Annotated in this window: 62 protein-coding genes and 1 pseudogene (1 of these 63 cut by a window edge); 49 read left to right on the forward strand and 14 right to left on the reverse strand. The window is 38.9% G+C overall.

Features of this window, described 5'->3' with window-relative positions:
* The 5 genes and pseudogenes from K364_RS27430 to K364_RS0120985 form a co-directional block, all read right to left on the reverse strand.
* Positions 1-623: pseudogene (locus K364_RS27430) on the reverse strand (hypothetical protein); the annotation flags it as partial.
* 444 nt (positions 624-1,067) lie between these two features.
* Positions 1,068-1,439 (reverse strand): tetratricopeptide repeat protein, encoded by a 372-nt coding sequence (locus K364_RS25125; protein WP_028309622.1) that lies wholly within the window; start codon positions 1,437-1,439, stop codon positions 1,068-1,070.
* Positions 1,390-1,686 carry a hypothetical protein gene (locus K364_RS0120975; protein WP_028309623.1) on the reverse strand — a complete coding sequence of 99 codons (297 nt, stop codon included), beginning with the start codon at positions 1,684-1,686 and terminating at the stop codon, positions 1,390-1,392. Before K364_RS0120975 ends, K364_RS25125 begins: the two co-directional genes overlap by 50 nt.
* Positions 1,679-2,008, reverse strand: coding sequence for a type II toxin-antitoxin system Phd/YefM family antitoxin (locus K364_RS25910; RefSeq protein WP_051534293.1), 330 nt, complete (start codon positions 2,006-2,008; stop codon positions 1,679-1,681). Before K364_RS25910 ends, K364_RS0120975 begins: the two co-directional genes overlap by 8 nt.
* 176 nt (positions 2,009-2,184) lie before the next feature.
* A complete protein-coding gene (locus K364_RS0120985) occupies positions 2,185-2,568 on the reverse strand; it encodes a hotdog fold thioesterase (RefSeq protein WP_028309626.1) in 384 nt (127 codons plus the stop codon).
* Positions 2,569-2,793: 225 nt separating this feature from the next.
* Between K364_RS0120985 and K364_RS0120990 the strand changes: the two genes are divergently transcribed.
* The 9 genes from K364_RS0120990 to K364_RS25920 all read left to right on the forward strand — a co-directional run bounded on the left by K364_RS0120990 (position 2,794) and on the right by K364_RS25920 (position 13,605).
* Entirely contained in the window at positions 2,794-4,170 is a 1,377-nt protein-coding gene (locus K364_RS0120990) for an isochorismate synthase (protein WP_051534294.1), read from the forward strand.
* A gap of 22 nt (positions 4,171-4,192) precedes the next feature.
* Positions 4,193-5,947 carry a 2-succinyl-5-enolpyruvyl-6-hydroxy-3-cyclohexene-1-carboxylic-acid synthase gene (gene menD / locus K364_RS0120995; RefSeq protein WP_277995635.1) on the forward strand — a complete coding sequence of 585 codons (1,755 nt, stop codon included), beginning with the start codon at positions 4,193-4,195 and terminating at the stop codon, positions 5,945-5,947.
* A gap of 3 nt (positions 5,948-5,950) precedes the next feature.
* The gene (gene menB / locus K364_RS0121000) at positions 5,951-6,769 is read left to right on the forward strand and encodes a 1,4-dihydroxy-2-naphthoyl-CoA synthase (RefSeq protein ID WP_028309629.1); all 819 of its coding nucleotides are present in this window, start codon (positions 5,951-5,953) and stop codon (positions 6,767-6,769) included.
* Between the two features lie 99 nt (positions 6,770-6,868).
* Positions 6,869-8,338 (forward strand): o-succinylbenzoate--CoA ligase, encoded by a 1,470-nt coding sequence (locus tag K364_RS0121005; protein ID WP_028309630.1) that lies wholly within the window; start codon positions 6,869-6,871, stop codon positions 8,336-8,338.
* 191 nt (positions 8,339-8,529) lie between these two features.
* Positions 8,530-9,627, forward strand: coding sequence for a GGDEF domain-containing protein (locus K364_RS25915; RefSeq protein ID WP_051534295.1), 1,098 nt, complete (start codon positions 8,530-8,532; stop codon positions 9,625-9,627).
* Between the two features lie 19 nt (positions 9,628-9,646).
* A complete protein-coding gene (locus tag K364_RS0121015) occupies positions 9,647-9,901 on the forward strand; it encodes a FeoA family protein (RefSeq protein ID WP_028309631.1) in 255 nt (84 codons plus the stop codon).
* Complete coding sequence (locus tag K364_RS0121020) at positions 9,885-10,127, forward strand: FeoA family protein (protein ID WP_028309632.1); 243 nt, start codon at positions 9,885-9,887, stop codon at positions 10,125-10,127. Before K364_RS0121015 ends, K364_RS0121020 begins: the two co-directional genes overlap by 17 nt.
* On the forward strand, positions 10,124-12,166 hold the full coding sequence (gene feoB / locus K364_RS0121025; RefSeq protein WP_028309633.1) for a ferrous iron transport protein B: 2,043 nt from the start codon (positions 10,124-10,126) through the stop codon (positions 12,164-12,166). Before K364_RS0121020 ends, feoB begins: the two co-directional genes overlap by 4 nt.
* A gap of 281 nt (positions 12,167-12,447) precedes the next feature.
* Positions 12,448-13,605 (forward strand): HD-GYP domain-containing protein, encoded by a 1,158-nt coding sequence (locus tag K364_RS25920; RefSeq protein ID WP_051534296.1) that lies wholly within the window; start codon positions 12,448-12,450, stop codon positions 13,603-13,605.
* Between the two features lie 91 nt (positions 13,606-13,696).
* Here the strand turns inward: K364_RS25920 and K364_RS0121035 are convergent, their stop codons facing one another.
* Entirely contained in the window at positions 13,697-14,707 is a 1,011-nt protein-coding gene (locus K364_RS0121035; protein WP_028309634.1) for an ammonia-forming cytochrome c nitrite reductase subunit c552, read from the reverse strand.
* Positions 14,708-14,967: 260 nt separating this feature from the next.
* On the opposite strand from K364_RS0121035, the gene K364_RS0121040 reads away from it, so the two are divergent.
* From K364_RS0121040 to K364_RS0121115, 16 genes are all read left to right on the forward strand, one after another.
* On the forward strand, positions 14,968-16,077 hold the full coding sequence (locus K364_RS0121040) for an extracellular solute-binding protein (protein WP_028309635.1): 1,110 nt from the start codon (positions 14,968-14,970) through the stop codon (positions 16,075-16,077).
* Between the two features lie 35 nt (positions 16,078-16,112).
* Positions 16,113-17,807, forward strand: coding sequence for an ABC transporter permease (locus tag K364_RS0121045; RefSeq protein WP_051534297.1), 1,695 nt, complete (start codon positions 16,113-16,115; stop codon positions 17,805-17,807).
* A gap of 13 nt (positions 17,808-17,820) precedes the next feature.
* Positions 17,821-18,891, forward strand: a complete 1,071-nt coding sequence (locus tag K364_RS0121050) for an ABC transporter ATP-binding protein (RefSeq protein WP_035270609.1) — start codon at positions 17,821-17,823, stop codon at positions 18,889-18,891.
* A 123-nt stretch (positions 18,892-19,014) separates the two neighbouring features.
* Positions 19,015-19,536, forward strand: a complete 522-nt coding sequence (locus K364_RS0121055; RefSeq protein ID WP_028309638.1) for a peptidylprolyl isomerase — start codon at positions 19,015-19,017, stop codon at positions 19,534-19,536.
* A gap of 86 nt (positions 19,537-19,622) precedes the next feature.
* Positions 19,623-20,663, forward strand: a complete 1,041-nt coding sequence (gene mnmH / locus K364_RS0121060; protein ID WP_051534298.1) for a tRNA 2-selenouridine(34) synthase MnmH — start codon at positions 19,623-19,625, stop codon at positions 20,661-20,663.
* 39 nt (positions 20,664-20,702) lie between these two features.
* Positions 20,703-21,581, forward strand: a complete 879-nt coding sequence (locus K364_RS0121065) for a homocysteine S-methyltransferase family protein (protein ID WP_028309640.1) — start codon at positions 20,703-20,705, stop codon at positions 21,579-21,581.
* 59 nt (positions 21,582-21,640) lie between these two features.
* A complete protein-coding gene (locus K364_RS25925) occupies positions 21,641-22,396 on the forward strand; it encodes a PIG-L deacetylase family protein (protein WP_051534299.1) in 756 nt (251 codons plus the stop codon).
* 181 nt (positions 22,397-22,577) lie between these two features.
* Positions 22,578-23,900 carry a YeiH family protein gene (locus K364_RS0121075; protein WP_028309641.1) on the forward strand — a complete coding sequence of 441 codons (1,323 nt, stop codon included), beginning with the start codon at positions 22,578-22,580 and terminating at the stop codon, positions 23,898-23,900.
* A gap of 39 nt (positions 23,901-23,939) precedes the next feature.
* On the forward strand, positions 23,940-24,164 hold the full coding sequence (locus tag K364_RS0121080) for a hypothetical protein (RefSeq protein ID WP_028309642.1): 225 nt from the start codon (positions 23,940-23,942) through the stop codon (positions 24,162-24,164).
* A 188-nt stretch (positions 24,165-24,352) separates the two neighbouring features.
* Positions 24,353-25,018, forward strand: a complete 666-nt coding sequence (locus K364_RS0121085) for a Crp/Fnr family transcriptional regulator (RefSeq protein WP_028309643.1) — start codon at positions 24,353-24,355, stop codon at positions 25,016-25,018.
* Positions 25,019-25,270: 252 nt separating this feature from the next.
* Positions 25,271-26,773, forward strand: coding sequence for an SLC13 family permease (locus K364_RS0121090; RefSeq protein ID WP_028309644.1), 1,503 nt, complete (start codon positions 25,271-25,273; stop codon positions 26,771-26,773).
* Between the two features lie 46 nt (positions 26,774-26,819).
* Positions 26,820-28,601 (forward strand): adenylyl-sulfate reductase subunit alpha, encoded by a 1,782-nt coding sequence (locus K364_RS0121095; RefSeq protein ID WP_035270612.1) that lies wholly within the window; start codon positions 26,820-26,822, stop codon positions 28,599-28,601.
* 17 nt (positions 28,602-28,618) lie between these two features.
* Positions 28,619-28,939, forward strand: coding sequence for a 4Fe-4S binding protein (locus K364_RS0121100; protein ID WP_028309646.1), 321 nt, complete (start codon positions 28,619-28,621; stop codon positions 28,937-28,939).
* 13 nt (positions 28,940-28,952) lie between these two features.
* The gene (locus K364_RS0121105) at positions 28,953-30,152 is read left to right on the forward strand and encodes a hydrogenase iron-sulfur subunit (protein WP_028309647.1); all 1,200 of its coding nucleotides are present in this window, start codon (positions 28,953-28,955) and stop codon (positions 30,150-30,152) included.
* 14 nt (positions 30,153-30,166) lie between these two features.
* Positions 30,167-30,619: a hypothetical protein gene (locus K364_RS0121110; protein ID WP_028309648.1), complete on the forward strand. Its 453-nt coding sequence runs from the start codon at positions 30,167-30,169 to the stop codon at positions 30,617-30,619.
* A 142-nt stretch (positions 30,620-30,761) separates the two neighbouring features.
* Entirely contained in the window at positions 30,762-32,393 is a 1,632-nt protein-coding gene (locus K364_RS0121115; protein ID WP_035270615.1) for a nucleoside kinase, read from the forward strand.
* Here K364_RS0121115 and K364_RS0121120 read toward each other — a convergent pair.
* Entirely contained in the window at positions 32,390-33,517 is a 1,128-nt protein-coding gene (locus K364_RS0121120) for a YeiH family protein (protein WP_028309650.1), read from the reverse strand. The genes K364_RS0121115 and K364_RS0121120 overlap by 4 nt on opposite strands.
* Positions 33,518-33,855: 338 nt before the next feature.
* Between K364_RS0121120 and K364_RS0121125 the strand changes: the two genes are divergently transcribed.
* The 4 genes from K364_RS0121125 (at position 33,856) to K364_RS25150 (ending at position 38,030) form a co-directional block, all read left to right on the forward strand.
* Positions 33,856-34,443, forward strand: coding sequence for a BsuPI-related putative proteinase inhibitor (locus K364_RS0121125; protein ID WP_028309651.1), 588 nt, complete (start codon positions 33,856-33,858; stop codon positions 34,441-34,443).
* A 200-nt stretch (positions 34,444-34,643) separates the two neighbouring features.
* Entirely contained in the window at positions 34,644-35,087 is a 444-nt protein-coding gene (locus tag K364_RS0121130) for a PPC domain-containing DNA-binding protein (protein WP_028309652.1), read from the forward strand.
* Between the two features lie 36 nt (positions 35,088-35,123).
* Positions 35,124-35,810 carry an inorganic pyrophosphatase gene (locus tag K364_RS0121135; protein ID WP_028309653.1) on the forward strand — a complete coding sequence of 229 codons (687 nt, stop codon included), beginning with the start codon at positions 35,124-35,126 and terminating at the stop codon, positions 35,808-35,810.
* Between the two features lie 195 nt (positions 35,811-36,005).
* Positions 36,006-38,030, forward strand: coding sequence for an FAD-dependent oxidoreductase (locus K364_RS25150; RefSeq protein WP_084296141.1), 2,025 nt, complete (start codon positions 36,006-36,008; stop codon positions 38,028-38,030).
* 171 nt (positions 38,031-38,201) lie between these two features.
* On the opposite strand, the gene K364_RS0121145 is transcribed toward K364_RS25150, so the two are convergent.
* The 5 genes from K364_RS0121145 to K364_RS0121165 form a co-directional block, all read right to left on the reverse strand.
* A complete protein-coding gene (locus tag K364_RS0121145) occupies positions 38,202-38,948 on the reverse strand; it encodes an SIMPL domain-containing protein (protein WP_028309654.1) in 747 nt (248 codons plus the stop codon).
* Positions 38,949-39,225: 277 nt separating this feature from the next.
* Complete coding sequence (gene acs / locus K364_RS0121150; RefSeq protein WP_028309655.1) at positions 39,226-41,151, reverse strand: acetate--CoA ligase; 1,926 nt, start codon at positions 41,149-41,151, stop codon at positions 39,226-39,228.
* Positions 41,152-41,304: 153 nt separating this feature from the next.
* Positions 41,305-41,982, reverse strand: a complete 678-nt coding sequence (locus K364_RS25155; protein WP_051534300.1) for a hypothetical protein — start codon at positions 41,980-41,982, stop codon at positions 41,305-41,307.
* Complete coding sequence (locus K364_RS25160) at positions 41,948-43,129, reverse strand: acetoin utilization protein AcuC (protein ID WP_051534301.1); 1,182 nt, start codon at positions 43,127-43,129, stop codon at positions 41,948-41,950. The genes K364_RS25155 and K364_RS25160 overlap by 35 nt, the downstream gene beginning before the upstream one ends.
* A 128-nt stretch (positions 43,130-43,257) precedes the next feature.
* Positions 43,258-43,881: a CBS and ACT domain-containing protein gene (locus tag K364_RS0121165; RefSeq protein WP_028309656.1), complete on the reverse strand. Its 624-nt coding sequence runs from the start codon at positions 43,879-43,881 to the stop codon at positions 43,258-43,260.
* A gap of 218 nt (positions 43,882-44,099) precedes the next feature.
* Between K364_RS0121165 and K364_RS0121170 the strand changes: the two genes are divergently transcribed.
* The 13 genes from K364_RS0121170 (at position 44,100) to K364_RS25170 (ending at position 49,007) form a co-directional block, all read left to right on the forward strand.
* Positions 44,100-44,645 (forward strand): LemA family protein, encoded by a 546-nt coding sequence (locus K364_RS0121170; RefSeq protein WP_035270619.1) that lies wholly within the window; start codon positions 44,100-44,102, stop codon positions 44,643-44,645.
* Between the two features lie 41 nt (positions 44,646-44,686).
* On the forward strand, positions 44,687-45,601 hold the full coding sequence (locus tag K364_RS0121175) for a M48 family metalloprotease (protein ID WP_028309658.1): 915 nt from the start codon (positions 44,687-44,689) through the stop codon (positions 45,599-45,601).
* A gap of 196 nt (positions 45,602-45,797) precedes the next feature.
* Positions 45,798-45,953, forward strand: coding sequence for a hypothetical protein (locus K364_RS27005; protein WP_169734777.1), 156 nt, complete (start codon positions 45,798-45,800; stop codon positions 45,951-45,953).
* A 36-nt stretch (positions 45,954-45,989) separates the two neighbouring features.
* Positions 45,990-46,208, forward strand: coding sequence for a hypothetical protein (locus K364_RS0121185; RefSeq protein WP_028309659.1), 219 nt, complete (start codon positions 45,990-45,992; stop codon positions 46,206-46,208).
* Positions 46,209-46,238: 30 nt separating this feature from the next.
* The gene (locus tag K364_RS27010; RefSeq protein WP_169734778.1) at positions 46,239-46,394 is read left to right on the forward strand and encodes a hypothetical protein; all 156 of its coding nucleotides are present in this window, start codon (positions 46,239-46,241) and stop codon (positions 46,392-46,394) included.
* Between the two features lie 16 nt (positions 46,395-46,410).
* Positions 46,411-46,641: a hypothetical protein gene (locus K364_RS25165; protein ID WP_035270622.1), complete on the forward strand. Its 231-nt coding sequence runs from the start codon at positions 46,411-46,413 to the stop codon at positions 46,639-46,641.
* Between the two features lie 163 nt (positions 46,642-46,804).
* A complete protein-coding gene (locus tag K364_RS0121200; RefSeq protein WP_028309660.1) occupies positions 46,805-47,041 on the forward strand; it encodes a hypothetical protein in 237 nt (78 codons plus the stop codon).
* A complete protein-coding gene (locus tag K364_RS0121205; RefSeq protein ID WP_028309661.1) occupies positions 47,004-47,303 on the forward strand; it encodes a hypothetical protein in 300 nt (99 codons plus the stop codon). The genes K364_RS0121200 and K364_RS0121205 overlap by 38 nt, the downstream gene beginning before the upstream one ends.
* Positions 47,304-47,332: 29 nt before the next feature.
* Positions 47,333-47,614 carry a hypothetical protein gene (locus K364_RS0121210; RefSeq protein ID WP_028309662.1) on the forward strand — a complete coding sequence of 94 codons (282 nt, stop codon included), beginning with the start codon at positions 47,333-47,335 and terminating at the stop codon, positions 47,612-47,614.
* A 5-nt stretch (positions 47,615-47,619) separates the two neighbouring features.
* Positions 47,620-47,904: a hypothetical protein gene (locus tag K364_RS0121215; RefSeq protein WP_028309663.1), complete on the forward strand. Its 285-nt coding sequence runs from the start codon at positions 47,620-47,622 to the stop codon at positions 47,902-47,904.
* A 7-nt stretch (positions 47,905-47,911) separates the two neighbouring features.
* Positions 47,912-48,190, forward strand: coding sequence for a hypothetical protein (locus tag K364_RS0121220; RefSeq protein WP_242841764.1), 279 nt, complete (start codon positions 47,912-47,914; stop codon positions 48,188-48,190).
* Positions 48,191-48,205: 15 nt separating this feature from the next.
* Positions 48,206-48,547, forward strand: coding sequence for a hypothetical protein (locus tag K364_RS0121225; protein WP_028309665.1), 342 nt, complete (start codon positions 48,206-48,208; stop codon positions 48,545-48,547).
* A gap of 190 nt (positions 48,548-48,737) precedes the next feature.
* Positions 48,738-49,007 (forward strand): hypothetical protein, encoded by a 270-nt coding sequence (locus tag K364_RS25170; RefSeq protein WP_035270624.1) that lies wholly within the window; start codon positions 48,738-48,740, stop codon positions 49,005-49,007.
* Positions 49,008-49,065: 58 nt separating this feature from the next.
* On the opposite strand, the gene cooS is transcribed toward K364_RS25170, so the two are convergent.
* Positions 49,066-50,979: an anaerobic carbon-monoxide dehydrogenase catalytic subunit gene (gene cooS / locus K364_RS0121235; protein WP_028309666.1), complete on the reverse strand. Its 1,914-nt coding sequence runs from the start codon at positions 50,977-50,979 to the stop codon at positions 49,066-49,068.
* A gap of 240 nt (positions 50,980-51,219) precedes the next feature.
* Here cooS and K364_RS0121240 point away from each other — a divergent pair, with 240 nt between their 5' ends.
* The 3 genes from K364_RS0121240 to K364_RS25175 all read left to right on the forward strand — a co-directional run bounded on the left by K364_RS0121240 (position 51,220) and on the right by K364_RS25175 (position 52,998).
* On the forward strand, positions 51,220-51,537 hold the full coding sequence (locus K364_RS0121240; RefSeq protein ID WP_028309667.1) for a nitrous oxide-stimulated promoter family protein: 318 nt from the start codon (positions 51,220-51,222) through the stop codon (positions 51,535-51,537).
* 201 nt (positions 51,538-51,738) lie between these two features.
* On the forward strand, positions 51,739-52,161 hold the full coding sequence (locus K364_RS0121245; protein WP_028309668.1) for a CBS domain-containing protein: 423 nt from the start codon (positions 51,739-51,741) through the stop codon (positions 52,159-52,161).
* 15 nt (positions 52,162-52,176) lie between these two features.
* The gene (locus K364_RS25175; RefSeq protein ID WP_051534302.1) at positions 52,177-52,998 is read left to right on the forward strand and encodes a S1C family serine protease; all 822 of its coding nucleotides are present in this window, start codon (positions 52,177-52,179) and stop codon (positions 52,996-52,998) included.
* 30 nt (positions 52,999-53,028) lie between these two features.
* Here the strand turns inward: K364_RS25175 and K364_RS0121255 are convergent, their stop codons facing one another.
* Positions 53,029-53,658, reverse strand: coding sequence for a protein-L-isoaspartate(D-aspartate) O-methyltransferase (locus K364_RS0121255; RefSeq protein ID WP_028309669.1), 630 nt, complete (start codon positions 53,656-53,658; stop codon positions 53,029-53,031).
* Positions 53,659-53,884: 226 nt separating this feature from the next.
* Here K364_RS0121255 and K364_RS0121260 point away from each other — a divergent pair, with 226 nt between their 5' ends.
* The 4 genes from K364_RS0121260 to K364_RS25930 all read left to right on the forward strand — a co-directional run.
* Positions 53,885-55,219: a PhoH family protein gene (locus tag K364_RS0121260; RefSeq protein WP_028309670.1), complete on the forward strand. Its 1,335-nt coding sequence runs from the start codon at positions 53,885-53,887 to the stop codon at positions 55,217-55,219.
* A gap of 139 nt (positions 55,220-55,358) precedes the next feature.
* Entirely contained in the window at positions 55,359-55,844 is a 486-nt protein-coding gene (locus K364_RS0121265) for a cytochrome c3 family protein (RefSeq protein ID WP_051534303.1), read from the forward strand.
* Positions 55,819-57,372, forward strand: coding sequence for an ammonia-forming cytochrome c nitrite reductase subunit c552 (locus K364_RS0121270; RefSeq protein WP_051534304.1), 1,554 nt, complete (start codon positions 55,819-55,821; stop codon positions 57,370-57,372). The genes K364_RS0121265 and K364_RS0121270 overlap by 26 nt, the downstream gene beginning before the upstream one ends.
* Positions 57,373-57,577: 205 nt before the next feature.
* Positions 57,578-57,671 carry the 5' portion of an ATP-binding protein gene (locus tag K364_RS25930; RefSeq protein WP_051534305.1) on the forward strand. The gene runs 1,571 nt beyond the window's last position, so the window shows 94 of its 1,665 coding nt (coding positions 1-94); its start codon is at positions 57,578-57,580; the stop codon falls past the right edge of the window.

Genomic DNA, 57,671 nt, shown 5'->3' on the forward strand with positions numbered 1-57,671 from the left:
CGTAGCTCTTTTAACATCTCTATAGCAAGATTGAGTTTGGTTTGTTTTTCATTATCCTGGTCTTTTTTAACCCAGAAACGCCACAACATAGGATATTCAAGGCCGTTTTTTAAGACAGCTAGAGTCGATACAAGATTAATGCACCATACATGTCGCTTATCTGAACTATCAAAAAGCCAACAGAGAAAGGGGATTTTTTTACCATAAGGATGTTCAATTTTAGTATCGTCTAAGGCAATTATATCACCGTCGGTCAACCGGGTCTCTGTACGTTCCTGCAGTCTAGAAATTCTACCAATAGAGAACTGAAGCCACTGAAAAGGCTTAGACAGGAACCGGCTAAAAGCACTCTGCGAGATTAATTGCCCGGAAAGAAGCTGTTTTAAGAAAGGGGCATCCGCTGAAAACTTAGCATTTTGATTTGCAGAGCTCGCATTACTTACCAGACCACAGATGTAGGCAAAAGCCAAAAGCCATGTTGGAACCCCGGAGTGCTTACGGATTCCTGTTTGAGAAAAGAGCAAAGAAAGATCAAACAAATCCCAGATGGTCTTAAGTACTGGAATCCCGGCACCTTGACCGTGGTCCTTCTCTTTGAAAGTTGGTTTACACAGTTTTTTCATTTGCATCACCCATATCGTTAGGGCATGGTAAATAATACCATCCATTTCGATTATGGGGACATTTTGCAATTGTCAAGTGTTTTTGGGATTATCTGGTTGCATTTTGAAAATATTTTTGGATTATGCTTTGGTGTTATTTTCCATCAACTGCATAAGTCCTGTAAATAATTTGTAATGTAATAACCATTTTGACTAATAAGAAATGTTTAATAAATAAGGCGTAGAGTCTTTTAAAGAAATCTAAAGGTGAAAAATTGGGGCGCATCTTCTAGTCAAGTGGCAGCGCGCCTGACTGGCAGTCAGGAGGTCATGGGTTCAAGTCCCATTATCTCCACCAAATTTTGTAAATTAGCTGAGGTCGATATAATTCGGCCTCAGTTTTTTATTATAGAACGAGTACTCATTTTTTGTGTTTGGCGGGAGTATCCCATAAACTCCATGTCTTCAGCGTAAACTTTCTGGAATTGTGTTAAGTGCTTTATCTTTTAATCCTGCTTTTTTGTAAGCTGTTCCTAAAGCATATCTAAATACCATCATATCCTGGTCCATTTTTCTAGCTCTAGTAGGACCTTTTTCCAAAGCTTCAATTGCTAAATCTGGTTTATCTATCTCTACAAAACAACTACCAATAAGGGAGATAATCTGAACATTTTCTTTTAATTCTTCTGGTAAAGATTGAAGGATTGGCAGTGCCTCTCTGGGTTTTTCAGAGGCTAACAGGCTAATGGCATAATCAATTTTTGTTGCATAGTCATCTGGGTTAACTTCAAATATATTCAGATATAGCTTTTCTTGTATTAAAGAAATAATGAACAATAACCTGGTTGTTAAGTTTATCAATTTCAAACACAAGCTTGAATTGACCCTGTATTAAGTAGTAGAAAAGATCACCTTTCTTAGCTTTTAAGGCACCAAACCCAGGATTATGTTTTAAAGTCTGGGTAAGATGGAAATCGAGTTCAACTGCGACTTTTTCAGCAAAAGTTTCATTCTTTTGGGACCAAAAGTCGAGCTCTGTAAAAATTTCTAGACTTACTTTAGAAGGAACAATTACATTATACATCTGTCGGTTCTCCCTTTTTAAGGTAAGTTTCCTTGAGCTCATTGAGTAGGTTAGTGTTATCATTTTTAATATATCTACTTAATTGTTTAGAAAGATCTGTTCCAGACTGGAAGTGGCCTTTTGCAATATCCATTTTGTTTTCTGAAAGTCGTTTATAAAGCTGTAACTCCATTTCTTTTTCTTGAAACAATTCAATACTCATAACAATCAAGTCACCTTCACCATTTTTAGTTAAGACAATTGGTTCATGATTTTGTTTTGCAAAGTCAGCAATCTTCGAGTACTTATTTCTTAAATCGGCACTTGGAATGATTCTATACATATTAACATCAACCTTTCAGGTCAGTTTATATCATAATTATATCACAATTATATCGTAAGTAAAATGAGAAAAGCATTTAAAATCATAACTGAGGTGGATTTAATCGGCCTCAGTTTTTTATTATGACATTGATGATGAGGTATGGAATAATGTAGGTGGAGTCTCCTTAATAAATTCTATTTTTTGGTAATAATTCCAATAGTGCAACGTGATATACAAATCTTTTTATCATGCTCATCTACAATCTCAATCTGCCATACCATTGTTGATTTTCCTCTATGTATTGGTGTAGCTATTGCCTTAACAATACCACTTTTTTTACTTGATAGGTGGTTAGCATTAATTTCTATTCCAAAGGCTGTTTGTGTTTCAGGATCTACATTTAAATATGCCCCAATACTTGCTGCAGATTCTGCTAGAACAACAGATGCACCTCCGTGAAGCAAACCCATTGGCTGCCTGGTTTTAGGACCAACAGGCATACTTAATACAACACGCTCAGGATTGAGATCGACAATTTTTATATCTAATGTTTCAAGAATTGTATTTTCTAAATTCATGTGTTTCCCCACTTATCTTTTTAAATTAGTGTAAGACAAATGCTATGTCTTGTCAATTTTCTTCAATACCCAATCTACCATACCCAATCTGCCAGGCAGCCAATTGCCTGCAAGAAGTTCTACTTTATTTGCAGTTCTACTTTATTTGCTTCCCTCTGATCTATGAATATGATATAATACAAAAATGAACAGCGGTTCATTTTTTGTGCCTATGGAGTGATTAATGTGCTTACATCCAGGCTTGATGAATTACATATTAGCTCTGTTTCACAACCATTATTGATTAGTCATATAAAACAGATAGAATATATAGATCCCCTTTTATTTTTTGCAGCTGGGAGGGATTCCTTTTTAGGTCAAAGAATCTTCTGGTCACATCCTTCAAGAAATCTTTATCTTATTGGGATAGGGCATGCATACATAATAGATGTGCCATCCAAGGAACGGCGATTTAATTATATAAAAAACAAGTGGCAGTACTTATTAAAACAAAGCATTGTTCATTCTGATTCTTCCTGGTCAACTAATTGTACAGGACCAATTTTGTTAGGAGGATTTTCATTTGACCCATATAAGCCTAAAACAGGTTTATGGAAAGGTTATCCAGAGGGGAAAATGGTATTGCCCATCTTCATGCTTACAGTTTTCAATGGACGAGCATGGTTGACATCCAATATCATGATTAATCAAGGTGGTCATCTTGATACAAAAACTACCTGGCTGGAAGAACAAGAGCATTTATTATTAAAAAATCAAAAGAAACTCTGTCCCTTGCAAAATCTGATATTATCCACATTGGAGATTAATCCGGAGCAATGGATGAATTCAGTTGCAAAGGCTGCAAAGGATATTAAAAAAGGTTTACTAGATAAGGTGGTATTGGCTAGAGAACTAAGGATTAAAATGAAGAGTACTGTTCAGGTGGAAAATGTGCTTGCGCGTTTGCTTGAAGAACAGCTTTCAAGTTATATCTTTGCCATTGAAAGTGAAGATAATTGCTTTATTGGAGCATCACCAGAATTACTAGTTCAAAAGCAAAGGGATGAGTTTTTAACCATGTGCTTGGCGGGAACTATAGCTCGCGGCTCATCAATAGAAGAGGATGAGTATCTGGGAAATAAGCTGTTAAATGATAAAAAGAATTTGCATGAACATGCAATTGTTGTGGAAATGATTAAAAAAGCAATGCAAGATGGATGTGCAGAAGCAGCAGTACCAGAAAAGCCAGCTCTTTATAAAGGGCGGGATGTCCAACATTTATTCACACCTATAGTTGGTCAAGCTTTGAATAATGTATCACTATTGGATATGGTTGAGAAGCTTCATCCTACTCCGGCATTAGGAGGCTATCCTCGAAATAAGGCATTAAAAGAGATACGAGAACAAGAGCTTCTTGATCGTGGATGGTATGGTGCTCCTGTTGGTTGGATGGATGGAAAAGGTGATGGTGAGTTTGCTGTTGCAATTCGCTCGGGTTTGATTCGAGATGATTTGGTTTCCTTGTTTGCTGGATGTGGTATTGTTGGAGATTCTAATCCTAAAAATGAATATCAAGAAACACAAATGAAATTTAATCCAATGCTATCAGCTTTAAGGGGATGAGGATGTGACAATTGATGAAGCGATGACACTTTATGTGGCATCTTTTGTTGATGAATTAGCCAGACTAGAGGTTAAAGATGTTGTAATCAGCCCCGGTTCCCGCTCTGCTCCCATGGCAATCTTAATGGCAGAGCATCCAAAAATAAATGTATGGATGCAGGTAGATGAACGTTCTGCTGGTTTCTTTGGATTAGGAATAGCAAAAGCTAAAGGGCAGCCGGCAGCTGTACTTTGTACATCAGGAACAGCAGCAGCAAACTATCTTCCTGCTGTTGTTGAAGCCCACTATGCTCGTGTTCCTCTTTTAGTACTTACTGCAGACCGACCCCATGAATTACGGGATGTTGGAGCTCCCCAGGCCATTGACCAGGTTGGTTTATTTGGCAGGCATGTGAAATGGTTTGTTGATCTAGCCCTTCCTGAAGATACAAATATCATGCTGAATTATGTTCGTACAGCTGCAGGAAGAGCCGTGGCCATGGCTTCCCTGGCTCCTGCGGGGCCTGTCCATTTAAACTTTCCCTTTAGAGAACCCCTTATTCCTGATTTATCAATAGCAAATCTGTGGGATAGGGGGCGACCTGGAGGACAATGTTATGTTCAGGTTCCGGATAGCAAAAGACACCTTGAACCTGTCTATACACAAAGACTGGCAGAGGATTTACAGGGAACTGAAAAGGGATTGATTGTGTGCGGACCCAATGATTGCCCTCAGCTGTCTGCTGAAATCACCCGGTTAGCAGCTGTATTGAAGTATCCAATTTTAGCTGATCCATTGTCACAGCTGCGGAGTGGTTCCCATTCAAAGGAGTGGGTATGTGACAGCTATGATGCGTTTTTACGAAATGGGAAAGTAAAAGCACAGCTAAAGCCTGAGGTTATTATTCGTTTTGGAGCAATGCCAATTTCTAAAGCATTTTTATTATATCTGCAGGCTAACCCGCAAGCTCGTCAAATCATCATGGATAGCCCCGGTGGTTGGATTGAACCAACACTTATGGCTTCTGATATGCTTTATACTGATCCGGTAGATTTTTGCCGTATGCTTTTAAGAACTCTTAGAAAAAGGGGCGAGCCCACAGGGTGGAGTAAAAAATGGCAGGAGCTTAACAAGACAGCTCAAAACTACATGCAAACAAGGGGACGTGGGGATATTTTATTTGAAGGACAGGTAATAATTGAACTGCAAAAACACCTGCCGGATAATGCCACTTTATTTGTTGGTAACAGCATGCCAGTTCGTGATGTGGATACATTTTTTGCTGCAGATTATAAGAATATATATATAATGGCAAATCGAGGAGCTAATGGAATCGATGGAGTAATTTCTAGTGCTTTGGGAGCTGGTGTTATCAGATCACCACTAGTGCTTGTTATTGGCGATTTATCCTTTTTTCATGATTTGAACGGTTTGCTTTTCACTAAGCTATATGATCTAAATATAACAATCATTGTTATAAATAATGATGGCGGAGGTATTTTTTCATTTCTGCCCCAGGCAAATAATAAAGATTGTTTTGAAATGTTATTTGGCACCCCAATTGGATTGGATTATGAACATATAGTCAAAATGTATGGAGGCTCCTTTACGCGTATCTCCAACTGGGGGGAATTTCGTGAAAAAATAACCAAATGTGCTTTATCCAAAGGTCTTTCAGTAATAGAAATACCATCAAACAGGGACGAAAATGCTAGAATACATAAAAAACTCTGGCAGTCTCTTTCTGATGTTATTGATACAATGTTCCAAGATGAAGATAAACAAAAGGGAGTGTGAATAATGGCTGTTAAGTGGATGAGAGAAGGTAGCTATGAAGATATTATCTATGAAACGTATAATGGAATTGCAAAAATTACTATTAATCGACCTGAGGTACGCAATGCCTTTCGACCTAAAACAGTAACGGAATTGATTGATGCCTTTACATATGCACGTGATGATGCTCATATTGGAGTTATTATCCTGGCAGGTGCAGGGGTTGATGCCTTTTGTTCCGGTGGAGATCAAAAAGTACGTGGACATGGGGGTTATGTGGGAGATGATAAAATACCACGTTTAAATGTTTTAGATTTACAGCGCTTGATACGTGTAATCCCAAAACCTGTAGTTGCAATGGTTTCCGGTTATGCCATTGGTGGGGGCCATGTTTTACACATTGTCTGTGATTTAACCATTGCCGCTGATAATGCTGTGTTTGGACAAACAGGCCCCAGGGTAGGAAGCTTTGATGCCGGATATGGTGCCGGTTATCTTGCTAGAATTGTTGGACATAAGAAAGCTCGGGAAATCTGGTATTTGTGCCGTCAATATTCTGCCCAGGAGGCGCTGGAAATGGGTTTAGTTAATACTGTTGTACCCCTTGAAAGACTTGAAGAGGAAACGGTGAAATGGTGTGAAGAAATGCTGGAAAATTCTCCAACTGCCCTGCGTTTTTTAAAGGCTTCCTTTAATGCTGATACAGATGGGTTAGCTGGACTACAGCAGTTGGCTGGAGATGCAACTTTGCTTTTTTATACAACAGATGAAGCTAAAGAAGGACGGGATGCATTTAAAGAAAAACGCAGACCTGAATTCAAGAAATTTCCTCGTTTTCCATAAAGGTTAAGCAAAAACTTTTGCTTTTAAACAGCTTGATAAAAACCCTCATCAAGCTGTTTTTGTACGTAGATATTTTTATAGTGAAAGGAGTATTGTCTGATGAGTAGCGAAAAAATGCCTAACTGGCTGCATAAACGATCAGAGCTTACTCCAGAAAGGATTGCCCTGCGGAGTGAAGATGAACAATATACTTTTGCCCAGTTAAATGAAGGCTCAAAAAAAATGGCCCAAAGATTAGCTCAATTAGGTGTAAAGGAAAATGATCATGTTGCACTATTAATGAACAATAATATTTGTACTGTAGAAATAATCCATGGATTGGAGTATCTTGGGGCTGTAATGGTTTTGCTTAATACTCGCCTAACTTCATTTGAATTAACCTGGCAATTGAAGGACTCAAAAACTACATTCCTTATTTATGATGGAGATTATGAGGAAACGGTTGCAGTAGTTGTTTTAGGAAATCAAGCCCTGCAGGTGGCAGCAGTGGATCAGCTCCTGGCACTAAAGGGAAAAGATGCTCCATTAAAATATGAAATTGCTTTAGAACAGTTACATACGATTATTTATACATCAGGTACAACAGGTAATCCCAAGGGCGTTATGTTAACATATGGAAACCACTGGTGGAGTGCTGTAGCCTCTGCCTTAAATCTTGGTTTGCATAATAACGACTGTTGGCTGCTTTGTGTACCTGTTTTTCATGTTAGCGGTTTATCTATTTTGATGAGAAGTGTTATTTATGGTATCAGCGTTGATATTCATGAAGCTTTTGACCCGGCAAAGGTAAATAAGGCTATTAAACATAATCAGATATCAATTATTTCTGTAGTTGGTGTTATGTTAACCAGGATGCTAGGCGAACTGATTGATTTATCTTATCCAGGTACATTGCGCTGTGTTTTATTGGGGGGAGGCTCAGTGCCACAATCATTACTTCAGCAAAGTAAAAAAGGCAATATCCCAGTATTCCAGACATATGGAATGACTGAAACTGCTTCTCAGATAGCAACACTTGGCCCAGATTACTTAACATCAAAGCTGGGTTCGGCAGGAAAGGCCTTGTTTCCAGCACAGCTCAAAATTATTAAAGATGAAAAAGAGCAAGGAACTGGGGAAGTTGGTGAAATTGTGGTCAAGGGCCCGAATGTAACCAAGGGCTACTACGGAAATCAGCAGGAAACAAGCAAAACTATTAAAGACGGCTGGCTTTATACTGGTGACATGGGCTATAAAGATGAGGATGGTTTTTTATACGTACTTGACAGGCGAAGTGACCTGATAATATCAGGTGGTGAAAATGTATATCCGGCTGAAATTGAATCTGTTATTCTCATGCATCCGGCTGTTGAGGATGCGGGCGTTGCAGGCAGATATGATGAGAAATGGGGGAAGGCTGCAGTGGCCTTTGTAAAGGTCAAAGGGAATCAAAAGGTGACTGAAGAAGAACTCAGGGAGTTTTGCCGCATGAAACTTGCTGGATACAAGGTGCCTGCAGCTTTTAACTTCGTTGACGAGCTGCCTCGGAATGCAGCAAATAAATTATTACGCAGAAAGCTATGGAAATAATTTAAATCACTACATTTTAACTGCATAAATATTTTATAATAAGTATTGCTAAATGATAATCAATATCATATAATAATAATTATCAATGACGGTTAAAAAATAAGTATCTGTAAATGGTTCGCTGATAGGCTATGAATAAAATGAAAAATGGACAAATAAATATTCATTTAAAATAAAGGAGTAGGTTTAATTTGCAGGATATAAACCAAGGAAGGATACTTGTTTTAGAAGAGTTATTTATTAAGACAAAGATAATCTTTGTTATGGCCGGGTTATTTTTTGTGAATTATCTGGATGATACTCAAATTGATGAATCTAGCTATTTCAAAAAAGTGCTGATCTTTACTTTAATAGTGTATTTTATTGAAGGAGTTATTTACATTTATCAAACACAAATCAAATCAATCCCAGAAAAATTTCAGCCTCATTTTATTACTATTTTGACTGATGCCACCTTAGTTAGTCTGATGTTTTTTACTGCAATAGAGATGCAAATAAACCTGTACCCTTTATTTATAATCTACGTCGTCGTAGAAACCCTTCGCTTTCCTAAAATTCATTCGGCAGTTTTTGCCTTCATTGCCTCTATTTTATATGCAGGGATAGTATTATTAACCAGCGGCATTGAGGCTGTTTTGCAAGGAGATATTTTAATTAATATAACATTTTTGTATTTTTTTGCTCTAGTCATAGCTGCAGTCATCAGGGACATTAACTCGTTAGTAAAACAGGTCAGCTTTGTCCAGCAGGAGCTTGAGGAGAAAAACAACTATTTAAAAGATATCTCCCAGCAGGACCAGATGACAGGATTGCTTAATCATCAAGCTTTTTTTGAAACTCTAAGCCAGTTAAGAAAAAGAAAAAACCGAGACCAGCAAAATTTTTGCCTGGCATTGCTAGATATTGACAACTTCAAGAAAATTAATGACACTTACGGTCATTTGGCTGGGGATTATATTTTAACTGGGGTGGCTGAAGTTATCAAAAATATAATCAGAAAAACAGATCTAGCTGCCCGGTATGGAGGAGAAGAGTTTGCAGTAGTAATGACTGATACTAATCTTCAAGAAGGGGTAAAAATATGTGAAAGGATTAGGAAAGAAATTGCAGAAAGACCTTTTGACATTGATGGACAGACGGTTTTCATTACTATCAGCGGGGGCATCAGCACAAGTAATTTGTTTGCAGGAGATGAAGATTGCCAGTTTGTCGGGGCAGTTGATTCTCTGCTTTATCATGCCAAGCGAACAGGTAAAAATAAAATAGTCGCAGAGATGAGCCAGGTTTAAAAAATTGGAGGTGAGGAAAATGATGCCTCTATCATTGCTTAGAATCGGTGATAAGGTGGTTTTAAAGGAGATAACGGCAGACCATGGTGTAAAAAAGGCACTGTTAGACAGAGGATTAATTAGAGGAACTACGTTGAAGGTGTTGGCCAGTGACACAAATGGATCTTATATTTTGTATTTTGGGGGTACAAGATTAGCTGTTGATAAAGAATTAGCCAAATTTATCCTGGTGGAATCTTATCAGGGGGGAAAATTTGATGAAAAAACTAGATGAGGCCAAGCCTGGCGAAGAATTGACAATAGAAAAAATAATGCTTAAAGATAAAACTAAATATCGGTTAATGTCCATGGGTGTTACTCCAGGCACCTCTGTAAAAGTGGAAAAAATTGCTCCATTGGGCGATCCTATTGAAATCAAGGTCAGGGGATATTTATTGTCATTGCGTAAAAAAGAAGCTAGCCAGATTCTAGTCATGGAACGGGAGAGGATCATAACATGAATTCTCTTACTGTTGCTCTTGCTGGTAATCCTAATGTAGGCAAATCTGTTCTTTTTAATAGCTTGACGGGGGCCAGACAACATGTGGCTAATTGGCCTGGGGTTACCATAGAAAAAAAGTATGGTTTACATAGTTTGAAGGATAAAAATATAACAGTAAAGGTAGTGGATTTGCCAGGAATATACAGTTTGTCATCCTACTCCATGGAAGAAGTAGTAACTAGAGATTTTATTACTAAAGAGAGCCCGGATATTTTGATCAATGTAGTAGATGCGTCAAATATTGAGCGTAACCTCTATTTGACGATGCAGTTGTTAGAACTCAACAAACCAATGATAATAGCACTCAATATGATTGACGTTGCTCAAAAGCAGGGTATAGTAATAGATATAGCTGAACTGGAAAAAAAATTAGGCGTACCGGTTATACCTATCGTAGCTATCAAAGGAATAGGAATTGAAGACCTGATGAGCAAGGCTGTTGTCCCAACAGCAAAAAGGAATGAAAACAAAGAAAAACTACAGCTGAATTATGACCAGCACATTGAAGAAAAAATTGAAACTATTATCCATGAATTAGATAGTTATCCTGATTTAGTCAAGGATTGTCAAAAGCGTTGGCTGGCGATAAGGCTTCTTGAAGGTGACAATATTATTCTGGATAAGCTGAAAGAAATAAATTATAGATCTGTTTTACAAAAATTAAATGATATTAACCTGGAAGGCAGCCTGCTGTCTGAAATAGTAGAAAACAGGTACAAACTTATAGCTAACTTAATAGAGGAAGCAGTAGTCAAAACAACAGAGGAGCATCTTACTTTAACGGATAAAATTGACAGAGTAGTACTCAATCGGGTTTTAGGTATTCCCATATTTCTTTTGTTAATGTGGATAGTTTTTTTGCTGACCTTTGACTTGGCTGGAAATCCACTGGTAGGTCTAATTGATGATTTATTTGTTACCAGCTTTATTCCTAGTGTTACCCAGTTATTAAATAAATGGCAGTTATCCCCCATGTTGATTTCGATAGTTTCGGAAGGAATTATTGGGGGTGTAGGCAGTGTCTTAATATTTGTGCCCCAAATATTTATTTTATTCTTTTTTATTGCTTTTTTGGAAGACAGTGGTTATATGGCCAGGGCTGCGTTTATCATGGATCGAGTGATGCGGCGGATTGGCCTAAATGGTAAAGCATTTATTCCAATGCTATTAGGATTTGGTTGCTCTGTTCCGGCAATAATGACTGCCAGAACATTAGAAAATGAAAATGACCGGAAAGTGACAATTCTTTTAACCCCATTCATGTCCTGCAGTGCCAGGCTGCCGGTTTATTTGGTTTTTGTGACGGTATTTTTCCCCACGCGGGAAAGTGGTATAATCTTTTCCTTGTACTTACTTGGGATTGCTGTGGCTGTTGGATTGGGATTAATCTTAAAGCTAACGACTTTTAAAAGTGATTATGTGCCATTTATTCTGGAACTCCCCCCCTATCGGATCCCAACGTTAACAACAATACTATTGCGCATGTGGGATAGAGGAAAAATATTTTTAATAAAAGCAGGAACAATTATTTTCGGCATGTCAGTAATAATTTGGTGGTTATCCAACTTTTCCTTGGCAGGAAGCAGCCAGTTGGAGGACAGCTTTCTGGCAAGTATCGGTAAAATAGTGGCTCCGGTTTTCGCTCCTTTAGGATTTGATAGCTGGCAGGCTGCTGTGGCAATTTTAAGCGGATTTTTAGCTAAAGAAGTTGTAATCACTACTATGGCTGTCATTTATGGGATAGGCGATCTAGCTGCTTCCAGTCAAGAAGTTTATTTTCATAGCGTAATAAGTTCTTTCTTTACACCTCTGTCTGCTTACAGTTTTATGGTATTTGTGCTCTTGTATACTCCATGCATTGCTACATTAGCTACTATTAAAAGGGAAACGGGTTCTTATAAGTGGACAATTTTTGCCATGGCCGTCCAGTTCGTGCTGGCCTGGGTTGTTGCCTTTTTAATATATCAGGCTGGACTGCTGCTAAATTTTAAACTGTGATAAAAGCCAGGTAGTTTTAAAAATGGTTTTGTCAACAGAGCATGCCCTTGGCTTTAGCTAATTATATATTTCATGGAGGTAACTGGATGAATTTCATTAGCGGGATAATAATAGCAGGGTTATTCATTTATAGTGTTTTTATAATAATGAGGCACGTGAAAAAAAGTCTTTCCGGCAGTGGATGCGGTTGTAGTTGCAGCAGCAATTTGCGTCATGGAAATAGTAATCACTCATGCACTGGTGCCGGGGATTGTCAATGTAAAGAAAAAAAGTAACAGGAGATGGTTACCATTTTACAGGCTGCATTTGAGCAACAAGAGATAGAGCAGCTGCGCAGGCAAATTACGCTATTAAACAATAAATTGCAGGAACAGTCTTTTTTGGTTAAAATGACCAATATCTTAATTAAAGGACATGACCTGGAGACTACGATTAAAAGCATTTTGCAGCTGGCAATGGATATCACCGGCAGTGAAGCAGGTTGCCTGTATATAGCAGATCAGAACATAAGTCAATTAAAGATAGTCGAGGTAAATGGCGAAATTTCCGATGCTTTAGTAGAAGCTCTTAGTAGGCTAAGTCAATTGCTAACAAATGAAGAATTACATAAAATTGTAGAAATAACACAAGACAACTCCCTCTTTGAATATTTTGCCAAATTCGATAATAAGTTGATTTCACTGATCAATGTTCCATTATTGACCGCTGATAATAATGTTATTGGTTATGCAGTGGTAATGCATCGTCATGAAGCAGTACATAACCATCCAAATATTTATTCTTCAAAAGATTTAAAGCATTTAACCTTATTTGCTCACCAGGCAGCCTTGTTATTAGATAATACTAGGCTGAAAATAGAGCAGGGCAAAAAGGAGACATATATTAAAACAATTGCCAGCTTGGTTTCTGCTATTGATGAAAAAGATATCTATACCCAAAATCATTCCCAGCGAGTAGCCAAAATTACAGTAGAGTTTTCTAAAGCCATGGGCCTGCTAGACGATATTGTTGAAAAGCTTCACTATGGAGCTCTCTTACACGATATCGGGAAAATAGGAGTACCGGACAGCATTCTTAATAAACCGACCTCATTAAATAATGGGGAATTTGACGTTGTGAAAGAACATCCGGTAAAAGGAGTAAGAATATTAGCACCAATGGAGCTGGATAGTATTGTTCTGGATATTATTAAATATCATCATGAACGATTTGATGGCCGGGGTTATCCAAATGGGCTGAAAGGAGAGAAAATTCCTCTTGCCGCCAGAATAGTTAGTATTGTGGATGCCTGGGATGCCATGAATAGTGACCGGGCATACCGGAGCAGGCTGTCACAGGAACAAATATTAACTGAGTTGGAAAAGGGAAAGGGAACCCAGTTTGATCCCTTTTTAGCCGGGGAATTTATCATCCTGCTGACAAAAAATTTTTTTAATTAACTTCAAGTAAGAATTAGAAAATATTTAAAACCAGAAAAAACAGGAGAGGCCTTGATGTCTCTCCTGTTGAGGTTCTATTAGTGGATTTTGATTATTGAATGTCTGCATCTGGTACATCTTCTCCAGTGAGCTCACGATAGGATTGCTGCAGCAGCTGAACTACGAAAATCGGATTGTGCAGTCCAAGGCTGCCATCCTGGGCAACTAGAGTATGATTGTAAGCAGCTTGGTACACTTCATTAGGAACCTGGATTTCATTACCTGCTCCATTAGTAAATTTTATCACACCGCCACCTGCCTCAAAGGATCCTCCATTAATGGCTTCGGAAATGGCTTCCTCAAGCAAAGACAGTAATCCTGCAACCTCATCCTGAAAGCCCTTAGCATCTCCATCACCATCATAATCAGCACCAGCTTCTAGATTAACATCAGTTATACCTCTATGGCAATCACCACAGGCTGCTTCAGCATTATCAACTGCAAAGGTGTGAGAGGCCCAACCAGCATCAGTAGGCGTCATGTGACAGGAAACACAAGAATTGTCAACCTGGTTATGGGGTGATTCCTCCTGGTAGTCAAAATTTGCAGCACGTATACCACCTGTTCCAGTAAATACACCTGCTTGACTGCTTGGATGGGGGGCTGCTCTGCGTTCATCATTAATGTCTGGTGCCCGTCTTTCATTGTGACATGCTAGACACTGTGCTCCCGTACCTGCCTCAACATTTTCCTGGGTAGGAATACTTACAGTTCCGGCCTGAAGAAGCTCATTGCCACGACCTGTATGACAGGCTCTACAATCAGTGGCAACATGAAAATCTCTTTCCAGCTGGGCAACCTCTGTTAACTGCTGGGCAAATGCCCCACCGTCATGACATGCCACACAACCATCCCTTTCAGCGGCATAAAGGGTTATATTGGAGTGGCCGGATTCAACCCACTGTGTAACCAACTCAGTAATGTCTATCTCCTGAGCTTCCTGAGGTTGGGGAGCTGGTTCCTGGGGTGCAGGCTCTTGTGCTGGAGGGCATCCAACTGAGAGCAGAGAAAACAGAAATAGAATTAGACTTAGTACTATTGGTTTTATTTTCTTATGTAACAAATTTAAACACCTCCTTTGATAGGGTATTATTTGAAAAGGTATTATTAGTAGTTTGGTTATTTTTAAAAAGTTTATGTGTTTTTCAAATATTTTTTTGTTGCATTAATAGAAAGGCTAAAGTATAATTAAATAGATAATGAAAATCATTATCATTTAAAACAGAAGCAGGAGGTGCTACATAGTTAGGTAAATGATATTTCATAAAATGAAACTTTACAGCAGCTTATGGAAAATATCAAAAATTAAAGGGGGTATTTGTTTTGCTAAAACAAACAAAACTTGGAGTTTTAATAATAATTGCTTTTATAACAATAGGTTTACTAGCTGGTTGTGGGTCTAATCAAGGCAAGGACTCACAAGGAAGTTCAAATAATGGTCAGGAATTAAATAATGGGAAAGCTACTGGAGAACTGGTTGTCTACTCTTCTCGTAATGAAAGGTTCGTCCAAAGCCTTCTTGATAAGTTTGAAAGTGAAACAGGCATAAAAGTGATTGCACTACACGGGGCCAATCCACTGCAAATAGTAGAAGAGGCCAACAATGTACGTGCAGATATATTTATCTCAAATGATCTTGGGGCTTTGGGTTATCTGCATATGCAGGGCTTATTGCAGGGATCAAATCCTAAAGGCATAGAAACTATTCCTGAATTGTTCAGGGCTGATGATAATTCATATTTTGCCATATCTGTTAGAGCTAGAGGATTTATTTATAATAAAGATTTAATTTCAGAAGAGGAAATGCCAAAAAGCATTGAAGATCTCTTTGAGCCAAAGTGGACCCAGGTTAAGAATGGATATGCCATTACCCGTGGTGGCAATAGTGGTATGATTGGCCATGTTTCTGCACTTCGTTATGAGTGGGGTGATGAAAAAGCTGCCAGGTGGATTGCTGCCATAAGAGAAAATGCGGCAGGAATTTATCAAGGTCATGGTGAAATACGCAGGGCAGTAGGTGCAGGTGAGCATGCTTTTGGCCTTGTGAACAACTATTATTTTCATCAACAATTATTAGAACCTGAAAATAATAATGTGGGTTTTATTTATGTGGATCAGGGTGATAATCAAATGGGTGTTGTTGCAAATGCAGCTGGTGTAGGTCTAGTAAAGGGAGGACCTAATGGAGACAACGCTATAGCCTTTCTTGAATGGCTGCTGTTACCTGAAAACCAGGTGGCTTTTGTAGGGGAATCACTAGAACTTCTAATCAATTCACAATTTGGTGCAGTGTATCCGCCAGAAGTTGAACCACATATAGTTGACTTTAAAGATTTGAAGGTTCAGGATATGCCAATTAAAGAGCTTGGGCAGTTTTTTGAAGATACAAGGGCTCTAATTGAAGCATCTGGTCTTGATCTTGATTTGAAATAGTTTTTTTGGAATTTGCTTGTTTGGGAGAGGGCACTATGAGAAAAAATTCTAACAGGATGACACAAATGACACAATTAAATAATAATCCACCTGCCCAGGTTGGGGAAAAATTTTCCCCAGCCATTTTCCATTTTTTTAAAAGCAAATGGCTGAACATATGGAACGGTAATCCTCCAGGTTCACTCCTGCTTCTTTTTGGGCTGTGTATAGCACTGATAATGTCAATACCAATTATTTATGTAATGTGGCGCTCAATTTTTGCAGGTATGGACCGTTGGATGCGGCTGCTTGATGAGAGAATTCCCCAGCTATTATGGAATACAGTTTCTGTTACTTTTGCAGTTACTGTTTGTGCAGTGATAATTGGAGTATCTTTGGCATGGATAGTTACTCGTACTGATTTGCCAGGACGAAGGGTGCTTAGATGGTTGCTGGCGCTGCCCCTGGTTATACCACCTTATGTTGGTGCTGTGGCATATATTATGATAATTGGAAGAAGTGGTTGGGTACGCGATATTTGGCAGGATACACCTTGGCTTGTAAATTTATTTGGAGATTACCCAATAAATATATATTCCTTTTGGGGAGTATTTTTTATTCTTACCATGTTTACTTATCCATATGTGTATTTGATTGTAAGTGCTTCTTTAAAAAAAATGAATTCCAACTTTGAAGAAGCTGCTCGCTCTCTTGGAATGACTGCTTGGCAAATTTTTTGGAAAGTGAACCTGCCCTTATTACGTCCAGCAATGGGAGCAGGAGCCGTTTTAGTTTCCCTATATGTTCTGTCAGACTTTGGTGCAGTTGCAGCCCTTAGATATGTAACGTTTACGGCAGCAATTTATTTTCAAAGGCAGGGCTTTGATACAGCTGCTGCATCTGTACTTAGTCTAGTGCTTATTTTATTGACTATTGTAATATTGTGGATAGAAGGATTTACCCGAAAAAGAAACAAGTATTATCAAACGTCAAACAGCTACAGGGAACCAGCCATTTTGAAGCTGGGAAGGTGGAAAACCCTGGCACTTATATATGTAGGTCTGATATTTTTTATTTCTGTATTGCTGCCAATTAGTGTCCTTGTTTACTGGTCAAAAATTGGTATCAGCATGGGAGCCCTTGACCATAGATTTTTTGGTTTCGCATTAAACAGCTTAAAAGTATCTGGTTTTGCAGCTTTACTCTGTATGATGTTTTCCATGCCTGTTGTTTACCTGAAGGCTCGTTATCCATCAGTTATTTCAACTCTTATTGATAGGTTAAGCTATGCAGGGTATGCACTCCCTGGAGTGATTGTTGCCCTTGGCTTTATTTTTATATTTAACAATCATATACCCATGCTTTATGGGACCTTTTATATGGTAGCAGTAGCCTTTGTAGTTCGTTTTTTGCCGCAAGCCATGCAGGCAGGAGAAGCCTCATTAAGCCTTATATCACCAAGAATTGATGAAGCAGCCCGCAGCCTGGGGTATCCTCCCTGGAAGGTAATGTTTAAGGTGATTTTACCCAATATGCTGCCGGGAGTCCTTGCTGGGGGAGCACTGGTTTTTGTTAGCTCTATAAAAGAGCTTCCAGTTTCACTTATGCTGCGTCCTCCAGGTTTTGATACATTAGCAGTCCGTATTTGGTTTGAAGCTCATGATGCAATCTATCATCTGGCAGCACCAGCTGCCCTGTTGATTATTATTGTTTCCATAATTCCCTTGCGCTACATGTTAAGCAAATATTAAGGTGGTGAGAATATTGTTTGATATTGAAATAAATTCAGTAACAAAAACTTATCCAGGTGCTAATGAACCTGCGGTCAATAACCTTACTCTAGCAGTGGAAAAGGGATCAATTGTTACCCTACTTGGACCTAGTGGATGCGGTAAATCAACAACCCTTCGTCTAATTGCTGGTTTTGAAAGGGCTGACTCAGGCAGCATAACCCTTGGAGGAAGGGTTGTAAGTGACAATAATACGTGGATTCCACCAGAGAAGCGAGGAGTGGGTATGGTGTTCCAGGACTATGCATTATTTCCTCATCTAGATGTTTATAAAAATATAGGTTTTGGATACAAGGGGAAGGATTATCATGCCAGGATAATGGAGGTTATTGAATTAGTTAACCTGAAGGGATTTGAAAAGCGTTATCCCAATGAGCTATCAGGTGGTCAGCAGCAAAGGGTAGCCCTGGCCAGGGCCCTGACACGCAGGCCGGTTGTCATTTTGTTAGATGAGCCATTTAGCAACCTGGATGCAGATTTACGAGTGCAGATGAGACTGGAGGTAAAACGTATCATTAAAGAAGCTGAAGCCACCGCTGTTTTTGTTTCCCATGATCAAAAAGACGCCCTGGCTATTTCTGATAGGATTGTGGTCATGAAGGACGGGGTAGTGCAGCAGCACGGAACACCCAGAGAAATCTACCAGTTTCCAGAAAATAAATTTGTTGCCACCTTTGTAGGTCAAACCAACATTCTTGAGGGTAAGATAGGCAGGGATGGCAGATCAGTAGAAACTGAATTAGGCAATATACCCTGCAATCATACCCATAACCATGAACCTGGGGAGTTGGTATTTATTTCTGTAAGACCAGATAGCCTGGAGATGGATACCCAGGGAAATATAGTTGGTCAAATCAAACAGTCTACCTATACAGGTGATTCAATTGATGCTGTGATAGAAGTGGAACTGGCAAATAAAAAAAAGCGCAAGCTTCTGGCACACATTCACCCTGAAAAGGTAGTCAGTCCTGGGGATAGGGTCAGCTTCAAGGTCTTGCCGGATTTTGTGGCTGTAATAAAGCATCTTAACTCCTCAATTCAATAAATAGAATTTATTGAATTAAGCAAGATAATTATAGATTGGATTTTTTATTAAAATTTTGCAAAAACCATTAAAAAAGAGTACAATAATTCCATTCTAAGTAATTAATAGTGAAAGGGTGACAAGATGTCAAAAAATCCAATAGTTACAATGGAAATGGAAAATGGGAATGTTATTAAGATTGAGCTTTATCCTGACGAGGCTCCCAATACTGTAAGAAACTTTGTGTCTTTGATAAATAAGGGCTTTTATGATGGAGTTACTTTCCATAGGGTAATACCTGGCTTTATGGTGCAGGGAGGCTGCCCGGAAGGCTCAGGTATGGGCGGACCTGGCTATTCCATAAAGGGAGAGTTTAATAAGAACAGCTTTCCCAATGACCTGGCACATGACAGGGGAGTTATTTCCATGGCAAGAACCATGGCCCCCAACTCTGCCGGCTCTCAGTTTTTCATAATGGTACAGAAATCCCCACATTTAGATGGGGATTATGCTGCCTTTGGAAAGGTTATTGAAGGAATGGAAGAGGTTGACAGGATAGTAAATGTTAATCGGGATTATAGAGATAAGCCTGAAGAAGATCAGCGAATTGCTAGAGTTACTGTAGATACCTTTGGGGTAGAATATGAGGAACCGCAGAAAATGTAATGGATACTTCAAGCACACCTATTTAAAGCTAATAGGTGTCTTGTTTTACCATTTTATTTTCATGTCTAATGAAAGAAGGAGTACTTTTGAAGTCCAAAGAAATTACTATAGACCAATTACAACAGTTTAAAGATTTTGTAAAAATAGATGTCCGTTCACCAGGTGAGTTTGTTGATGGAACAATTCCTGGAGCGTTTAATATTCCCTTATTAGATGATGCCGAGAGGGCACAAGTTGGAACGGTTTACAAGCAAATCTGTACAGAAAAAGCAAAAAGCATGGGGTATGACATTGTTAAGCCCAAGCTGCCGGGCATCTTTAGTCACATTCAGAGCCTCTCAGAAAACAACAGAAAAGTTGTCTTATTCTGCTGGCGCGGAGGCATGAGAAGCCAGCGCCTGGTTGACTACTGCAGTGAACATGGACTGGAGGTTTCATACCTTTCTGGAGGCTACAGAGCTTACAGGAGGCTTGTTTATTCATTTCTTAATGATTTTGAAAAAATTCCTGAAATGGTTGTTTTAATGGGCTTAACAGGTGTTGGAAAAACAAAACTGCTGTCTTTACTGGCCCAAAATGGTGTGCCCGTAATAGACATTGAAAAGGCTGCAAATAATCGTGGTTCGGTTTTTGGTCAGATTCATGGGGGAAGTCAGCCGACTCAAAAAAACTTTGAGGCCATGCTCTATGAAAATTTTAGGAGTAATGACTGGGGCTTCTCAATTATAGAGTGTGAAAGTAAAAGAATAGGAAAAATCTATCTTCCAGATATGATTTATCATAAGATGAAGACAGGCCTAAAAATTCACCTTTATGCAGACTTTGATAAGCGGGTAGAAAGACTATTAGAGGATTATGCAGGCTTTCCTGAGGACAAGCTTATTGATGCAATACTGCATTTAAAAAAGGCCCTTGGTCAGGAAAAAATTAACAACCTTATTGAACTAGTTAGAAATAAAAAGTTCCACGAGGTTGTGGCAGCCCTCTTAAGGGATTACTATGATCCATTATATGGGTATCCACGGGGACAAGCAAATACTTATGACATCTCAATCAATTGTAACAACCTTAATATTGCTGCTGGGGAAATAAGAGACTTCTTGTCATTTAGATATGGGTATGCGTAATGTTAGAGGAAAACATTTTAATTTTTTGGGGGGAATAATGTGGACTTAAAAAGTTTTTTAGAAAAAAAAGAAACGGTCCTTTTAGATGGTGCCATGGGTACCCAATTGATTAGTAAGGGGATACAGCCTGGAGGAACGCCAAATATTGCCTGCCCTGAAGTCATTAGAGATATTCATAGGGAGTATATCCAGGCAGGAAGTGATATTGTAACCACAAACACTTTTATACTAAATAGAATTTATTTAGCGACCCATAACATAAATATTGACAGTGCTGAAGCTAACAGGGCAGGTGTAAGGATTGCTAAAAGTATTTCTAAAGAAGGCGGCTATGTTTTAGGAAATATAGGGCTAACTGGTCAACTATTGGAACCTTATGGAGCTTATAGGGAGGAACAGTTTTACAATGCTTTTAAGGAACAGGCTGAGATACTTGCTGAGAATGGGGTTGACGGTTTTATCATTGAAACTCAAAGTGATTTGAGGGAAGCCCTTTGTGCTCTTAAGGCCTGCAAAAGCATCTCAGAACTGCCTGTAATTGTATCATTTACCTTTTCAAAGAACCCCAGGGGATTTGTTACCATGATGGGTAACTTCCTTGAAGACTGTGTTGAAAAGACAATCCATGAGGGAGCAGATTTAGTGGGGGCTAATTGTGGTGAACTAGACCCCCTTGAAATGGCTGAGGTTGTATCTGCTATAAAGTCCATATCTAAAGTACCCATAGTTATTCAGCCAAATGCAGGCAAGCCAAAGTTAGTAGATAACAAAACAATATATGACATGACACCAGAAGCATTTGCAGAGGATATCAAAAAATGTATTGAGGCAGGAGCAAAACTAGTGGGCGGCTGCTGTGGAACCACCCCGGAACATATACACGGGGTTAAAAAGCTTATAGATTCTTTAAAAGAATAACACAACCAGATAAAGGGGAAATTAAAATAAGTATCTTATAAGGTAATGGGGTAATTAAATTGAGGGTTAGCAAAAAACTACCCATTGCTGTGGGGGGCTTAGCTGTCCTTTCAGGACTTTACTTAAAAAGATTATTTGCCATGAAATTATCTGTTGGTGAGAAAATTGCCCTCTACAATGGCGAAAAAATATTAAATACTTATAAAAATATACTTGCTTTTAGTGCCCACCCTGACGATTTGGAATTCTTTGCTGGAGGAACCCTGGCTTTATTAACAGGCAGGGGGTATAGAGTAACTGTAGTGGATATAACAGATGGCGAAAAGGGTGTGAGACGCAAAAACCTTGCCCCTGTTAGAAGAAATGAGCAAAGGAATGCTTCCAGGGCTTTAAAAATATCTGAACTTGAGTTTCTTCATTTTCCAGATTTAAAGCTGGCAGAAAGTGAACTGCTAACACCTGTCATAGAAAGGATTATTGCCAAAATTGAACCGGATGTGGTATTTACCTTTGATTATAGGTATCCAATTCGGGCAATAAGGCATCCAGATCATATTGCTGTGGGAAAGGTTGTTACTGAGGCTGCTAAAGGTATAAAAGGCAAACTGCCTGAAATAGTTTATTATGCTTCACGGAGACCTAACAGTATCATTGATATTTCTGACGCTATTGAGAAAAAAGTTAGAGCTGTAAGGTGTCATAAAAGTCAACTTAGATTTAGTCATAGGGTATATGACCTTTTAATAAAACTGTTTGCAAGATATTCTGCCAAAAAAACTGTTTTAAAACATGCTGAAACATTTCGAATAGAGTAAAAATATTAATAGGTTCTGGATAAATAACAGGGCCTTTTTTTATTTCAATTTTTCTAAATCATTCAGGATAGATAGGATATTATGAACCCTTATAACTGCCATAAGAAATATGTACAAGGGGAATTTGGAATATGGATGAAATATATATTTATTAAATTTAAGCAATTAGGAGGTTAGGCCTTTGAGTCAAGATTCCAAATTAAAAAGAAGCGGTATTTCTGAACTATGGAGGAAAGAGGACTGGTGGGCAGTATGGTTAGGAGTTGTTATAATGGCTGGTGCACTGGTTAGTATTCTGACCGAACCTGCACTTCCAAAAAGATGGGGACGTGAGGGTGTTGAATCAATCCTTGCTTCTGTTCCAGGGGATATTGTTTCAGGGATCCTTTTGACTGGAGTAATATGTTTAGCAGTGTTTTCCTTATCAATCTGGTTTACTAAAAGAGAGATCTTTGGCAAGTTTGTGGCAGCTTTTCCAGTAATATTTATTTTAGCTATAGTTGCCTATATTTTAGGAAATTATGCTCCATGGAGACACTATGGGTTTAATGATGTGATCTGGGCACTTGTCATTGGCTTGCTTATCAGCAATACCATAAAGACCCCCATATTTTTAAGAGGGGCCATGCATACAGAGCTTTACATTAAGACAGGATTAGTGCTACTGGGTGCTTCAATCTTGTTTGACCGTATGCTGGCATTGGGACTCATGGGGCTGGGAGTTGCATGGGTGGTAACTCCAATAGTGGTAATCTTCATGTACTGGTTTTCCCAGAGGTTTTTAAAAATGCAGGAAAACAGGGGGTTGGCTATTACCATTGCAGCATCAACCTCAGTATGTGGCGTGTCGGCTGCAATAGCAGCCGGGGCAGCTTCCAAGGCTAGAAAAGAAGAAATATCCCTGGCCATTTCAGTTACATTGATATTTACTGTATTGATGATGATAGGAATGCCAGCCCTGGTTAGATTATTGAATATTGATCCCATTGTTGGCGGTGCTTGGCTAGGCGGGACCATAGACTCTACAGGCGCAGTAGTTGCAGCCGGGGCCATGCTGGGGGATAATGCCATGGAAGTTGCTTCAGTAATTAAGATGGTGCAAAACATTATGGTGGGCATTATTGCCTTTGGAATTGCAATATTTTGGGTTGTAGTCTATGAGAAAAGATCACTAGGTGAAACAAGTGTGGGTCCAAAGGAAATCTGGATTCGCATGCCCAAGTTTATTCTAGGTTTTATCGGTGCATCCATTGTTTTTTCTTTGTTTATTCCAGAGGCTCTAGTGGAAACATCACTAGAAGCAATTGATGGGTATAGAGGCTTCTTCTTTACTTTAGCTTTTGTCAGTATTGGCCTGGAATCTAACTTTGGTGAAATGGCTAAAATGGTAAAGGGTGGAAAACCCTTAACCTTATACCTTATTGGCCAGTCATTCAATGTTATTTTAACTCTAATTGCTGCATATATTTTCTTTAGTGGTTATTTCTTTAAACTTCCCTTTTAATTATTGGTTGGACTTCAATGAGGTGATGGAGATGAACATATGAATAATCACAATCAAGAAGATAATCATGAGCTGCCTACATGGATAAAAATAATAAACTTAATGTTATTTATAGTTATACTAGGGGGAGCCTTGTTTATCATTTCTACTGACAAGGGTAAGTTTACCGGGCAAACCAGTGGAGCTGGTGACATCTGGTGGGCTGATATTCCAGCCATTGATGAAGCATATAAAGAATTGAAAAAACGTACAAATACTGAATAAAAAAGATGAGAGGCTCTGGTAGATTATACCAGGCTTCTTGTTTTTTTCGTAAGGCTTCCGCTGCTTCAAAAAAGATTTAGCAAAAATCAAGTTTCTTTTTATATTCATCTATAAATATTTTTAATAGATTATATAATTTAAACTGTGTTATTATTTAAATAATCTACCCAGGCTATGGAGGTCTTTCAGTGATTAAAAAAAATGATTTCCTAGTTCGTTTAACCGCTCAAGAGAAAGAAATATATAAAGACATAGCATTTAAGTTGAATTTCCAGAAAAATAATATTATTTTTGCTAATGGTGACCAGCCTGACTATGTATATTTAATTGAAAGTGGGTTGGTAAAAATCTATCGATTAAACAGCGATGGTGACGCTATTACAGTGGCAATTAGACATTCTGGTGAATTATTTGGCCTGGCAGAAGCCGTACTTGACGAACCGCGAAAATGCTTTGCCCAGGCTATTGATAACGCCTCTCTGTTGGCTGTAAAAAATAATGATTGGAAAACTATATTAAAAACAATGCCTGAGCTTTCACTTAAAGTCAACAGAATGCTGGCCCTTAGGTTAAGAAGAGCTGAAGAGATTATATACGACTTAATTACTTATAATGTATCCGGCCGCCTGGCCAGTCTATTATTACATTTACAAGACCAATGCGGATGCCAGACAATTGATGGTATAGTGCTAAATATCAAGCTTACTCACAGTGAAATAGCTGCAATTATAGGTTCCACAAGGCAAAGTGTTACCCAAATACTTAATGAGTTTAAGGATGAGGGAGTAATAAAGATTAATGACAAAAAAATAATCGTAACCAACAAAAATAAGCTGCAATCAAAAATATATTAACCCCTTTTGGGGTTTATTTTTTACACAAAATGTCATCCAGCTGACCTAGATAGTGTCATGTAAATGACTATGGTTTTGCAATTATAAAGACCATAATACTGCAAGATACCTGACCGCCCCATGCCTAATACTCCCCTATAATATTAACAAATGCAATAGGCACTATAAGGGGATATTATAGGAAGGGGGGCACGTGGCTGTAAAATAAATACTTGTCGGTAGGTCATTACAAATTTTAAAGGAGGAATATGGGTGAGTTCTGAGTCTAATACTTCGACAGTAACAGAAAATACTCTAGTTAACCAGGGTGTATTAAGCAGCTTGACACCTGAAGAAAAGAAAAAATGTATTAGTCTATTAATTGCTACTGCAATAATGCTTGGTTTCCATTATGGCCCTGCAATACCTGGTTTAGAACCTAATGGTCAGTCAATTTTAGGTATTTTTTTCTGGTTCATGATTGTTTTAATAACAAACAGCTTGCATGGCTTTGTTGTAGGTTTTGCATCCCCAGTACTAATAATAATGCTTACAGACTTAAAAATAGGAGAAGCTTTTAATGCCTTTACAGGTGATGCCTTTTTCCTGGCAATTGGAGCATTCACTTTTGCTGCCATTATGACGGCAACTCCACTGGGTAAAAGGATTACAGTATGGATAACCGATTTATTTAGATCAGTAAGGGTTCCCAGAATCTTTTTTGGCTTATCAGCAGCAGACTTTGCAATAAGTGGTTTCTTGCCCACAGTTGCTGAAACTGGCCTGATGCTTCCCCTGGCAAAGGGCTTTAGCTCTCTAACAAAGGATAAGGAACATCTTCCTGAGGTGCAAAGAATGAACAAGGGGTTATTTCTCTTGGTAGTTGGACTTATGCCCTTGTTTACAAGTCTATTAATCTTAACTGCCCACTTCCCAAATATATTATGGGCTGGCTATATGGGGGAAATTGGTTATACAATAACCTGGACAGACTGGCTGGTGCTTAACCTTCCCTTATGGGGTTTGATGCCTGTAGTATTTATATATGTAGTTTCATATTACAAATTGTGGAAGGTTGAGATACCAGGAGCAGCAGATGAAATGCCTAGACTTAAAAAGGAATTAGGTAAAATTACCTGGCCAGAAAAGTGGGCTTTAATATCCCTTGGTATATGTCTTTTTCTGTGGGTTACTGAAAAGTACCTTCATAATATTGGAACAGGTATGGTAGCCTTAATACTGTTGGTCTTGATTTTTCTGCCCTTTAGTAAAATTAAGTTCAAGGAAATCTCTCCTCATATCATGTGGGATGTATGGATTCTTCTTGGAGGAGCTATTTCCCTGGGAACAGCACTTTTTAGATCAGGAGCAGTTGATTGGATGGTACGCTTAATTCTTAACCCTGTAGAGCACATTATAATTGGCCTACCTGCAATTCTGATTTTAATAGTGGTGGTTTTCGTTATCCAGATCCCAAGGGCAGGAATTGTGAGTGCTGCAGCCATGGGTGCAATGTTCATACCGTTAACAATGAGCTTGGGACCTGAGCTTGGTTTTAATGTTTTACCTTTCTCTTTAATTGTTACTAACTGCTTAAGCTATGCATTTTTGCTGCCCATGTCAATTACAGCCTTCTTTATAGCATGGGGAGCATCGGGTATGTCCATGGGAGAAGTAATAAAATTTGGAGTGCCCTTAACAATAATTTGTAATGTTTATACAATAGTAACCATGGCAATTTGGCTGCCATTAATAGGATATCCATTAATGATGTAACAGTATAATGGCCAGTAGCCATTATAAATGAAAGGAGCGATATATATTGACAGCAACAGCAAAAGAAAAGTTTCCCAAAAGTTCTGAAGAGGTGTCTGTAAAAGTATTGGAAACAGATTTCCTCATAATTGGTGCAGGAAACGCTGGCTGCTTTGCAGCAATTGAAGCAAAAAGAATTAACCCAGATGTAAAAGTAACCTTATTGGAAAAGGCTCATATTGATAGAAGTGGGTGTTTGGCTGCTGGAATGGATGCAATTAACACCTATCTTAAAAAGGGCAAAACCATTGATGAATTTGTAAGATGGAGCAGGTCCCAGGCAGGGGGACTATTGCGAGAGGATCTTTTTATTAAAATAGCAGAGAACCTCAACCAGCCAATTGAAGAATGGGAGCAATGGGGACTGCCAATTAAAAAGGACGAAGAAACCGGTGAATATGCTCATAGAGGCAAATGGGATATAGTTATACAAGGGGAATCCATGAAGCCTATCCTGGCGGAAAAGGTTAAAGAATATGGTTGTGAGGTAATAAACAAGGTAATTGCCACAAACTATCTTATAAAAGATGGAAGGGTAGTCGGTGCCTTTGGATTTGGAATTAAAGATGGAGCAATGTATATAATTAAAGCCAAGGCTACGTGTGTGGCAACTGGTGGGGCAGCTGGGTTGTATAAAAACTACACCAGTGATGCAACAGACAGTCATCATCAAATGTGGTACTGCCCATTTAATAATGGAGCCGGCTATGCTATGGGCATCAGGGCAGGGGCTGAGATGACTACCTTTGAAATGAGATGGTGTGCAACCAGAACAAAGGATTTTAATGGTCCTATTGATACTATATCAGTAGGCTACGGAACTCCCATGATAAATGCCAAGGGTGAAAAAATACTTCAGGAAAGATATGCTGATGTGGGAGGAGAAACTGCACCAAGATATATACGAGCTAATGCCCCAATGGAAGAATGGTTAGAAGGCAGAGGCCCATGCTTTGTAGACACAAGAGAAATGTCAGATAAAGATATAAAGGACATGAAAACAGACTATTTAAATGAAAGACCATCTTATGTATTATTTTTAGCTGCAAGGGGCCAGGACCTAAAGGAAGAACCTATTGAGATATATGGAAATGATCCATATATTGTTGGGGGACACACAGCCAGCGGCTATTGGCTAAATGCAGAAGATTGGAGTACTAGCGTACCTGGCTTATTTGCCTGTGGTGACGTTGCAGGTGGAGTACCTAATAAATTTGTTGGTGGCTGCGCAGCAGAGGGGCTTCTTGCAGCAAGGGGAGCATTAGATTATATAGCCAAAGTGGGGGACTCAAGTGTTGAGGTTGAGGAAGGGCAGATTGAAGATGAAAAGGAAAGAATCTATGCACCATTGTTCAGAATGGCAAAAGAAGGCGATGGCATTAAACCTCTAGAGATGGAGGAAAGGATGCAGAGATTAATGGATGAATATGCTGGTGGAGTTCATCAATTCTTTCGAATGAATGAAGAGCAGCTAAAATATGCTCTAAAGCATATTACAATGCTTCAAAGCCAGGTTAAATACCTTATAGCAGAAGATTACTTTGACTTAATGTCAGCCCATGAAGTAATAGACAGGCTGGATGTGGCAGAAGTTCTAATTCATCATTTAATGTTTAGAAAAGAGACAAGATGGCCGGGCTGGCAGACTAGAACTGATTATCCAGAAAAAAATGATGCTGAGTATGGAGATTACTTTGTAAATACTGTTAAGGATTTACAAACTGGAGAGGTAAAAGCTTTTAAAAGAAAATATGAACAGATAGTACCTGGCGACAGGTTAAAACCATAAAAGGAGGGGATCACCTTATGCCACCCAAAATTGACATTAATAAATGTGATGGATGCAAAGCAGAAGAAGAACCATTGTGCGATCAAATCTGTCCAGGTAATTTAATGAAATTAAATGAAAATAACAAGGCTGAATGTAGAGCCAGCAGGGACTGCTGGGACTGCATGTCATGTACAAAAATATGCCCACAAGGTGCTATAGAGACGAAACTCCCTTACCAGCTAGGGTACTATCCGGCAAAGCTCATCCCAAAAGTAGGAACGGATAAAATCATGTGGACCTGTGTGGATATAAATGGCAAAGTAGAAAGGTATGTTATAAAAACTCGCAATAACTAGGAGGATTTCCAAAATGTCTAAGGTAGGAGTAGTATTATGCCGCTGCAATTCTCTTATTGATAAGAAAATTGACATAACATATATCAAGGAAAAGTTGACTGGAGATAAGAATATTTCTTCCATTATTGAAGTTGATATGTTATGCAGTCCTGTGGGTCGAGACACCTTTGAAAAGCTTGCCATGGATAATAGTATTGATAGGTTTGTTGTGGCGGCCTGCTCCCCCTTTGCTAAAGGTACAGTTCTTACAAATTATGCAACCAATCTAGGCATTTCATTAGGCTTGTTTGAAATAGTGAATATTAGAGAGCAATGTGCCTGGGTCCATGATATGGAAGGAGCAACACAAAAGGGCTTGATACTTATTAAAATGGGTCTAAACAGGATTATAAAAGCAAAACCAGATCCGGATACAGAACCAGATAGCTGTATCTTGAAATGTGCTAAAATCAATGAACTAAAATGTGATAAATGCAAACGCTGTTTAGAGGAGTGTCCCAACAATGCCATTAGCTTAAAAGAGAATGGCTACCCATTGATTAATAGACAGATTTGCCAAGCTTGTGGCGTATGTATGGGTGGCTGCCCCCTGGGAGTTATATCATTGCCCAGCTTAAAGATTGAAGAAATCAGCCATATGTTAAAAGCAATACCAGGTGAAAGCCTTCCGGCAATAGCGGGTTTCTTTTGTGACTTTGCTTATGAGGAAGCAGACCTAATGGGACATATGGGTGCCAAATATCCAACTAACCTTTATATAATCAGAGTGCCTTGTTCAGGTGCAGTTAATATGATTACAGTAAATGATGCCATTGGAGAAGGGTTAGATGGAGTTTTGATTGCAGGATGTGAAGCCAGTCAGTGTGAAAGGAAAAAGGGCAATGAGCTGGCTAGATATAGAATAGAAAATTTTCAAAAAAATTTGGAAGAGCAGTTTTTGGAGAGGGAGAGACTAACCTATATTTCTCTAGGTGAGGGCTATAAGGAGGCCTCTGCAATAAACCAGGAAAAATGTAATAAATGTGGTTTCTGCAGGCAGATATGTCCATATGGTGCTGTTAAAATCCAGGGAGATAGCAGTTATCAGATCCATGCAAAGGCCTGTCGTTTATGTGGAACATGTGCAGCTTCATGTAAAGCCGGTGCAATTGTAGTTCCAGATTCCAGTGATAAGAAGATAATGGACGCTATTGCCACTATACTAGCTAGTTGAAATTGGAGGTAAATATGGGCATAAACCTATTAATATGCAGCTATGAAAAGTGCTTGGACAACAAAATAGATATTTTTAATATTAAAGAAAGCTTTGAAAAACATGGGTGTGAAGTGGTTGTGCACCAAAATTTCTGTGAAGAGGTGGCTAAAAGCTTAAAAATTGAGCTGTTCAGCAGTCCTCAGAAACCAACAGTATTTGCCGGATGTTCACCCTCTGTCATGGAGAAAAAGCTAAAATTTCTATTTGATGCACCCCTGGAAGTAGCTAATATTAGAGAACAGTGTGCCTGGTCATGTGATAACACTAAAGATGCAACCAATCTTTGCAAAAAAATTATAAATTTAGCTGTTAATCAGGTTAAATACTGTCGAAAATCTGGTAAACGAGATAACGTTTTAGGTAATACCATTGAGGAATATGTGTCCTTAATTGAAAACTATGGGCCTAACCCGTTTAAAATGTAAAGCTCTGGAGAGATTTATAACCCAGGGCTTTACTTTTGTCTTATAATCTTCACCATATATACATATTTTCCAGTAGGAAATTAAGTGTCAGATGAAGAAATAATTACTATTGTGTAAAAAAAGGAATTCATGGAGGTGCTTTATGACAATCAATGTTACTTTCAATACAGGTGAGAATTTAGAGATTAACCCTGGGACCTCTTTGCTGGAAATCACTAGAATGATTGAGCAGCCGGCATACCCCTTTGTTGCCGCAGCAGTTAATAATGAGCTCAGGGATCTTCACTACAGGATTTATGAACCATCTAAAGTAGGCTTCATAGATTTAACAACTGATATAGGCAACAGGATATATGTAAGAAGTCTAAGTATTGTTTTCATAAGAGCTGCCCGGGAAGTGATACCCAACTGTGATGTAATGGTTGAACATTCACTCTCAAAGGGATTATATTGTGAAATAAGGGGTAAATCACTTACAACAGCTTTAGTGAAAAACATAGAGAAGAGGATGAAAGAAATAATAGATGCTGATGAGCCTATAGAAAAGATAGAGGTTTCAAAAGAAGAAGCATTAGAAATATTTGAAGGTTATGGACAACACGATAAAATTAAAATGCTGCAGTTTTTGCCTTCATCTAAAGGGAAGATCTACAGATGTGGGTGGATGTATGATTTTTTCTATGGATATCTAGTTCCTAGTACCGGATATTTAAAAAAATTTACTCTCCAATTTCATTTACCAGGCGTAATAATACGTTTTCCTTTAGCCCAAAATCCAGATACCATACCTCCCTTTGAGCCCCAACCAAAGTTAGCAAGAATATTTTATGAAGCTGAAAGATGGGCAGAAATTTTGGAGGTCAATACTATTGCAGATTTAAACGAAGCCATTGCCAATGGAAGTATATCAAAATTAATCAAGGTGGCTGAAGCCCTTCATGAGAAGAAGGTTGCAAATATTGCAGATGAAATAGAAAAATACAAGGATAGGGGTAATATTATCCTTATTGCCGGCCCTTCCTCTTCAGGAAAGACAACCTTTGCTGAACGGCTTATGATTCAGCTAATGGTTAATGGCTTAAAACCCATATCCATATCAATGGATGACTATTTTGTAGATAGAGATAAAACTCCCATTGATGAGAATGGGGAATATGACTTTGAAGCCATTGAGGCCCTGGATCTGGAATTATTAAATGAACACCTGACCCAGCTTATTCAAGGGGAAGAGGTAGAGGTTCCTGTTTTTAATTTTAAGCTTGGAAAAAGAGAATTTTTAGGTCATAAAATAAAAATAAGGCCTGAACAGCCCATTATTATTGAAGGAATACATGGCCTAAATGAAAAGCTAACCTATTCAATACCCAAGGATCATAAATTCAAAATTTATATTTCATGTTTAACCCAGTTAAACATTGACAATCATAACAGAATTCCTACTACTGATATAAGAAAGCTTAGAAGGCTTGTTCGAGACCATCAATTTAGAGGCCTTAGCGCTTTAGATACTTTAAGAATCTGGCCTTCAGTCAGAAGGGGAGAGGATAGAAATATATTTCCCTTCCAGGAAGACGCAGATATAATGTTTAATTCATCATTAATATATGAATTGGCAGTCTTAAAAGAATATGCACAGCCCCTGTTACTTGAAATAACCAGGGAAAGCCCTGATTATATTGAGGCACAGAGATTATTAAGGTTTTTGACCTATGTGCTGCCTTTAGATGGAAAAGAGATACCTTTGAATTCCATTATCAAGGAGTTTATAGGCTAGAATTTAATAAACCCACCCAGTAAATGCACCATAATTAAACTTATAATGGTTACTGATATGGCAGCCACCATGCCAATGTAAAAAGGTTTAAGACCCAGGCCCTTAAATACACCAATATTAGTTGCAAGTCCTATGCCTGCCATGGCAATCCCCAGCATGTATTTAGAGCCTAGCGTGCTTAGGCTTCTCCAGAGGGTCTGCCAGGCGTCTGGATTAAGTGCACCAAAGGCTAGTCCCTGGGACGTTACTCCAGCATCACCTATAGTTCTGATAATAGCCAGGGATAGAAAGCCTAATACAAATAAGGGTATTAGTTTATACCAGTTATACAGGTTTTTGTCATTAGCACCTGTTCTATCAGCAACAATGTTCAGGTAATAGTAAGACATTATGGGAACTATTACTACAAGCAGAGAATTCCTGGTTAACTTGGTTATCGTTGCAATATCTATTACCTGAGCCATATTATAAACTTGATCGTAGATTAACGCAGCACCGGCAACCTGGGCAGTTTCATGTATTGCTGTTCCCAAAAACAGGCCAGCTTTGATTGGATCATTTTGAAAAATATAAAAAGCTAAATATGGGTAAAAAAACATGGCAATAATACCAAATAGGGTTACATTGGCAATGGCATAAGCTATTTCCTCATCATTTGCCTTAATCCCTGGGGAAGTTCCTACAATGGCTGTTACACCACAAATACTAGTGCCTACAGCAGTTAGTACGCCTAGTCTTTGGGATTGATGCAGCCATTTTGTAATCCAAAGGGTGACAAATAGTCCAGTCAATACACTAGCAAGAATAATTGGCAGTCCCCATGAGCCTAACTTGAGGACATCCAGAAAGCTTAGCCTGATGCCTAATAGAACTATCCCAAACTTTAACATAAAATGAATGGAAAAAATAACACCATCCTTAAAAATAAGGGGTAATCCAAAGATATTTCTAATTAATAGTCCCAGGATAACAGCCAGGAAAATTCCTGAGATTGGGCTGGAGGCATTTTCCAGACCCTGTAATCTAGTAATTACTTGACCAATAATATCTGCAATTACTCCACCTAATAGCATTACTGCAAAACAGAAAGCAATACCTGGCAGTACTTGTTTGATTTTTTTCATAAACCTTCGCTCCTTTTTTAACCTCCGGGGTATTGCACTTAATTATACTTTACTTTGCCCTCGTGTGGTTATTCGAATATCCTAAGCCCTTGATAACAAATGGATATGGCATAAACACAACAATAAAGATTTTAAATAGGATATTTTAGATGATATTAATCCTTTAACGCTCTTCAGATAGGGGTTTTGGCTTTGATATTCATTTATCTTTTTTTTATAAAAAGAAAGGTGTAAAGGAAAAATTAACCCAAATAACAAAGTCCTCCTGTCAAGCATATAATAGATAGAAACTTAGTTTGTTAAATCTATTATGGATAACCTTGAAAGGGGGGATTTTTATGTTTTTTACCCATGAGATACAGACTGGAGAAACTTTGGAAAACCTGGCCCAGCGTTTTGATACCACAGTTGAAGAAATAATGAATTACAATGAAATAAGAAACCCTACTAGAATATCAGCACGAACTGTAATCATTATTCCAGTCCCAATAGTACCACCTACTGTACCTTCACCAAGACCACCGGCAAATTTTTCTGTACGAGTAATAAGAGGTCTGCTGTATGTCCTATCGACTGATAGAATGCTCTATCGCCGAAGTCAACCTGTAAGGATGACACTAGTCAAGACAAATATTACTGATCATCCCATTGCCTTAAGATATCCAACTTCCCAGAGGTTTGATTTTTATGTTCGCAGGGGAACTGCAGGTCGGGTTCTATGGCAGTGGTCCGCAGATAGGGTCTTTGCCCAGGTAGTTGAACGACTTGTACTTCAGCCAGGACAATCGCAAGTTTTTCGAGCAAACTGGGATCAAAGGACTAATGAAGGGGAGTTCGTGGGAACTGGAGTATTTACAGTTCAAGGAGAGAATGTGGCTGATGAGCTAATGAGTCAGCGTGTTTCTTTAAGGATAAGGATTGTTTAAAAATATTAAAACCTGCTGGAAACCCTATTACAGGCTGGGCAAATGGACCTTAATAGGGTCTTCTTGTACTATCACCAACATAATTTCATAATATTTTACCAGTGCTAAATAATTATATTTTTGGTAATGTTGTATGTTGTAAGGCTATTGCAGTATACTAGTTGTTAACAATAAGAAAAAAGAGATAGGGGGAAGCATAATTGAAATATACAGAAGCTAGTATTGGCAGGATATTTATCTTACGCCTGGAAAAAGGGGATATTATTCCAAAGACAATTGAGGACTTTGCTCGTGAAAAGAAAATAGAATCTGCCTCTGTTTTTTTTATTGGGGGAGCAGATAAAGGCAGTAAGGTTGTGGTTGGTCCTGAAGACGGCTCTGCTATAAAGCCTATACCAGTTACACTGCCTCTTCCCAGGGTTAGCGAGTCATTAGGTGTTGGAACTATTTTTAAGAATGAAGAGGGTGTATTAAAGCTCCATATGCATTCAGCCTTTGGTCATGGCAAGGATACCATAGCAGGCTGTACTCGCCAGGGTGTAGATGTATGGCTCTATGGAGAGGTAATAATCATGGAACTTGTAAACTCTTCAGCTAAAAGAAAAGTGGATCCCCAGACAGGATTTGAACTTTTAGAAGTCTAAAAATATTTTAATATAATTATTGGAGGAATAATGCAAATGGGTAAAAAGAAGAAAGAATTATGGGAGATTTTAGGCATGCTTTTTCGGGCACATCCCTGGCATGGGGTTTCCCTTGGTGATGAGCAGCCCCAGGTTGTAACAGCTTACATAGAACTAGTACCAAGTGATACTGTTAAGTACGAAATTGATAAATACAGTGGACATCTAAAAGTGGATAGACCCCAGACTTATTCAAATATTTGCCCCACATTATATGGCATGCTCCCTCAAACATACTCCGGGGAAAGGGTGGCAGGTATATGCAATAAAAAAACTGGAAGGACAGATATAGTAGGGGATAGGGATCCTCTAGACATCTGTGTTTTAACTGAAAAGCTAGTGCCTCATGGTGACATATTACTTAAAGCCCGGCCCATAGGGGGTTTTCGTATGCTTGATGGTGGAGAGGCTGACGATAAGATAATTGCTGTAATGAAAAATGATGCCCTATATGAAAACTGGTCAGATATCCAGAGCTGTCCTTCAGCAGTAATTGAACGTTTAGAGCATTATTTTCTTACATACAAGCAAGCTCCAGGCAGCAAAAAAACCCAGTCTGAGATACTGGGTATATACGGCAGGGATGAAGCCTATGAAATTATTGAGGCGGCACATGCTGATTATGCTGATAAATATGGTGATGTAAAACAGGCTTTAAGTTCAGTGCTAAAATTTAAGCCCTGACCATTTTTGAACCTTCAATATCTATTACTTCTCCCTGGCAACACATGATAAGCTCCTGAACAAGGATGTTAAAATATTAGAAGATAATGACGGATTACTATAGAAACCTTGGGTTAATTGTCATCTACTTGCTAATACTAAACCTGAGAAGGTAGAAGCTGCATTAATAATACATTAAAAGGAGTGAACAAGCAGATGAAATATCCAAGGCTTTTTGAAAAGGGATCAATTGGAACTATGACAATTAGAAATCGTACAGTCATGCCAGCAATGGGGACAAATCTGGCTAATGAAACAGGTGGGGTTTCCCAGGCAATGGTACACTACTACAGAGCCAGGGCCAAGGGGGGTGTGGGTTTAATTATAACAGAATTAGTAAGTGTGGATTCTCCAGGTGGGTATGCCATTCCCAAGCAGCTTGATTTACACAGTAACGCATTTATAGCTGGCCACAATGAGCTTGTAGAAGCTGTTCATGAGCACGGAGCTAAAATAGTTCCCCAACTACACCATGCTGGCCGTCAGACCACCACAGAAAATACCAGGGGACTACAGCCAGTTGCGCCATCTGCCATCCCTGACCCTTATTTACAAATTATTCCTAGAGAACTAACGTTGAGCGAGATAGAGGATATTATTGACAAGTTTGTCCAGGGAGCCATTAGAGCCCAAAAAGCAGGCTATGATGGTGTAGAGATACACGGAGCCCATGGTTATCTTGTGGCCCAGTTTATGTCTCCTTCAAGTAATAGAAGAACAGATATGTATGGTGGAGATACTGCCGGGCGTATGGGGTTTCCCACGGAAATTGTCAGGAGAATTAAAAAGGAAACAAAAGGAAACTTTCCTGTAATATTTAGGTACAGTGGAGATGAGTTTATACAAGGCGGCATCAATCTAGAAGAGGCAAAATTAATGGCAAAAATCTTGGAGGAAGCAGGTGCAGATGCCTTACATATTTCTTCTGGAACCTATGCTTCCATGCATACTATCCTGGAGCCAATGAATTACCCTGAGGCCTGGAGAGCCTACCTGGCCGAGCAAATAAAAAAAGTAGTTGGCATACCTGTAATAACGGTTGGCAACATTCGCAGCCCACAAGTGGCAGAAAATCTTCTCAATGAAGAAAAGGCAGATTTTATAGCCCTTGGAAGAACACTTATTGCTGATCCTGAATGGCCTTTAAAGGTTATGCTGGATAGGGATGAAGATATTAGGAAGTGTATAACCTGCAATCTTGGTTGTATCAGTGAACGTGTGTTTAAAAACCTCCACATTCGCTGTACAGTTAATCCGGTAGCTGGCAGAGAAATTGAGTACCCTTCAATCCCCTTCTCCTATAATTCCAAGCATTTTGTTGTAGTTGGAGGTGGCCCTGCCGGGATGGAGGCTGCAAGGGTATTAGCAGAGGCAGGTAATAAGGTAAGCTTAATTGAAAGAGAATCTGAGCTAGGTGGTCAAATTAGAATTGCAGCTGTTCCTCCAGGCAAGGATAAGATACGCTGGAGTATTGAATATTTAGAGACACAAATTCGCAGTTTGGGAGTAGATATACAATTAAAAACGGAAGCTACGGCAGAAATACTCCAGGGAATGGATGCAGATTGTTTTGTCATTGCAACAGGTGCTGCCCCTATTATTCCAAGTATCAAAGGTGTAAACAGCCCCAATGTGACAACTGCATGGGAAATATTAGCTGGTCAATATGAGGCTGGGGGAAAGGTCATTGTAGTTGGTGGCGGCAGTGTTGGATGTGAAACTGCCCTTTACCTGAGGTTAAAAGGTATTGAAGTTACCGTTCTGGAGATGGAGGAAACCCTTGCAGATGACATGGAACCCATCACAAGAACTGTCTTTTTGGAAGAAATGGGAAACCTTCAGATTCAGGCCTTTACAGGCTATAAGGTTCAGAGGATAGAGATAAATGGGGTAGTGGTCCTTGATAAAAATTGGAGGGAACACTGGTTTCCATGTGATCATGTTGTACTGTCCATGGGTGCAGGCCCTATCAACCATCTTGAGGACCAATTGAAGCAAAAGGGGTTAAAAGTTGCAGTAATTGGAGACGCTAAAAAACCACGAAAACTTAGGGAAGCAATTTCAGAAGGATTTATGGCAGCCCATGAGCTAATAAAGAACGCTACTTATCCCAATCTACGGCATCAATTCGCCGTGGAGGAAGTTTTCCACAGGGGAGAATACAGGTCTATTCTTCAGTAAGAAAGTTTACTTTAATAGTCTCAGCTTTATTGTAAAGTTTCCCCTTGCAAAGGATTCCCCATAACTGCCGGAAGCCGCGTGTCCTTGTGCCGCGGTAGTTCACTGGGTGATTGTATTTAAATAATGAACAAGCCCGGACAATTGCCGGGCTTTGCTCTTATCTCTTTATATTTAAAAACTATACTCAACTACAACCCTGGCATATACCTCTACATCACCTGGTATTATTGTGGTGGGAGGATCAAATCCAGCCGTTTCATCCATCATCATTTCCTTTTGAAATGCTGCTCTAAAGGGAGAATAACCTGAGCCTTCCTCACTAATTGATTTAATTCCAGTTATTTTTACGCCAGCACCCTTTGCAATTGCTTCACCTTTAGATTTAGCTTGTGCTGTAGCGGCCTGCAGTGCCTGCAGCTTAACAGCTTCATTATTCTTAAGTTCAAAGTGAACTGATTGCACCTGATTAGCCCCTGAGGCAATGGCCTTATCAATAACCTGTCCAATCATTTCTAAATTATTAAGGGTTATGGTTAATGAATTATAAACCCTGTACTGGGTAGGCAGCTGCTCTTTAGGTCTTTCTGGGTATCCATGGTCAAGTTGTGTGTGCAGGCTGTAAGTCCCTGTTTTAATTTGGTCATCCTTTAATCCAAGCCTTTTTAATTCTGCTATTACTTTATCCATGGATTTAGCATTTTCTGCCGCAGCTGTTCTAGCATCAGTGCCAATAGTCTCCACTGCCAGGACAATAATACACTGATCTGGAGATGCTGTAAGCATGGACTCTCCTATTACTCTAATTACACCGCTGCTGTCAGGAACAGATGCAATGCCAGGACTTGATGCACTATTAAATGTTAGCAGTGATAAAACTAGAAATGCGGCCAAAATAAGCAGTAATTTTTTGTTTTTCATGTAAATCCCCTCTCTTTTTATGTGGTGCTTTACTAACTTAGACGAGGAAAAAAAGATATTGTTCCCACAAACTATGCTAAACAAAAATATAATAATATAATGCTAAACAGCACTGCCAGTGAGCATTACAGTAAGTTTCTGGGAACAAAGCAGAGAGGCTTACCATTATTTAGTTAAGATGTTTTTGTTAACAGGTACTTACACATGAAAAGGGGCTAATGAAACATGCTTCATGCCCCCTTTAACCTATGGAATTATTCAAATAAACTAATTATCACTAGTTAGCCTGCAGCAGTTTAAGCTGGTTAATAACACTGGCATCTGCAAGGGTGGTGGTATCACCCAGGGATCTATTTTCTGCAATATCTCGCAACAAACGTCTCATTATTTTTCCGCTGCGGGTTTTGGGAAGCTCTGTGAAAAATATCTCTTCCGGTCTTGCCAGGGCACCAATTTTGATTACCACATGCTGCTTGATTTCCTTTGCAAGGTCAAGATTTCCCTCGTGGCCTTCTCTAAGGGTAATAAACGCTACAACTGCCTGGCCTTTTAACTCATGGCTCCGACCGATAACCGCTGCTTCGGCAACAGCGGGATGATCCACTAAAGCACTTTCTACCTCCATGGTTCCAATACGGTGGCCTGCTACATTAATTACATCATCAATCCTGCCCATTATCCAGAAGTAGCCATCTTCATCTGTTTTTGCTCCATCACCTGTAAAGTAAGTATTCTCAAACCTACTCCAGTACTGGAATATGAATCTATCAGTATCCCCATAAATATTTCGCAGCATGGCAGGCCAGGGAGACTTAAGTACTAGAAATCCTCCTGTCCCATTTGGCACAGGGTTTCCAGCTGCATCAACTATCTGGGCATTTATACCCGGCAGGGGTTTGGTTGCTGAACCAGGCTTTGTGGCAGTAATGCCGGGTAAAGGTGATATGAGAATTTGACCAGTTTCAGTTTGCCACCAGGTATCAACAATAGGGCACCTTTCACCTCCAATATGTTTGTGGTACCACATCCATGCTTCAGGATTAATGGGTTCTCCTACAGTTCCTAATAGCCTCAAGCTTGACAGGTCCCTTTTTTCAGGCCATTTTGAGCCCCACTTCATACATGCCCTTATTGCAGTTGGTGCAGTATAGAAAATAGTTGCCTTGTATTTTTCAATTATTTCCCAGAAACGGTCCTTTTCAGGCCAATCAGGTGCACCCTCGTACATGATAGTGGTAGCACCATTGGCTAGAGGCCCATAAACTAGATAGCTGTGCCCTGTTATCCAGCCAATGTCAGCAGTACACCAGTAAATATCATCTTCCTTTAAATCGAATACCATTTTGTGGGTTGAAGCAACTCCTGTTAAATAACCACCTGTTGTATGCACTATGCCTTTTGGTTTGCCTGTGGTACCGCTTGTGTATAAAATAAACAGCATATCCTCTGAATCCATTTCCTCTGCAGGGCAGTGGTCTGAGCTGTCTGCCATGAGCTCATGCCACCACAAATCCCTGCCTGGGTGCATTGACGCTAGACCATTATCACCTATACGGCTGACCACTATAACCTTTTCAACTGATGGACAATTTTCAACAGCTGCATTTACGCTATGCTTTAGCGGGATTATTCCCCCGCGCCTATAGCCGCCATCAGCTGTAATGACAAGTTTGGATTTGCAGTCATTAATGCGCTCCTGTAGAGCCTGGGAGCTAAAACCCCCAAAAACTATGCTGTGTACCGCGCCAATTCTAGCACAGGCAAGCATTGCAATTGTCAGTTCAGGTATCATGGGCATATACAGGGTAACCCTATCTCCCCTTTGTATGCCCTGGTTCTTTAAAACATTTGCAAAGAGTTTTACTTCTCTGGTCAGGTCACCATAGGTTAAAGTTTTTGATTCTCCTGGTTCACCCTCCCAGATAATTGCCGGCTTGTTTTTTCGGAGGCCATCTGCATGTCTGTCAAGACAGTTATATGCAGCATTAATTTTTCCATTGATAAACCACTTGGCAAAGGGCGGTTCCCATTCCAGGGCCTTATCCCATTTTTTAAACCAATAGAGATTTTCTGCTTCCTTCTCCCAATATGCTGTGAAATCCCTTGAAGCAGTTTCGTATATACTATTATCCTGTATGTTTGCTTGTTTTGTAAAAGTGGAAGATGGATAAAATTTTCTTTCTTCTCTTAATAATTCTTCCAATGATACTCCTCCCTCTCAAGTGATATAGATAGATATTTATTCTATATTACGTTGGTCGTAAAATAAAAGAAAGAGAAATGAGGCTTACTGCAGTATATTTAAGATAATATGAAGATTTTAAAAGGTAAATGGAAGGATAATAAAAGACTCCCTTTAGGGGGAGTCCTTAAATGGCTGGTAACCTAGTATACAAAGGCTTTTAAAACGTGCTATGGCTTCTTCATTAACCTTTTTTCCTACTCTTACTGAAAACATGTTGGCGGGGTGAGCTATTATTTCAGGCTCATCAGTTATCCACGCTTCAAAACCCACGGAACACAGCAGCTTCTCCATCAGGTTTCTATATTCCCACATTTTAAGGTTTGTATCTTCAAGATCCCAGTGCCAGTAATACTCGTTGGAGATTACGATTTTGTCATCAAAATAGTCTGTGGAGAAGGCAGCCTCAAGTATTTTCGAGGCAAGTCTATACTGACGCCAATGATTGCTGACTTCTATTCCTCCTAATTCCAGGAGAACATTAGCTAAATCTGGATGGCTCCAACGTTGGTACTCATCAGGTCTGTGAAATGCCGCATATCCTACAACAAGCTTCTCATGTCTGGCTATAAAGACTCTCCCCTCTGGCAGGGCTGATATTTCTATAAGTGCGTTTTTTTGCAATCCATGATTCCTAAAAGACTTTAAACAGGGCTCCAAGTCCAGCTCCTTTATATATTCAGGCACCACGGGGCCTTCCACAACAATACTGCCAGCAGGTGTCTCCACTATTAATTCTTTGACAATATGAGCATTATTATTGCTGCTGTAAACCTTTGATATGGTGTCCACCTCCTTGAAGGCATCCCATGAGGCGATTTAAGTTTACTATATTTTTTTCCCGAATTTCCTCTATATGAGGGTGGTCTTCATGGGAACAGGATGGGTCGAATAATGTTCTGGAAAGAGCTACTGGACTAATCCTGCCCCATTTTTCAAGCCAGGTCCTGGGCAATTCCCTGGGAATAGTTCTGTTTGAAACTTCTCCCCATACCAGGGACCAGGCTCTGGGAACAACATTCCAGATATCATAGCCTCCACCCCCCAAAGCAACCCACTTTCCCTGGGCATATTCATGGGCTAGCCTATGTATAAGCTGTGGTATATAGGAAAGGGTTTTATTTGTTACAGAAATATGAGTTAAGGGATCCAGGTGGTGAATGTCACATCCATGCTGGCTGATTATTATGTCTGGTCTAAAGCTTTTTGCAGATGCAGTTAATAGCTTTTCAAGGCATTCCATATATGAACAATCATTTGTATAGGGTTCTAATGGAAGATTGATGCAGTACCCCCTGCCCATACCCACGCCCATTTCATCAATATTACCTGTTCCAGGAAAAAGATAACGGCCCGACTCGTGAATTGATACAGTTAATACGTTAGGGTCACTATAAAAAAACCACTGGACTCCATCACCATGGTGGGCATCAGTATCAATATACATTACCCTAATCCTGTACTTTTTTCTCATCCAGGCAATTGCTACAGCTATATCATTATAAATACAGAAACCAGAGGCTTGATTCTGCTTAGCATGATGCAATCCGCCGCTAATATTTAATGAATGGTCGGTCCGTGTTTCAAGAACAAGCTCAGCAGCCTTGACGGTAGCTCCTACCGTCAGACTGGCTGCTTCATGCATGCTGCAGAATATGGGATTATCATCTGTCCCCAATCCACAGGAAAGATTTTTGCCAGTGGTTAAATTTTTTAAACTGGCATTTTGTACTAATTCAATGTAACCTGGATCATGGACAAGGGTAAGGGTTTCAAAGGAAGCTGGCAATGGTGCTACGATTTCATCTGAAAAAAGCACATGCATATGTTTAAGAAGGTCAGTAGTTATTTCTAAACGAAGAGGGTCAAAGGGATGTCCCTCAGCAAATTTGTACTGGGATAACTGTTGCGAAAATATATATTTTCCAGCACCTGGCATGTTTATACACCTCCCAATATGGTAAAAGGACACATGACTAGGTAAGGAGACACTTGGTTTTAGGTCTAACTCTATAGCCGACTATGTCCCCAATCCGTAAAACAAGACAGAAGAACCGTCCCTATGTCTTAGGGCCAGAGTACTTTGAAGCCTACCTTTCTAATTTCACTTATAATCCCATCTGGCACCATTGTACCAACCCGCATGGTTAAGGTGGAAAAACCGGGCTTATCCTTTACTTTTCTAAGGAAGACACTATTAATGTTAATATCCATTTTCTTCATAATTTCAGCCACATCAGCCAGAACTCCAGGTCTATCCAAGAATTCAATAACTATTAAAGAACCTGGGGTGTCAACTCCCATTAATTCAACAAGTGCTCTAATCAAGTCACCATGGGTTACAATACCCACGATTTTACCCCCATTTATTACAGGCAGGGAACCAATTCGATTGCGATAGAGTAGGGCGGCAGCTTCATCAACAGAATCCAATGGGTGGGCGGTTATCACATTGGTTTTCATTATCTGCTCCACTTTAATGGCTTTGAGGAAATCCATATTCTCACTTTCTAGGGTTGAAGGTTTTACATCTCGTAAATCCCTGTCGGATACAATGCCTACAAGTTCGGTATCATTAATAATAGGAAGATGTCTTATACGATGTTGGTTAATCAATGCCAACGCTTCAAAAATATTAGTATTAGGAGATACTGTAATTACATTTTGGGTCATTATTTCCTTTACCAGCATTTTATATGCCCCCCTCCAGGCAAATTTTTATTGCCTTAATCTTTTCTCTTTAATAAACCTAATTCCTTCTAAAAAATATTTTTAGTTGTAATAATAGCAATGGAATAATTTACATTGTTTATGAAACAAGGTAGAATGTTTATAGTGGTACAATAATACTATAACGAAAAGCAGGAAGGGAGGCAGCAATAAGTAAATTACCTTATTGCAGACATACTATGGAAATACTATTGGGAGTAATAGGTATCCTCATATTAATTGCAGTTTTCATGTACAACAGATTAATTACACTAAGGAATTCTGTAAAAAATGCCTGGTCTGGTATAGAAACCCAGCTGCAAAGAAGGTATGATCTTATACCAAATCTTGTTGAGACAGTAAAGGGATATATGGCACATGAAAGGGAGGTTCTAGAAAGCGTAACAAAGGCTAGAACTGCATTTTTAAATGCAGATTCAGTAAAAGAAACTGCCCAGGCAGAAAACATGATGGCTGGAGCTTTAAAAACCCTCTTTGCCGTATCTGAGAATTATCCTGAGCTTAAAGCATCTCAAAACTTTTTAATGCTGCAGGAAGAGCTTGCTGGAACTGAAAACAAGGTTAGCTATGCAAGGCAGCGGTATAACAACTCTGTTATGGATTACAATACTGCAATTCAAAAGTTTCCTGCCAATTTATTTGCCGGCATGTTTGGTTTTAAGGAAACAGACTTTTTTGAAGTTGAAAATGTGGAAGCTCGTCAGGCTGTTAAGGTTAAATTTTAGGCTTGCATTGGCTTACCTAAGAAATAGGAAGGTAATATTAAATGGGTATTTATCAGCAAATACAAAGAAACAAGAGGAATACATTAATATTTTTAGCCCTTTTTATCTTTCTGATAGCTGCTGTTGTTTACGCAGCAGCTATTAGCCTTGACCCTCAATCTGCTTATTTTTTTGTTACACTGGCTTTTATTTTTACCCTGGTTGGAAGTTTTTTCTCCTATTATTACAGTGATAAAATTCTTTTGAAGATGGCAAATGCACGACCTGTTTCCAAGGAAAGGGAACCTTATCTATACCACACAATTGAAGGTGTGGCAATTGCAGCAGGAATTCCAACTCCTAAGGCCTATGTGATTGAAACAGATGTGCCTAATGCCTTTGCCACAGGACGTAACCCTGACAATTCTGCCGTAGCTGTTACCAGGGGATTAATGAATATGCTTAACAGGGAAGAACTTGAGGGAGTAGTAGCTCATGAAATGGCTCATATAAAGAATTACGATATTTTATTTGCTACCTTAGTGGTTGTCCTTGCCGGGACACTAGTCTATTTATCAGCCATATTGCGCAGGGCCTTTTTCTTTGGTGGAGGCTATAGAGGCAACAGAAGAGGGGGAGGCAAGGCTAATCCCATTATTATAATTATTGGAATCATAACCGTAGTCCTTGCACCAATTGCTGCAAAAATTGCCCAGATGGCAGTTTCCCGCAACAGGGAATACCTGGCCGATGCCACTGCTGCTAACATGCTGGGGTATCCCATGGGTCTAGCCTCTGCTCTAGAGAAGCTGGGCAGATATAACGATCCCATAAAAGCGCAGCGAGATGGCTTTGCCAATGAAGCTAATGCAGGGCTTTTTATAGTAAATCCTCTTGCAAAAAGGGTAAATGTTGATTCGTTGTTCAGCACACATCCTCCCATTGAAAAGAGAGTTGAGAGGCTGAGAAATATGTAACAGTGTCTAAACGAATTAACCGACGGAGAGTTATATAGGCATATTTACAGCAATTAATGTGAAAAAAATCACAATTTAATTGTGGCTATTTTGCACTAAATAAATCCTCAACATGTGGGAAAAAAAGGAATTAACTGTGTCATTTAGCTTACCCTCACATATTATATAGTGAAAAACAATAAGAGGGGGTAAAAAAATGCCAGATGTATTTGTTGCTAGTATAATCAATCAAAAAACAGTTAATCAGAGTGCTCAGCAGGTATTAGTTGCAGTAGCAGCCCAGGTATTATTTGTAATAGAAGCCCAGTTTGGATTTGCCACTAATGAGGATAACGATCAGATTAATAACTAGGGAATTTTATTATAACTTAGGAAAGGAATGAGTAAATTGAAAATTGGTTTCACAAAGGATGGCTTGACGCTCAATTCTAAGAAGTTTGATCCTTTAAATATTACAGTAAACGGTCATGGGATAGAATCAAATAGGACAGTAGAAAATGTAGATCCTTTTCAGTTGTTAGAGGGGTTGGCCTCATGCAGAAGGCCTGAAGCTACTAGATTAGATCAAATAAGGGCTCTACAATCAGTTATATCTAGATTTAGATAGGTCAAAAAAAATATTCAGGGGGTAATATTAATGCCAGATGTATTTGTTGCCAGTGTGATCAATCAAAAAACAGTAAACCAAAGTGCCCAGCAGGTATTAGTTGCTGTTGCTGCACAAGTTCTGTTTGTAATAGAAGCTCAGTTTGGTTTTGCTACTAATGAAGATAATGATCTTATTGAAGATTAAGGAGGTTAAATAAAAAATGAATAGTTTAGCAGGAAAATATTTAAATCCTCCTCACTCAAGAAGAAGGAGATGCAACAATACACCAAATCAATCTGGGGATTTATTTGTTGCCAGTGTAATCAATCAAAAAATTGTTAACCAGAGTGCCCAGCAGGTATTAGTTGCTGTTGCTGCACAGGTTAATTTCATAATAGAAGCTCAGTTTGGGTTCTCTACTAATGAAGATAATGACCAAATTCTTACGTGAAAATAAATAGGAGTTATGTAATGAGGCCTCTAATATTAGAGGCCTCATTACATAAACTCATTGCATTTTTTACCAGACGGATTTAAAACATAAAACCTATTATACAGGAATAATCATTTAGAGAATATATATACTTAAAAAAATAACTTGGGGAGGATGTTATATGTCAGAAAAGGACAATTTGGATAAATTATCCAAGCTAAAGGGACCCGCCCATGTATATATGCAGGCAGAAATTATTGATCAGCTTAATACTAATAACCAATCAAACATGACACTTAGTGCTTATTCTATAATTACCCAATCTAGTTCCATGGTTAAAATATCTAGTACTGATGAAGCTGGAGGTGAAATATCTAGTCATGTTCAAAATGAAAGCAAACAATTGGATAAGGATTAAAAATCTGAATAACAAAAAAATGCCGGAGGAAATCAGAATTGACAAGGACGGTAGTGTTTATATAGATGGCGAACTATTTGATGAGACCAGTACAAAATATAAGAACTTAAGTGTGAGTGTTGAAAAATACAATAAGCTAAATACTGGAGAAGAAACAAAAAAGATGATTGCCAGTCAAAAGGAAGCTGCCAAAGGGGAAACAAAAGTAATTACAGATATAAAGGATAAAGATAAAACAGAACTAACTACAGTTAAGTTTTAACCCACATTTTGTCTAGGGGGTGTAAAAATTTGGTTGACATTTATAAAGAGAAGAAAGTTGAGGAAAGTGCAAATATGGATAGAGAAGAGTTTTCCAAGGACGAATCAACAATTGAAACAGAAGAAGTTAAAAAAAGTAAATTTAACAGGATTTCAGTTGCAGGGTTAGAGATAGAGATTAATGATGAAGAGTTTAATTGCAATCCAATTGAACTGCTGGAAGAAATGTACTTAATCAAAGAGGATAAAAATTTAAACGATACAGAAAAACAAGATAAGGTACGAGAAGCAATAAAAAAATATGTGGGGTGAAATATTTGAAACAAGGAAAATTCCCTGCAATTGTAAATTTGTCAAATCAGGCAAATTTCTGTGAAGCAAAAAAAAGCATACTATCCCAGTTTAACCTAATAGTTATTTTAGGATTAGCTCACTTAAAGAAATATAATGATCTTGATAATAACCTGGTACCCATTTCCATAAAGGTGACTAAATCAGGAGAAATAGAACTTACAGGTCTAGATGATAGTACTAGAGAAAATGTTCAAATATATTCAGATAGTAAAATTAGTAAAACTCAAGAAGGTACGAAGGGAGATTAGGGATTAAATGAATTCCATGATAGATACTGAATCAGACAGAAGGTTTAATCTGCTGGTTAATGCATCCAACCAGGCAAATTTAGTTGATGCTAAAAATATATCACCAGTACAGTTAAATTCATTTTTTTTGTTTGTCTCACCATATGCATTGGATAAGTGTATTTTTGAAGATTTGAATATTGACTTGAAAGTTGATGAACAAGGTAAAATCTGGATAAATGGGCGCCAGGTTAAACCAATAGAAATTAAATCGGGAATTAGTATTCTTGGTATTGTAGTTAGATAGTTGGGAGTGTTGATATTGGATTGTATAATGTGTAATGAAACAGAGATTATTAAAATATATGAATTTGAAAGGGTTAAATTTCAATGTATAAGGGGACATGTATGGTCTGAAAATTACGTTGATCAGGGTGGATCTCATAAAAGACCAGAAGATTACCAGGTTCAATTTGAAGATACCTTATTCCCATATGAAAAAAAAATTTATGACGCTGTACTAAAAGAAATAGATAGGGATCCAGGGTATTACAAAAGTGCAGAACCAGTTGAAAAAACAAAATCTTTAATTAAGAATTGTGGTGTTAGTGAAAGAGATTTATATAACTTTTTAAAAAAAATCACAAACTATACGGGCAAATAGTTGGTAAGGAGAGAAAAGGATGGACAGAAAAATATTTAATTAAAATAGAAGAAGTTATTATTCTAGTAACTATCGTGCTAAAGTTTCCCCAAAAAATGAAAAAGAAGTTAAAGCTGAACAAGAGAACAATATACCAGAAGGAGTCCAGGAAACTAGTGCTGAAAGTGCACAAGGTCAAGTAGAAGAAGTTATGGAGCCTGCAGCTTTCGAGACAGTAGATGAAACTGTGGAAATAGACATAGCCGATAAAGACGAGGAAAGTTTAATTTCGCATATTAATGAACAAGAGGGTCAGGAACAAGAGCAAGACCAAAACCCGGACCAAAACCAGAGTCAAGAACTGAACCAGGTCCAGGACCAAGAAAAGGAGCAAAGTCTTATAGGCAGCTACCATACTCAATATGTTATTGAAGGACTGGAAAAGCTTTATAAAATTTATCAAAAGAAAAAAGAAAAGTAGAAAGGAAAAAATATTGAATAAAAGGACCGGGTTTTTATATAAACCCGGTCTTTTTACATTAAATGCCTAACTTCTGGCGCTTTTTATTTATATGTTCTTCTATGGCTTTAGCAATTTCTGCAGGCTCATCACCAATTGCTACCTTTCCCCCAGTTATCCCTTCTAGATCCTGGGTTAACAGCTTGGTCAGTTCCGGGCCTCCAGTTACAGGAGGTGTTGGTGATAGGTGGGTGTAGAGACCATAGGCTAATGCAAAGAGTCCGTCTATAGTTGCCTTTTGCTCCAGGTATTCTGGGGCACTGACGGCAACTGGCAGATCAGAAGTGTCTACTCCCAGAGCATCAGCTATGGCAGTTACTAACATTGATATCCTGCCTGTATCTGTACAGGTTCCAAAGGGCAGTACAGGAGGTATGCCAAGGGCGGTACAGACCTCCTTTAATCCTTCCCCCGCATATTGCAGGGCATCCATGTTAGCCATGCCGGCTACCTCTAGTCCGTGGTTGCCGCAGCCGCCCGCTACTATAAGGATATCTCTTTTTACAAGCTCCTTGGCCAGGTTAACTGTTACCCAATCCTGGGGGCCATTTTTCAAGGTTGAACAGCTAACTATTGCTACCACACCTTTAATCTTGCCGGCCTTAATTACATCAAGAAAGGGATCCAGCTTACCCCCTAAAGCATTTAGTACTGCTTCAGTGGAAAAACCGGCAACAGCTTTTGTTCTTTTCTGCGGTACATATGGCTTTACATGCTGCCTTCTAACTGGATAGTTAGCAATACCCCATTCAAGAAGTTTATGGGCAATTTCTAATCCCTCTGGGGGCTTGTAGTCAAGGTTTTTTTCAACCTTTGGTATTCTAACCAGGTCGTTTATTGAGACCAGTGTAACCTTGTATTTTTCACCATAATCATGGAGATTTGGTGGTGAGCAGTTTTCGTCCATTGCAAAGACATCTACTGTACCAGTTGCAAGCAGTGGTTCAATGGAAAGCCAATTGCCTGTATGTCCCACAAAAACCTCATCCATTTCAAAGCGCTGAAGTAATTCTTGACCTGTTTCTATGGAACCAATCACCCTGATACCCCTGGCACCAGCTTGTTTTGCTTTTTCCTGCCATTGGGGCTTTCTAGCTTCATAGATTGTGGCTACCCCTACCCAGGGTTCGTGGCCATTAAATACCACATTGACGTAATCTGGATCCATGATTCCAAGATCCATATCCACCTCATGGGGTGTAGGTGTCCCGAAAAGAATGTCTTGAACCATTTCCAGAGGTATTTGAGCTCCATATATGCATGCTATTCCTAAACGCAGGGCCTTCTTTGCAAGTGACACATAATCACCATCAACATTTGTTAAACAGCTGGCAGTAGCATCTTTAATTTCATGAAGCACACCTGCAGGGAATATGGCTAGCTCCTGCCAGAGCTTCTGCCTTTTCTGGGGAGCAAAAACCTGGATAAGCTTGCTTGGCTCTTGATAATCCTTTGAGAGCTCAGCGATAAGATAGTCAGCTAACCTTTCAGCAACCTGTTCCTGGGAACCAGATGTATCAATGCCCAGCTTCTGAGAAAGCTCATATAGCTTGTTTTTGTCTGTGATTCCAAAGGGAGTTTTACCCTGGGCTGTTGCCTTTAGCGTGCTAAATGCCATGAAGGCATGATGACTGTAGGTGGCTGTACCCATAACATTTCTCAACAGCATGTCTCTCATGGCCATGGCATCAGGACTAATGCCACAAACCCCCAGATCTGCACCAACCTTTGATGAGATTCTACAGGGGCCATTGCTGCACAGCTGACAGCTGACTCCCTCGGAACAAAAGCTGCAGCGAATTTTTTCCTGGGGGTCCATGCGGTCAAAAACATTACTCATGCCGTCAGGCTTTAATCTGTTTTCATACATATCCTGAACAGAGTCATGGTAGCTGATACGCCCATTCATTCGATGGATCATTTCCTTTGACATTTACATTCCTCCAATTATGGTATTCTCTAGTTAGTATTGGAGAATATTTAAAAAATAATTACACAATCTAAAGGAATATTATGGAAAGATAAAAACAAAAACTTGTATTTGTGTGATAAATGTCATAGAATTCTAGGAAAATGAAAATTATAATACAATTGTTTTTAAAGAGCAGTTGTATGATATCAAGTGGGTAATTGAAAATATTTTGCTGAATTTATTGTTGAAAGGGGGATGTTTGTGGAAAGGGAAGATAGGGACATAAAAGTTGTACTTGACTTTATTAATATATATTGTAAGAAAAACCATGAGGGCAGGGAGAAAAATCTTCTTTATGAAAACAATACCAGGCTGTGTAAGGAATGTATGGAGCTTGCATTATATGCCATTAAAAAAAGAAAGCTTTGCAAAAAGGATCCCAAGCCAGCTTGCAAAAAGTGTGATACACCATGTTATTCTTCAAAATACAGGGAGCAAATTCGCAAGGTTATGAAGTTTTCCGGCATCTATTATGTGAAAAGGGGGAGGTTGGATTACTTATATCACTATTTACGATGAAAGGCTTTGTACCCGCAATGCCATGAACTTTCAGTACGATATAAACATAATATGTAATCTAAATATTGGATGTCAATTTTATATGAAATTTTTTATCCTTAGGTTGTTATAAATGGCTTAATGCTTTATCATGGAAGATGGTTATATATCACTTTCATAAGCATGATATTTTTTGCTTATGATAGAAGGGAGTTTTTACTTATGCTCATACCATTTTTTCTTACACCTAAACAGGAGGTTGTTGTTTTGTCTCCCCAAAACACAATGAGGCAGGCATTAGAGAAAATGGAGTACCATAGATACTCAGCTGTCCCATTAATTGATGAAAGGGGCAAATATGTGGGAACTATAACTGAAGGTGATTTACTTTGGAAAATCAAAAATACTCCCAGCCTGAGCTTTGAAAACACCCATAAAATACTGCTTACCGAGGTTCCACTGCACATTACTAATAAGCCGGTAAAAATTACCGCAAGGATAGATAGTTTGCTGAGGCTTGCCATATCTCAAAACTTTGTTCCAGTAGTGGATGATAATGAAGTTTTTATTGGGATAGTTAAACGTAGTGATATTATAGAATACTGTGCTGACCTATTGGAAAAAAAGGAAGGAAAAGTTGGTTAAAGAAAGGCGTAGACAATGGATAAAGACACACAGTATTGGAAGGTTGCCCTGGATAAAAATGCAGCAGAACAAGTAGATACTGAGTTAGTGGAAGAGCTTAATGAATACTATGGCGATGAAGAGGAAGCTGATGATGAGAAAGAATCAGCTTTCAGGGCTCTTGTCATTAAATTAATAGGCTTGGTTACAGCGTGTATCTTCATACTGCTGATCCTGGCCAATTGGTTTAAGGTTTTTAGTCTTCCCCCCATTGATTTTTTAGCTAAATCAAGAGAACTGGCAAAAAACCCTGAATTTAGGGAATTAAGGGAGTCAGTAGTAGTTGTAAATGCCATGGGCAGACAGGGGACAGGCTTTAACATATCTCCAACAGGTGTAATTATAACAAACCATCATGTCATTAGAGATTCTAGAATCGTTTATGTGAATTTTATTGATGGAGACATATATCATGTTAAGGAAATTGAGAGCTTTCCAGAGATAGATATAGCAATACTGAAGGTGGAAGGTGAAAATATACCTATCATTGAACTTGAAACAGAAAGCAATCCCCAAGCAGGTGATGAAATTTTAATTATTGGCAACCCCCTGGGCTTTACCCGAATTATTAACAAGGGGCAAATCACTGGAACTACCAGTTTAAAGGGATGGGACAGGGAGGTTTTGATGATTGAAGGGGCTATCCATAAGGGCAGCAGCGGCAGCCCAGTATTTAATACTGAAGGAAAAGTAGTTGCTGTTGTATTTGCTACCCTAAGGTCTGCTTTAGATAATGATAAGGCAATAGGTTTAGCTGTTCCCATCAAGCATCTTCTAGAAAAACTACCCGCTGATTAGAAAGTGTTATCGATGAATAATATGAACTTGCTAGGTGATAAAAGGCACAAAAGTAAAACCGGGATAAATCTCTTCCTGGTAATGGTTTTCACCCACTTTATTTAAAAGGGTTAAGTACCCCCCATACAATAAATTATCTATGGGAATTACCATTTTGCCCCCTGTTTTAAGCTGTTCCTTTAATGCAGGGGGTGTGGTTTTAGCCGAGGCATTTACAAGGATTCTGTCAAAGGGAGCATATTCAGGCAGGCCCCTGGCGCCATTTCCCTCTATAAACTGCACATTTTTATATTTGAGTTTATTTAGGTTTTTTTCTCCAAATTCCTTTAAAGATTTAATCCTTTCAATTGCAAAGACATTGCCCTCTTCCCCTACCAGCTCTGCCAGCAAAGCCGTTGTCCAGCCCGAGCCTGACCCAACATCCAAAACTTTATGACCCTTTTTAGGCTGTAAAAGCTCAAGCATAAAAACTACCGTCAAAGGCTGGGAGATAGTCTGTCCTTCCTTTAAAGGTAATGGTCTATCATGATAAACATAATCCCTGTATTCGGGTACAACAAAATGAACTCTATCAACTTTAAGAAGGGCTTCCTTGATGGATGGAGTCTTCAATATACCTTTTTCCTCAAGTCTTTTCACCAATTCTTGCAAGCTTTCCATTGTTTCCTCCTAAGCATGGTTTTGTTAAGTATAGTATTTACCAGAGAGTATTATAAAGAGTAGTATATTATGGAATTTATTCTACTATAAATTTCGAAACCTTGAAATTTCAATACTTAAACAATATTTAACATAATTTTAATCTATTAACTGGGTTATTAAACAGGTAATTTATATATTTTTGGAGAATATCATTATAAATATAACATAAAGTGGGGGGCATTAAATGGAAAAATTATTTGTGTTAGACACAAGTGTTTTGTTACAGGACCCTAATTCCATATTTGCATTTGAAGAAAATGAGCTTGTTATACCAGCTATTGTTTTAGAAGAAATTGACAGCAAAAAAAGACAGGCTGATGAATTAGGCCGTAATGCTCGTCAAATCTCCCGCACCCTCGATGGGCTTCGAAAAAAAGGAAGGCTTGACAAAGGGGTCACCCTGGAAAATGGCGGAACCCTGCGCATAGAGCTGAATCACAAGCACATCACTTGTATACAGGGAGCTTTTCATGAAATAAATAATGACAACAGGATACTTGCAGTGGCTCTAAACCTATTTGAGGAGGAGCAAAAAAAACAACTGCCAAGAAAAGTCTATCTTGTTAGTAAGGATGCTTTAATGCGTATCAAGGCAGACATATTGGGAATTCCTGCTCAAGATTATCTGTCTGATATGGTAGTTAAGCAAAATGACCTTTATCCAGGCTTTGAAACCATAGAGGTGGATCCTTCAATTATCGATACCTTCTACACTAATAAATCTCTTGACATTTCTACTGAGCCCCTCTCCAGGCATCAAATTTACCCACATAAATTTTTCATATTAAAAGATCAGCTTGGCTCATCTAAATCTGCTGTTGCCTATTATAATCCTGAAAAAAATCTCCTTGAACCTTTATGGATCCCAGACAAGGACATTTGGGGCATTTATCCTAGAAACATACAGCAGAAAATGGCGATGCAGCTTTTGCTGTGTGATAATATACCTCTAGTAACTTTAACAGGTAGAGCCGGAACAGGAAAGACATTACTTGCCCTGGCAGCAGGTTTATATAAAACTGAGGAACTAGGCCTATTTAAAAAGCTTCTGGTTGCCAGGCCAATTGTACCCATGGGTAGGGAGCTTGGTTTTTTGCCAGGAGATAAGGAGGAAAAACTGCGTCCCTGGATGCAGCCAATCTTTGATAATATGGAGTTTTTGTTTGGTACACATAAAGATGGAAGACTGGATGATATTTTAGCAGGTTTAAAAAGGGTGGAGGTAGAAGCCCTTACTTATATTCGCGGCAGAACTCTGCCCAATCAATTTATAATTATAGATGAGGCCCAAAACCTGACAAAGCATGAAGTTAAAACCATAGTATCACGGGTAGGGGAAGGGAGTAAAATTGTACTGGTTGGAGACCCAGAACAGATAGACCACCCTTACATGGACTTTACCAGCAATGGATTAACTTATTTAGTAGAGAAATTCAAGGAACAGTCCATATCGGCCCATGTTAATTTAGAAAAAGGTGAAAGGTCAGCTTTAGCCCAGCTTGCCTCCCAGATTCTATAGGGTGTATTTGCAAGTTGTCAAAAATTATTTTGTGAAAAATTTATAAAGATTTACTTAAAAAGAAGGATTTTTATGTGAACACGAATAAATATAAATAGGACTAAAAAAGTCTCATTTTAAAGGAGGAAGGAGGCATCTAATGGGGAGGAATATTATTAATACATTAAAGAGTGACAGATGGTTTCTTGTGGCTATAATTCTCATAACTATAATTGTTCTTTATCTAGGTACAGGGTTTGCCATGCGGTCTACTGATACACCCCAGTTTTGCGGCAGCTGTCATGTGATGCATGAACCAGTTAGAACACATATGGAATCTGTACATGGGAATCTAACCTGTAATGACTGTCATGCACCTAAACCTCTTTTAGAAAAGGCAGCCTTTAAAACCTATGCCGGATCTAAGGACATTTACAAAAACCTATTTGCCGACATTGATGACGTGATACATGCTACAGATAAAACCAAACAAATAATCAATAAAAACTGCTCTGATTGCCATACCATGACTAATATTAATGTTGAAATAAACATGGATGCCAAGCAGTATTGTACAGATTGTCATCAACAGGTACCCCATTCTCCCAAAAGACCTATTGATGAAAGGAGAGTTGCTGGTGAATAATAATGTGCTTAAGACTGTAATCATGGTTGTAATTTTTTCCTTTGTTTTTGCAGGCTGCAAGACTATACCTGACACAAGACAACCTACTTTTGACACTAATCTAGCTTCAAATGAAACCCGTAACAGTGCTTTTGGTAAAGAGTTCCCGTTACAGTACCAGAGCTATTTGAATAATTTGGATGATACCCAGATGACTGTTTACGGTGGTTCTGTTCCCCATGACAAGCATGACGGAATTAACCCACTGCCCATAGGTTACCAATATGCTCAGCCTTATCTAAAAAATCTATGGCTGGGCTATCCCTTCAGTTATGAATACAAAAGGGCTCGAGGGCACACCTATGCACTAGAAGATCTTTTACATATAGATCGCTTAAACAATTATAGTGAAAGTGCCGGACTGCCTGCTTCTTGCTGGAACTGCAAGAGCAATAAAACACCTGGATATATTGAAGAATATGGAGATGCTTTCTGGTCCATGGAATTTAATGACTTTCGACTGGAGCATGATCTAGAGGAACACACCATAGGCTGTAATTTATGTCATAATCCCCAGACCATGGAGCTGCAGATTACTAGTGAGCCTCTTGATATAGCTTTGCAGAAACAGGGGATTGATTGGCGTGAGGCAAGTAAAAATGAAATGCGTTCCTATGTGTGTGCCCAATGTCATGTGGAATACTATTTCCAGAGGGGAGATGTTGGAGTAGCTGCCAAGGTTACTTTCCCATGGGATTATGGTTTTGGCCCAGAGGAGATGTACCAGCATTTAAATGAAGGGAATCCTGAAAGGGGTTTTGTTGGTGCCTTTGCAGACTGGATTCACCCTGTCTCCCAGACACCCATGTTAAAGGTACAGCATCCAGAGTTTGAAATGTGGATTGACAGTACCCATGGTGCAGCTGGAGTCTCTTGTGCAGATTGTCATATGCCATATGTCCGAGAGGATGGCAAGAAAAAAATCTCCTCACACCATTGGACTTCGCCTTTAAAATATATTGAACAATCATGCCGTCAGTGTCATTCAGACAAGAGTGCTCAATATTTAAAGGATCGGGTAATTTATACCCAGGAACGAACCTGGGGGCAGCTGCTAATTGCTCAGGATATCTCAGTACGTGCCCATGAAGCCATAAGATTAGCCTCTGAATATGAGGGAGAGCGTCACAGCAACTATGATGAACTAATGAAACAGGCTAGAGAAATGACCCGTAAGGGACAGTGGTTCTGGGATTATGTCTCTGCGGAAAACAGCGTGGGTTTCCATAACCCTCAAAAGGCTTTAGACACCCTTGCTAAATCTCAACAATACAGCAGAGAGGCAGTTGATTTAGCCCTCAGGGCAACTCTTTATGGAATAGCCCCCAATCTTGAAGGGGATATTAAGGAAATTGTACCTCCCATTATGGAGCACAGCCGCAAGTTACAGCAAAGTGAGGAACACCTTAAATCTCATAAATGGTTGGAGTACTTGCCGCTGTTTCCTGAGGCTGAACGTATCTGGGATTTAAACAGGCGTATAGATTAAGACCAATAAAGCATTAAAAAAATAACTAGGCCTGGTTCATAGAACCAGGCCTAGTTATACTACTAATTATAATCCTTACATTACATACATTCATGCATTAGAAGGCACATTTCGACATTTTATTTAAGACTTGAGGACATTTTCTGTGTTACAATATAATAATTATCATATAGTATTCTCTTAAGCTACAAAAGGTGGTTTATTGATGCCTCATAATAGCCCAAAGGTTAAAAAGCACAAAGTACAGGAGCAAGGTATCTTTATTAAATTTATAATTATGGTAGTTGTAAGCAGTGTTA

Origin of the sequence: Desulfitibacter alkalitolerans DSM 16504 (assembly GCF_000620305.1) — a bacterium.
In the GTDB taxonomy this organism is placed as follows: domain Bacteria; phylum Bacillota; class DSM-16504; order Desulfitibacterales; family Desulfitibacteraceae; genus Desulfitibacter; species Desulfitibacter alkalitolerans.

Excerpts from the sequence above, each read along its gene's own strand:
- K364_RS0121080 (WP_028309642.1), top strand. The coding sequence starts at position 23,940 with ATGAATAATCACAATCAAGAAGATAATCATGAGCTGCCTACATGGATA.
- K364_RS27010 (WP_169734778.1), top strand. The coding sequence starts at position 46,239 with ATGCCAGATGTATTTGTTGCCAGTGTGATCAATCAAAAAACAGTAAAC.
- K364_RS25150 (WP_084296141.1), top strand. The coding sequence starts at position 36,006 with ATGAAATATCCAAGGCTTTTTGAAAAGGGATCAATTGGAACTATGACA.
- K364_RS0120975 (WP_028309623.1), bottom strand. The coding sequence starts at position 1,686 with ATGTATAATGTAATTGTTCCTTCTAAAGTAAGTCTAGAAATTTTTACA.
- K364_RS0121110 (WP_028309648.1), top strand. The coding sequence starts at position 30,167 with ATGGGCATAAACCTATTAATATGCAGCTATGAAAAGTGCTTGGACAAC.
- K364_RS0121135 (WP_028309653.1), top strand. The coding sequence starts at position 35,124 with ATGGGTAAAAAGAAGAAAGAATTATGGGAGATTTTAGGCATGCTTTTT.
- K364_RS0121115 (WP_035270615.1), top strand. The coding sequence starts at position 30,762 with ATGACAATCAATGTTACTTTCAATACAGGTGAGAATTTAGAGATTAAC.
- K364_RS0121045 (WP_051534297.1), top strand. The coding sequence starts at position 16,113 with ATGAGAAAAAATTCTAACAGGATGACACAAATGACACAATTAAATAAT.
- K364_RS25920 (WP_051534296.1), top strand. The coding sequence starts at position 12,448 with ATGGTTACCATTTTACAGGCTGCATTTGAGCAACAAGAGATAGAGCAG.
- K364_RS0121165 (WP_028309656.1), bottom strand. The coding sequence starts at position 43,881 with ATGCTGGTAAAGGAAATAATGACCCAAAATGTAATTACAGTATCTCCT.
- K364_RS0121125 (WP_028309651.1), top strand. The coding sequence starts at position 33,856 with ATGTTTTTTACCCATGAGATACAGACTGGAGAAACTTTGGAAAACCTG.
- K364_RS0121175 (WP_028309658.1), top strand. The coding sequence starts at position 44,687 with ATGGGTATTTATCAGCAAATACAAAGAAACAAGAGGAATACATTAATA.
- K364_RS0121105 (WP_028309647.1), top strand. The coding sequence starts at position 28,953 with ATGTCTAAGGTAGGAGTAGTATTATGCCGCTGCAATTCTCTTATTGAT.
- K364_RS0121245 (WP_028309668.1), top strand. The coding sequence starts at position 51,739 with ATGCTCATACCATTTTTTCTTACACCTAAACAGGAGGTTGTTGTTTTG.
- feoB (WP_028309633.1), top strand. The coding sequence starts at position 10,124 with ATGAATTCTCTTACTGTTGCTCTTGCTGGTAATCCTAATGTAGGCAAA.
- K364_RS25165 (WP_035270622.1), top strand. The coding sequence starts at position 46,411 with ATGAATAGTTTAGCAGGAAAATATTTAAATCCTCCTCACTCAAGAAGA.
- K364_RS25175 (WP_051534302.1), top strand. The coding sequence starts at position 52,177 with ATGGATAAAGACACACAGTATTGGAAGGTTGCCCTGGATAAAAATGCA.
- K364_RS0121260 (WP_028309670.1), top strand. The coding sequence starts at position 53,885 with ATGGAAAAATTATTTGTGTTAGACACAAGTGTTTTGTTACAGGACCCT.
- K364_RS0121015 (WP_028309631.1), top strand. The coding sequence starts at position 9,647 with ATGATGCCTCTATCATTGCTTAGAATCGGTGATAAGGTGGTTTTAAAG.
- menD (WP_277995635.1), top strand. The coding sequence starts at position 4,193 with ATGACACTTTATGTGGCATCTTTTGTTGATGAATTAGCCAGACTAGAG.
- K364_RS0121265 (WP_051534303.1), top strand. The coding sequence starts at position 55,359 with ATGGGGAGGAATATTATTAATACATTAAAGAGTGACAGATGGTTTCTT.
- K364_RS25910 (WP_051534293.1), bottom strand. The coding sequence starts at position 2,008 with ATGTATAGAATCATTCCAAGTGCCGATTTAAGAAATAAGTACTCGAAG.
- K364_RS0121255 (WP_028309669.1), bottom strand. The coding sequence starts at position 53,658 with ATGGAAAGCTTGCAAGAATTGGTGAAAAGACTTGAGGAAAAAGGTATA.
- K364_RS0121055 (WP_028309638.1), top strand. The coding sequence starts at position 19,015 with ATGTCAAAAAATCCAATAGTTACAATGGAAATGGAAAATGGGAATGTT.
- K364_RS27005 (WP_169734777.1), top strand. The coding sequence starts at position 45,798 with ATGCCAGATGTATTTGTTGCTAGTATAATCAATCAAAAAACAGTTAAT.
- K364_RS0120985 (WP_028309626.1), bottom strand. The coding sequence starts at position 2,568 with ATGAATTTAGAAAATACAATTCTTGAAACATTAGATATAAAAATTGTC.
- K364_RS0121200 (WP_028309660.1), top strand. The coding sequence starts at position 46,805 with ATGTCAGAAAAGGACAATTTGGATAAATTATCCAAGCTAAAGGGACCC.
- cooS (WP_028309666.1), bottom strand. The coding sequence starts at position 50,979 with ATGTCAAAGGAAATGATCCATCGAATGAATGGGCGTATCAGCTACCAT.
- K364_RS0121005 (WP_028309630.1), top strand. The coding sequence starts at position 6,869 with ATGAGTAGCGAAAAAATGCCTAACTGGCTGCATAAACGATCAGAGCTT.
- K364_RS0121170 (WP_035270619.1), top strand. The coding sequence starts at position 44,100 with ATGGAAATACTATTGGGAGTAATAGGTATCCTCATATTAATTGCAGTT.
- K364_RS25170 (WP_035270624.1), top strand. The coding sequence starts at position 48,738 with ATGGAGCCTGCAGCTTTCGAGACAGTAGATGAAACTGTGGAAATAGAC.
- K364_RS0121120 (WP_028309650.1), bottom strand. The coding sequence starts at position 33,517 with ATGAAAAAAATCAAACAAGTACTGCCAGGTATTGCTTTCTGTTTTGCA.
- K364_RS0121205 (WP_028309661.1), top strand. The coding sequence starts at position 47,004 with ATGTTCAAAATGAAAGCAAACAATTGGATAAGGATTAAAAATCTGAAT.
- K364_RS0121020 (WP_028309632.1), top strand. The coding sequence starts at position 9,885 with ATGAAAAAACTAGATGAGGCCAAGCCTGGCGAAGAATTGACAATAGAA.
- K364_RS25160 (WP_051534301.1), bottom strand. The coding sequence starts at position 43,129 with ATGCCAGGTGCTGGAAAATATATATTTTCGCAACAGTTATCCCAGTAC.
- K364_RS0121270 (WP_051534304.1), top strand. The coding sequence starts at position 55,819 with ATGAAAGGAGAGTTGCTGGTGAATAATAATGTGCTTAAGACTGTAATC.
- K364_RS0121145 (WP_028309654.1), bottom strand. The coding sequence starts at position 38,948 with ATGAAAAACAAAAAATTACTGCTTATTTTGGCCGCATTTCTAGTTTTA.
- menB (WP_028309629.1), top strand. The coding sequence starts at position 5,951 with ATGGCTGTTAAGTGGATGAGAGAAGGTAGCTATGAAGATATTATCTAT.
- K364_RS0121100 (WP_028309646.1), top strand. The coding sequence starts at position 28,619 with ATGCCACCCAAAATTGACATTAATAAATGTGATGGATGCAAAGCAGAA.
- K364_RS0121220 (WP_242841764.1), top strand. The coding sequence starts at position 47,912 with ATGAATTCCATGATAGATACTGAATCAGACAGAAGGTTTAATCTGCTG.